Below are 55,001 nucleotides of genomic sequence, written 5' to 3'. Positions count from 1 at the left end.
CTAAACCAGCTAATAGGTTGTCAATATCTCTCTGTATATTTCATTTTTTTATATGCTATACTGTTTTTGGGTATGCCAAATAACCCTCCAGTTTCTTTTTGGAAGGTTTTTCTTATGTTGGATAAATATCATTTCCTAAGCTAAATCTAGGAAATTCTCGTTCTTTTTCAATAAAGCATAAATCCAGTGAAGCAGCTTGTTGATACAAGCTACAATGGCAACTTTTGAAGGTTTTCCTTCTGAACGTTTTCTATCATAGAACTCTTTGAGCTTTTTATTTCTAGAGCCTCTTATCCCACATAAAACAGCTAAATACAAACTATGCCTTAGCCTACTGGATCCTCGTTTGGTTATACGATTTATGTTCGCAGTAAACTTACCAGATGAATAGACACTGGGATCTACTCCAGCGAAGGCCACTAACTTTTTAGGGTGATTAAACCGATCAATTTCTCCTATCTCCGAAATGATTGTTGCCGCAATCTTTTCACCGATACCAGGAATCGATTGGATAATCTTATATTCTTCTATTTCATTTGCCAGGGATACCATTTGGCTCTCTAAATCCGTAAGGTGTCCTTGGTAGTGAAATAAAATATCGATATACATACTAAGATTGATAAGATGGCTTTCATATCGCACTTTCTGAAAAGGATTTTGAGAAGCTGAATGAATGAGCTTTCTTGCCTTTTCTTTGGCCCACTGTACAGACCGACTGGGACAATGTTCTCGTATCCTATCTTCTAGCTCTTCCTTGCTAGCCCTTAGAACCTTCTCCGAGGTAGGGTATTCCTTTAATACCGATAAAGATACTTTCGAAAATAGATCCCCAAAAACCTTTCTATATTCAGGGAAAACCTGATCTAAAATCGTATGGAAATGCAATTTTGCCTCCACATACATATTCGTCATTATCTCTTGTTGTCTCGATAGATTCCGAATATTTAGAAGTTGAATTCCTCTCCTTTTTTGAGGTTCAAATTCTTCTTTATAATAGAGAACACATAATTGATACGCATCAAACGCATCAGTTTTCACCTTTCTTAAACTGGCCTTCTTCGCTTGATGAGAAATGATTGGATTCAATAAGATATAAAGTATGTCATTCTCTTCTAAGCATTGAACAACTGGGGTATGATAATGTCCTGTTGATTCCAATATAACCACAGGCATCTGCCCAGTTGTTTCCTTCATTTCTTCTAAGAAATAGATAAACTTCTCCAACTCTTCACGATTATGCTTAATCGAAAAACTTGTTCCATACGGCTTTCCTTTATCTAAAAAAGCCTGTACTTCACTTTCTTCTTTGGCTATATCTATACCCACAACTGGGTTCATTCTTTCTCCTCCTCTGATAAATTCACCAGTATCCCTATTTCCTCCAAGTAGTATTATAGCTTCGCTTGTTATACGAGATCTCAGTCCCAACCAGCCTCAAACATATTTCTACAAGTAGGGGGTGAACAGTTTAGCGGACGGGATCATTTGTCCCACTGCCCCTTACGTTCTACCCTGGCTACTGATAGATTAAATTCATATGAAAAAAGTTCAACCAGAAAGTTCTGGCTGAACTATATAATACGAAACTGCCCCTTTAGCTGTATAGCAAAAAAGAGCTGATCACAGCCCTTGATAATAGAGTAATGCCCCCGTTAGTTGAAGTGCATTCTTTCCAATTATAGTTAGTGTTACATAATTAATCGTATCCTTCAATACAAGATTGCTACCCGATAACCCAAATAAGGACAATCAATCACAGTGTTTCTTAATCAATTTTTATTTCAGGATGAATGTTCAAAAACTGATTATCTTTTTATAATCACGACCAACACATATGTTATAATTCATTTGGAAAATAACGGGTTTTGTATTAGCAACTTCAATTTTATCTTTATATTTTTTAGCACACCCCAAAAAAGTTATCTTTTAATTCGTCCTCATTGCTTATTTCGATTTTATCCTACTTTCAGGAGAGTGATTGATATGAAAATGAAAATACTAAATCTTCTTGTGTTCCTTATTACAGGAGCCGTGCTTGGTCTGGAATTTGCAGTGGAATTTCTACCTGACTACTGGGCCGCGGACATCCTGTTTCTTGTCGTTAAAATCGTATTTTTCGGTTCGTTCCTCGTTCTCTTTTTTCCGAGCAAGCCAACCGAAGATTAATCCGCTGTCAATTTCACCTATTCTTATTGACCTAACCTGCCCCTTTAGCTGCATAAACAAAAAGAGCTGAATACAACTCTTAATATTGGAGTAGGGCCCCCTTTACTTTAATCTTTAAGCACAACAGTAAATAGATTTATCAAAAGCATCTTCAGGAATATATATAATTCCATCTTTAATTTTATAAGGTATTCCATTTTTCTTTAATAATTCAGTTGCATTACTGTTGGTCTTTTCTCCCCATTTTATATATTCACCCTTATACTCCTTTTGACAAGCTGTTATCAAAAGAGAACACAAACATAGAGATAAAACTATTTTTTTCAAAAAACCAAACTCCTTATTATGTATTGATATCCCAAATTATATTTTACCTTAAAATTCCATTTTGTTGAGGGTTATTATTGAACAAACCTGCCCCGTTTCTACAATAAGGAATTCAACAAAAAGAGCATTAATCCTTCTTCGATCAATGCCCCCGTTAGTTGAAGAAGGAATTTTAAATTTTTAGCTTTAAACCTTCGTGCGTTGCTTTAAAACCTAATCGTTCATAAAATCTTAACGCATCTGGTCTTTTTTTATCTGATGTCAGTTGTACCAAATGACAACCACGTTCTTCTGCGCGTTGAATTGCCCATTTTATAAGTTCAGTACCTACACCCTTTCCTCTTACAGAAGCAGATGTCCTCACTCCTTCGATAGTAGCTCTCAATCCACCTTGATGTGTTATATAAGGTGTAAAAGTAATTTGCTGTACCCCAATCACTTCATTTCCGTCACAAGCCACTACTAACTCATTATTAGGGTCAGACGTTATAGCCTTAAATGCTTTTATGTAACTATTAGGAAGTGGATGCTCATAACGCTCACGTTTATTTCCCATAACATCATCTGCAAGCATCGCAACAATGCAATCTAAATCTTTTTCAGTAGCCATTCTGAACCATATTTTTGTATTCAATCAAATCCACCTCTTATTAGTAAACCTTTTTAGTAGAGCACCAGTTAATTGAATAAGAAATAAAGAAATAATCCTATGATAAAGCAATAAATAAACATAATATGAAGTTAATACCTGATAATGGTGTCATAACAAATCTCTCTTTCTTACTCCGAGATATTAGATTTGCTATTGTATTAAGACCAAGGAAAATTGTAATAACCCATACTAATATTTTTGTAGGTAAAAAATCCAAACCAATTAAGACATTAGTATGTTGTAGAAAAACAAATCCCATAAATAACAGAATCAAAGCATTTGCAACACTCACAATACGTAATTTTTTAGGTAAAACCTTATAATACCCACCCATTGCATATTCACCTAAAGGATAGCCTAAAGAAAGTAGCACTTGAAAAACTGCAATGGACACAAACAAAATCACCACAATAAATGATGACATATAGAGAAATTCCGCTTCCATTCACTATCTCCTTCCTCTGGGCTTACTCCTACATATGAAAAAACATTCAGAATATATCAGTATTCAATGAATAAGGCTTATAGAACTAACCTGCCCCTTTAGCTGCATAAGAAAAAAGAGCTGATTACAGCCCTTGATATTGAGTAATGCTCTGTTAGTTGAACAGACGTTTACTTATTTTTTTCATAAATGTGTTACTTAAACGATTAATATGTTCATCATTTTTCACTAATATTCTATATGCATCTATTATTGATAATGTACGAATTAATGTGTAAATACCAATAGCAATTAAAGCTATAAAGATTGGATAGTAAGGCGTCAGAATACCTGTTGGTACTATTGCCTTTCTTACTAATAAAAAGGAAATTCCGCCTGCTGCAATAGAACATATTCCAACCAACATCACTACGGCATACTTTTTCTTAATATCTTCATACCTAACTTTCAGTTCTTCAAGAAAATTTTGATCAAATATTAAGGATTCTTTCTTAAGAATAGTATATCGATCTTCTTCTATAAAACCTGCTGTAATCGCTCCAATTCCGAGAACAGCAATAATACTAATTAGGATAGTAAAAATTACGGGATCTTGTTTAAAAACGAAATAAGGTATAGTGGATAAAATAAGAAGACTAAAACCTACGGCGAAGTATTTTGACATTTTACGTTGAGATAGCAGATAACCTTCTGCCATCTCTTTGCTTACATAATATCCTTTTTCGTTTTCTTTACTTTGTTCAACGGTATCTTTTAACAAGTAATCAATTGACACCTCAAAAATATTTCCAAGCATTAGTAACTTTTCAGTTTCCGGAAAACCTTGACCATTTTCCCATTTACTTATAGCCTGCCTCGTAGTGTTCAACTTCTCTGCCAAGGCTTCTTGGGATAAGCCTTTCTCTTTTCTAAGTTTAAAAATTTTTTCACTAAAAGTCATATATAGCACCCCTTTCTTTTGATAGTTAAATTGTATTAAAACATCACTATGAGTTCCATATTTAGGGAGATGCACTTTGTCAACTTACGGTTGCGATTATGTTATTAAGCTAACCTGCCCCTTTTGTTCCATAAGAAATTCAACACAAAAAGGCATTAATCCTTCTTTTTGGATCAATGCCCCCGTTTGTTTAAGTACATACTTTCACAAGCTAAATCAAGCCATCCAATTATTTAACTGCTTTCCAAATAGTCCATCTATCTTTTTCAACTATGTTACATTCAGTAGAAAATGATTCATCTATATAATTCACCAGTAATTTTAATTCTTTATTGTTTAATTCGTGTAAAATACTTCTTCCTGTTCTCTCACTTAAGTCTTTTAGTAATTGCTTTTTATCAATGTACACTTTTCTTGTTTCCCACAACTTAACTTCCTCAATTTCTAGAAATCCCACTTCTTTAAGTGTTTCTATTACTAATTGACTATTGTGTCTGCGATTAGTCTCTTTTTCAATTAATTTTGGAAATAATTCAAAGAAGTACCCTCTAATATGACTATCATTACCTTTTAATAAACAATCTTCAGGTGTTCGGTCTTGAATAATGTAATATCCTTTAAGTTTTAATAATCTATATGCCTCTTTAAAGCATTTTTGCAAATCATCTATATGATGTATCAATGCTCTTTCAAGCAGTAAATTAAAATTATTACTTTCTAATCCAGTATGAAAAGCGTTACCTTGCTTAAAAGATATATTTTGGTGTTCTTTGCAGTTTTCTCTTGCACCTTCAAGTATTGCTTCGGAAAAATCGACGCCAGTAACAGAATATATCCCCATATCAGACAGTGCCTTAGAATAAATACCACCGCCACATCCTATATCCAATGCCTTGGTTATATTTTCGATTGGTACAAGGTCTTTAATAGCGGCAATCCACGAATTATCGGCATTTCGAGTTGTATAAGTATTTCGATTTTCCTCATTATGAAAATCAATTCCCACCTAACATCCCCCATTTCACATTTAGTTAGTTTCATCAGAATTATTTGAGTAAGATTGATAATTAACTAACAGCAGCGACGTGTGTACTTCCCACCCTTATTTTATGCCATATATTTCCGTGATAAAATTTCAAAACAATTATTAGCACTCATAAGTTTTCCATATGATACTGTTCCACTAACCTGCCCCTTTTGTTCATTAACTAATTAAATAATTTGAAAGCACCAAACCCCATAGCATATCCTCCACCAATACCCATAATCACGCCCCAAATTGTCCATTGTGATATGTAAATGCCAAACATAAATGACAATAACCCTAAAAATCCTACTAGCACCATTTTTTTATTCATAACAGCCCTTCCCATTATCTCGAATATTTCCCTACACAATATTGTTATCCATATTACAACAACTCTTCTTCAACCAAACTGCCCCGTTTGTCCAATAAAGAATTAAAAGTTTGGATCTATATTGATTCAATTCAACAGTATGTTTAGTAATGAATCATTGATGTCTAAAATCAAATTTATCATTAGGTACATCTAATGTATGCCCATTGATCTCAACTGTATCATTGTCTGTCCAGGTAATATTGGCAGTTTCTTCTCGTTCATTCCAATAAATATTTTTGGCTTTCTTATTGCCTTCATTAAAGACTAACTCGCCACGAACAGCATATGACGTTGTAGCACCTCCGTTAGTGAGATATGCTTTTAGTGTGTAATGGCCGCCAGGTGATGTTTTTTCGATAAGATATTCTCCTTTTGGTAGTCTGTTCATATCGAAAAACGCCCAATATACTCCATAAGCAATAACCCCAGTAAATAAAAGACAGATAACAAGGAATACTCTAAGTGCTTTTTTAGGAGCTTTATTTTTCTCTTTCTTCAAGTAAGTTGTCATACAGTTAAACCTCTCTCAGTAACGGTTAATAATATAATATTAATTCTCCTATGTATAATAAAAATCCTTTTTCAGCTAACCTGCCCCGTTTGTCGAATAACTAAAAAAGAGCTGAACCACAGCCCTTGATATTGAAACGCAAACCTTACTTAATAATTCTCTAACTCACTATTTAAATCTCTTAATAACACATCGATCTCCACCATTACTGAGTCTTCATTGATTGGGAAAACGGATGGTTTAACTCTATCTTTCCTCATACCAACAAGCCAGTTCTCAATAAACTCATTTAAGTCAATTGGTTCAGCTTTGAAGTTATTCCACTCATTAACGGCACAGTATTCTGCAAATTCTTTTCTAGGAAAGAAAGGAATCAACATATTTCCATCATCATCCTGTGCTGTTGCCCAACCATCGTCATATAAACCCCAGACTTCCTCATAATCAGCGACCAAATACTCATATCTTATATTTGATGGCTGTTTAATTATCGAATCTAATTCTTTTTGGTTCATATTGATATCCTCCAGTTACTGCGTTTAACAAGGCATTTAACATATTCTCCAATGCTGATAAAAACACCTTCTTAAGCTAACCTGCCCCGTTTCTACAATTAGTTTTCGTTGAATTTCTTCAATCTCGCTCTTTGTAGCAGGATCTTTAAAGTGTTGTTCTTTCGTAATTGAATTGATAAATTCTTTCCACATTTCATTCCCACCGATATATATAGATTCAACTTATCTTTGTAATATTCCTTCTTCCGCTAACCTGCTCCGTTACTTCCATAAGAGGTTCAACACAAAAGGGATTAATCCTTCTTAGATCAATGCCCACCGTCAGTCGTATACCTCAATCATATTGATGTGCTATTATTAGAATTTTTACGTGAAAAAAAATATGAAATAAAATATGAAGTCAAAAATAAGATAATCCCCACTTTATTAAATTGGAGATACACATCAAATACAACTTTAAATGAATCTAACGGATAAAAACCACTTAATAGCAACGTTGGAAAAACAGTAATCAGCATCGCCATATAATGAGCAAAAATTTGCTTTAAAAAACTCCATTGTTCAATTTGATATATGACGCTTGTCACCCCAAGGAAAAAGGCTATAAGGCCATAAAAAAAATAAACACTCGAATCATCTGATTGCCCTTGCAACTTATACGACAGTGAAATTATTAGTAAGATACCAAATGAGATAGACCCTCTATATAATCCCTTTAAAAACAACTGCAACATAAAATCCCCTTTCCTGGTATTTCCTGTTATTAATTATATACGATGGATACTAGTTTGAAGTTTCAGAAAATTTTTCATTCCGCTAACCTACCCCGTTTTTACAATAAGAAATTCAACACAAAAAGGCATTAATCCTTCTTGGATCAACGCCCCCGTTATTTCTATAAGGAAAAGTGAACCTTTTTAAACAATCGTGCCCGTTTTTTGCATCGGCTTTTTATTTTTAATCATTTAAACCAACCCTTACGCCAAAACCATAACAACATTACAGAGCCAACTGATACCATAACTCCCAGCACTCCAAAATATCCCCATTGCAAGGTAAGTTCTGGCATATATTTAAAATTCATCCCATATATACTGGCAATAAACGTTAAGGGAATGAAAACTGATGTCATAACAGTTAGTGTTTTCATAATTCTGTTCATTCGGTTTGAATTTAGTGAAATATAATTGTCTCGTATATCTGCCGTCATTTCTCGATTAGACTCAATCATTTCAGAAAGTCTCAATAAATGGTCGTATATATCCATAAAATAGACTCGATCATCTTTTGGGACTATCACTCTCTCCGAATTTAAAATTCTATACAGCAATTCTCTCATCGGAAAAATTGTGCGTCTTAACTTAAGTAACTGGTTTCTTATTTCATAAACATTTTCAATTAAATCTTGATTTGTTTTATTCATTTCTATTTCATTCAATTTATCTTCACATTTATAAATACTTGGAAAATACTCATCTACAATTTTATCCATTATTGAATAAAAAATGTGGAGAACCCCTTTATTAATAGTATTTTTATCCTCCATTACCCTTTTTCGAACCATTCCTATTTCACTTAAAGGTGATGAATGGAAAGTAACTATAAAATTGTGTCCGACAAATATATCTAATTCTTCAGGTACAAGGGAGTATTGGTTTAAAGTGTGTAGAACAAAAAAATTATACCCATCATAATAATCAAGTTTTGGACGTTGTAGAGAATGTAAGCAGTCTTCAATTGCAAGTGGATGCAAATCAAAATGAGTTTGTAAAAGGAGTGCTTCTCTATCACTAGGTGTATCGAAATCTACCCAAAACCATTTAATATCAGAATCATCTAAACGTTTTAATGGTATATCAGTTATTAGTTTTAAATCGTTTGTTACGGCAAAAGTATGAATCATATGTATCGCTTCCTCTTTTATTTGTAAATTAAACACTACCACTTTGTGTCAGATACAAATTATTAATAACATAAAGAATTGGTCTAATATATTATAACTCCTTATGCAACTATCCTGCCCTTCGTATTATTAGGTTGACCAAGTTAATTGGTTGACCTTTTTCTTTGAGGTCTAGAATACTAGAGGTAGCGGGGGTAGAACGAAAGCCCCCCCGTGGGAAAGTTAATCCCGACAACTAAACCGTTCCCCCCTACTTATAGAAACATGATTGAAGCTGGTTGGGACCCAGATCTCGCATAACAAGCGAAGCTATGACACTATAAGGAGCCATTTAGGGGTTACCAGCTAATTCATTGATGAGGAGGAGATACTCATGAATCCAGTCATTGGTCTGGATGTCGCAAAAGGTGAAAGTCAGGTTCAAGCATTCTTGGAGAAAAAGAAGCCTTACAAAAAGAGCTTTAAAGTCGCACATACACTGGATGGCTTAGATGAACTTCATACATTTATTAAAGAGGTAGAAGAATTAACAGAAACAAGACCTCCCATAGTTTTAGAGTCTACTGGCATTATGTGCCTGTTGTACAGTATTTTGAAAAACTAGGGTATCTGTTAATCGTTGTGAATTCATCAATTCATACAAAGCGAAAAGTTCGAGTTTACGTAAAGTAAAAACAGATATAATCGATGCCGTTTGTCTTTTTCCGTTAACCTTCCCCTTTAATAAAAAAGCGATTGCCCTCATTTTGCAATCTACCCTGAGAGTATAAGTTTATTAACGATTAATTTGTGAAAAATATGATAATATGATTATAAAATATAGTTTGGAGGGGTTAATTTATGGAAATATTAGATTTCTTAGGGATTATTCCTATCATAATATATTTAGGAATTCTCATTTTTGCTATTTATGTTACAAGTACTTTCATAAAGTTAATGAAACAAAAAAATGATTATCTAAAGGACATTCGTGACGAAATCAGGAAGAATAATAGTGTCAATTAGTTTCAACCATTGTTCCACTCCCAATTTTAAAAGTAGAAGATTGAATACCGTCAATGGCGGTATTTTTTATCTTATGCGATGCCTCTCAAGGTGTTTATAGATGATTCTGCTATTGCCATTGATAGTTTAAATTACGTTGTTTCACATATTTAACCACACTGTTCATTTATTGCAGGAATGGTGCCCCCGTTAGCAGCATAAAAAGATACCATCCATTTGACAATCTTGATCTTCTGCTATTGCTTCCATTTGTTTGTGGACAGAGGAATTTAGAAAATTGGTAACCAAATTATATTCCCGTTCTTCAATTATCGAGCACGACCTTATATTCAAAAAGTAACACTTCTCAAATAAAAGAAGCCAATCCCTGATTGGCTTCTTCACATTACTCATACATACTTCCGACTCACACTCTTCCCATCATAACTAAACAAAATTCCCTTACCTTCCAACACCGTTTCCATATGAACCGTTCGTCCCCATAAATAATGCATATGCGGCAAAACCTTCTCTAGGTATTTTACATCCAGCTCAATATCCTCAAACCAATGCTTCAGGTAAAGCTCCCCATTTTTTAAATAGTCCCCGTCATTCACCGTAATATACGGGAACCCTCCATTGACCCGCATGCCGACAAGCTGATCTCGTACCGCTTTCCATTGCTTATCGACAATCTTATAGTCGCGTCCTTTTTTCTGGAATAGATACATATCCTCACGCATAACCAAATCCTTTGTGAGGTAATTGCGGAGGAAGGAGATATCCGATTCGATTTCCCGCACTTCAAACATTTTCTCACGGCCTGAATTTGGTTTAACCCCGCGCCTTCTCATCTCTTCGTCTGGATTGTTATATCTTTCTTCGATATCCTCAAACATCTTGATGCCTAAGTAATATGGATTAATGCCTGTTCTTGACGGCTGCACCACTCCTGCATTTAGTTTTGCAAATTCGATTGACTCACCGCTGGTTAAATCAAGTTCACGTAGGATGCGTTGGTGCCAGTAACTCGCCCAGCCTTCGTTCATGATTTTAGTTTCAAGCTGCGGCCAAAAGTAGAGCATCTCTTCACGCATCATCGTCAGTATGTCTCGCTGCCAATCCTCTAGGTTACGGCTATACTGTTCAATGAATAAAAGAATATCCTTTTCTGGACGAGGGGGAAATTTCTTGACCTTTGTTTTTTTCTTTTGCCCCTTTTCCTTGCTTTCCAAGTTCCATAAATCATCGTACGGTGTAGTAAATTGCGGAGAATCATCCTCTATCTCCTCTTCATCCATGGACCAATTCAATTGTGGACGAACAAGCGATGGGTCAATATGTTCCTCAATCGCCAAGACCGAATCAAGAAACTTCTCAACCTCCAGCTTCCCATGCTCAATCTCGTATTGCCTAACTCTTTCCGCAGTGGCAGACATACTTTCCACCATATCTCGCTTCGTATTTTTAAAACGAACATTATTCTTAAAGAAATCACAATGTGCCAGTACATGAGCCACAATTAATTTGTTTTGAATCAAGGAATTGGAATCTAATAAAAAAGCATAGCAAGGATCAGAATTAATAACCAGCTCGTAAATTTTGCTTAATCCAACGTCATACTGAAGCTTCATCTTGTGAAATTGTTTTCCGAAACTCCAATGAGAATATCGAGTTGGCATTCCATATGCTCCAAAAGTATATATTATTTCGCTTGGGCAGATCTCATATCTCATTGGGTAAAAATCGAGCCCAAATCCAACAGCGATTTCCGTTATTTCATCAATGGCATACTCCAAGTCTTTTTGCTCGTCTGCTCTCACCCATTCACCCCCTCATTCTCTTACCTCATTAATATGAAGGGATAGGAAAATCATGTATAAAAGTCCTCAAATGAGTCTAAAAACAACCTGAAAAATGGGTTAGAAACAGAATAATTATTCGACCTGCCCTTGATTTATATTTATTTACTTCCTTAACTGCCTTTATGTAATAGTCTCCCCTAAAATCTAGCCCATATCTTACACATACTCGTCACTGAGTACATTAAATATAGAATAGAAACGTCAAATACGGATATTAGGATAACCGTTCCTCTAACAATTAAGCCATGGAAAGTTTCATTTTTACTATTTACAAACTGACCAACTTTTACAGGGTGATAAAATGATGACTTTGAACAAACTAATTTTAACTCCTCACTAGAAGGAGAGTGAAGCAAATGGATAAGGTTGATTATGATCGTGCTTTGTACTACACGCATCGTTCAGAATGGGATAACCTCCTACTTCTGATGGTAAGGACAAAAGACCACTTTTTGTCCAAAAAAATTGAACATTTTCTGCACGCCTATCATTTCTCTAAGGATAATGCGTCCGTTGAAAAGACCCTAAATGCCCTTCTTCAATATATAGACCATGCAACATTCCTGCCTTATGATCAGGAAGAAGGATGGGCGATGCAGACTTTTTAATATCTTTATTTTTTTCTGTGGTGGGAAAAATATACGGCTAAATGCAAACAGCGAAACCAAGGGTGTAAACAAACAGAGAGCTGACTTTTAGTCAGCTCTCTGTTTTGTATTTTATATTTCTGATACTTTTTGCATCATTTCATTCATGAAGGACTGAAGCTTTTGTTCACTTGCTTGTTTTTGGCTATCCTTAACGGCAAAGTAGAACTTAATTTTAGGCTCAGTTCCGGATGGTCTTAAACAAACCCAAGACTCATCTTCAAAGAAATATTTAAGAACATTGGATTTTGGTAAATGAATTGCTTCCTCTTCATTCGTAAGTAAATCCATTCGTGTGCTTTCTTTATAATCTTCAACAGCCACTACTTTTACACCTGCAAGAGAGGCTAGCGGCTCCTTACGGAATGTAGCAAGAATTTGCTGGATTTGAGCAGCTCCTTCTTTTCCTTTTAAAGTCAGGGAACGCATTCCTTCTAAGTAATAACCATGCTTCTCATATAAATCCTCTAATGCCTGATATAAGGTTTTTCCAAGGCGTTTGTAATGGGCACAAATTTCTACCGCCATTACTGCAGCTTGAACCGCATCTTTATCACGGGCAAAATCTTTAATTAATGAACCATAGCTTTCTTCATATCCAAATAGGAAAGAATACTCTCCAGACTCTTCATACTGCTTGATTTTTTCCCCGATAAATTTAAACCCAGTCAGAACATCTTCTGTTTCTACTCCATAACTGGAGGCAATGGAACGTCCAAATTCTGATGTTACGATTGTTTTGAACATTATTCCATTTTCAGGCATTGTTCCTTTTTCCTTCTTCTGAGACAGAATATAGTCTAAGAATAACGCACCTGTTTGGTTACCTGTTAAAACCGTATATTCTCCCTCTGCATTCTTAACAGCAATACCAACACGGTCAGCATCTGGATCTGTACCAATTAAAATATCCGCACCGATCTCTTTGCCTTTAGCGATTGCCAATTCAAATGCAGCATGCTCTTCTGGGTTAGGAGATTTTACAGTTGAGAATTCAGGATCAGGTAATTCTTGTTCTTTTACAACTTCTACATGTTCATAACCTAAATCCTTCAATGCTCGGCGAACAGAAAGATTAGCTGTACCATGAAGCGGTGTGAAAACGACTTTTACATCTACTTCTTTTGCTAAATTAGGCTGTTCAGAAATAGTAAGGACTTTTTCATTGTATGCATCGTCCACTTCTTTACCGATGATTTTAATTAATCCTTTATCACGTAATACAGACTCTTCTTCCACTTTAATTTCAAGTTCATTTTCAATAGCATTAACCATCTCAATCAGAACATCTGCATCAGCAGGAGGCAGTTGTCCACCATCTTCGTTATACACTTTATATCCATTATATTCTGGAGGATTATGGCTTGCTGTAATTACAATACCACCGATTGCACGTAAGTATCGAACTGCAAAAGAAAGCTCTGGAGTTGGACGAAGGCTATCAAATACATAAGCTTGAATTCCGTTGGTTGCCAGTGTTTTTGCTGCTTCCATCGCAAACTCAGGTGATTTATGTCTAGAATCATAAGCAATAACAACTCCACGCTGTTTTGCTTCTTCTCCTAATTTCTCAATATAGGATGCAAAGCCTTGTGTTGCTTTACGGATTGTATAAACATTCATGCGGTTTGTTCCTACACCAATTTCTCCACGCATACCGCCTGTACCGAATTCTAAATTCTTATAGAAACAATCTTCTAACGCAACTTCATCATCCACAAGAGAAGTCAGTTTCTCATGAAGCTCTGGTTCAAGCGTTAAGTGATCATTCCATTTATTAAAAGTTGTTTTCCAATCCATTTATTTTATTCCTCCTAAATAAATTGCTAACTAAATAAGATCTTCTTTATTTTACTAAATATTTAATATTTCTTGAATATTTTCAAGGAATATCTTTAGAGAAATATTTACCAATCAATACTTTTTGTAATGAAGTTCATATAAATCCCTTCTCCGATCCTTTAGTTGGCGTACGGTCCCGGATAATCTTTGACGTCGCAAAATTTCAAGGTCGACATCTCCAATCAGCACCATTTCTATATTAGCATTCGTTTCTCCCACAATGCCATCACGCGGATATTCAAAATCAGAGGGGGTAAAGATCGCCGATTGCGCATATTGAATGTCCATATTTTCTGTTTGCGGCAGATTGCCTACTGTTCCAGATATGACGGTGTATACCTGATTTTCGACTGCACGTGCCTGAGCACAGTATCTAACCCGTAAATATCCCTGTCGATCTTCTGTACAGAATGGAGTGAAAATAATATTTGCTCCTTTATCTGTTGCGATCCTAGATAATTCAGGAAACTCTATATCATAGCAAATCAGCATGGAGATTTTTCCGCAATCTGTATCGAATACATTTACCTCATCACCTTCATTAATCCCCCACCACTTTTTCTCATTCGGTGTAATATGGAGTTTATATTGCTTCTCGATTGTTCCATCTCTCCTAAAGAGATAAGCAATATTATAAATATTATCATCCTCTTCTTTCACAAAATGGGAACCGCCAATAATATTTACATTATAGCGGACCGCCAAGTTTGTAAACAACTCAATATATTGCTCTGTAAAATCTGTCACTTTTCGCACTGCCTTACTTGGAACCTTTTCATCTAAAAAGGACATCAATTGAGAGGTTAAAATTTCTGGAAATACCACAAAATCAGAATCTGCATCCGCTGCCACATCAACAAAGTATTCAACTTGATTCGCGAAATCCTCGAATGAGTTGATCTTTCTCATCATATATTGCACAACACATATTCGGACAGGATATGCGGTTTTATAATACCGTTTAGATTTAGGACGATAATCTACATTATTCCATTCCATCAGTGTTGCATATTTTCCTGATGCTCGGTCATCCTCCAAATAATTTTGATTAATACGTGTGAGCGTAAATTCATTCAGAAATTGGAAGGATAAGACCGGATCATATATTTTATGTAAGCGTACTTCTTCCACATATTCACGTGCAGTCATTTGATCTGCATATTTATGGTAGTTTGGAATCCTTCCACCAATAATAATACTTTTTAGATTTAATTTACGGGCTAATTCCTTACGTTCTTCATACAAACGATGCCCAACCTTCATTTTTCTATACTTAGGATGGACCATAACTTCAATTCCATAAAGATTTAAACCATCAGAATTATGGTTGGTGATATATCCGTCATCTGTTATTTCAGACCAAGTATGACGATCATCATATTCATCAAAATTAATGATTAAACTAGAGCATGAACCAATCACTTCATCATTTAATTCTGCTACAAATTGTCCTTCCGGAAAAATGGATAAATGGCTTTCCAAATGCTCGCGTTTCCACGGATCCATCCCGGGAAAACAAAGCTTTTGAAGCTCCATAATATCATCTATATCGCGGATCTCCATTCGCCTAATTTCCATTTTATGTTCATATTTAGTTAAATCCAATTCCTCTGTCACGGACACGACACTCCTTTTTCATACCCATTCTCTCTATCCTCTGTTTTTTCCCATTTATCTATTTTTTTAAACAATAGCCAAGACCAAATGGAAAGAAAACTCGATACAGCTGCCGTCACATAAAGAAAAGCTGTTGGCTTTATCTCTAACAGCTCATTAGTGCTTTATCTTTCTATTAAATAAACAATAGCTTCCCATGGTCTCAAAATTGTCTCAGCAGCAGTTTCTTGCATAATACGATCAGAGTAATTACTTATTATCTTTCGTCCATGATAATCTTTTACACTATCCGGCCAAGCTACTGATTGTTCCCCACCTGTAAAGTTGGTTAACACAAGCAATGTTTGATTATCAAGATGTCTCATATAGGCAAAGACATATTCGTGTTCTGCTTCAATCAATTCAAAACTTCCTTCTACTATAATCCGCATTTCCTTACGCAGGGCGATTAGCTTCTTATAATAGTAGAAAATCGAATCGGAATCCTTTAATGCATTCTTAGCGTTTATATCCACATAGTTTGGATTTACGTTAATCCACGGTTTCCCGGTTGAAAAACCAGCTTGCTCAGAGTTATCCCACTGCATTGGGGTACGTGCATTGTCACGGCCTTTTGCAAAAATACCCTTCATGATCTGCTCTGGCTCCATGCCTTTTTCTATTTTTTCATTGTACATATTTATACTCTCGATATCCCGGTAATACTCAATATCAGGAAATTGTACATTTGTCATTCCGATTTCCTCACCTTGATATATATAAGGAGTACCCTGCAGGAAATGCAAACATGTACCCAACATTTTGGCAGATTCTATACGATATGTGCCATCATCTCCAAAACGGGAAACGATTCTTGGCTGGTCATGATTATTCCAATAAAGGCTATTCCACCCTTTTCCATGGAGTTCTGTTTGCCATTTTGATAAGATTTTTTTTAATTTCACCAAGTCCAGGGGCTTAACGTCCCATTTTCCTGATGGACCGGAATCTACGTCCATATGTTCAAATTGAAAAATCATATCTAACTCATGACGATCTTCACCCGTATATAAAATACCTTCATTTGGTGTTACACCAGGGGTTTCTCCAACAGACATGACATCGTAATGCGAAAGCATCTCTTTATTCATTTCCTGTAAATACTCATGTATTTTAGGGCCGTTCATATAATAATCCGCACCAGATGCATAATCTTTGCCTTCCACAACCGGACCATCAGGAAGAGAAGGGTCCTTGGAAATTAGATTGATTACATCCATTCGGAATCCATCTACCCCTTTATCAAGCCAAAACTTCATGAGATCATATACTTCTTTACGAACCTTTTCATTTTCCCAGTTAAGATCCGGCTGTTTTTTAGAGAATAAATGTAAGTAATAATCATCAGTTTCTTCATTATATTGCCAAGCTGATCCACTAAAAAAGGATTCCCAGTTATTCGGCTCTTTTCCATCTTTACCTGGACGCCATATGTAATAATCTCTATAGGGATTGTCTTTAGATTTTTTCGACTCCATAAACCATGCATGTTCATCAGATGAATGATTGACGACAAGGTCCATCACAAGCCTTATGCCTCTTTTATGCATTTCCTCAAGCATCATTTCCCAATCCTGCATGGTTCCAAACTCATTCATAATATCGCGATAATCACTAATATCGTAACCGTTATCATCATTTGGTGACTTATATACCGGAGAAAGCCAGACTACATCTATACCAAGCTCTTTTAAATAGTCCAGGCGTGAGACGATTCCCTGAATATCACCCACTCCATCTCCATTGGAATCCATAAAGCTTCGTGGGTAAATTTGATAAACAACTGCTTCTTTCCACCACTGTTTCTTCATTATTCAGCACCTTCCTAACGATGTGTACATTGGTATGAATACTAAAAATCTAATCCCTACTGCTCTGCTATGAGCCTTAAAGCCAATATACTCCAATTATGTGTTGGTAAGCGATTTCTTTTTACAATATTATGATAACATACTATAATTTTAATGTAGGAAATAAAATGAAAAGGGGGAATTTTCATGCAAAAGAAAATTATAAATCGTGACAACGCCCTTTTTCTGGCATTTGCTGCAGCCTTTATAGCGATGGCCGGCAGTCTGTATTTTTCAGAAATAAAAGGCTATGAGCCATGTGTTTTATGTTGGTATCAGCGAATTGTGATGTATCCTTTTACTGTAATCCTTGTGCTGGCAATCTGGAAAAAAGATTATCATATTGCTTTTTATACAATGATTTTATCTGCCATCGGAGCGTGCATTTCAACCTATCACGTGCTTATTCAGAAGGTACCGTTTTTTACGGATCGTGCTGTTACATGCGGCCGAATTCCGTGTACAGGCGACTATATTAACTGGCTTGGCTTCATAACTATACCAATGCTTGCATTAATTGCTTTTATCATCATATTTGTATGCAGCTTGTATATATTTAAGTGACAAAGGGGGAAACAAAATGAAGAAAGTCATTATTTTCGTCGCAGCGGTTGTTTTAATTTTTGCTGCAATAGCGTATTTATCTAATAAACAGCAAACAGAAAAAACGTCAGGTATTAATCCATATGGAAAAGAAAATTTAAGACCTGCCACTGTTGATCAATTAGATGATCCACTGTATCAAAACATCATTACACCGGATGAATTAGATGAAAAGCTTGAAAAAGAAGAAGCGATGACTGTTTATTATTTCAGTCCTGAATGTTCACATTGTGTAAAAACCACTCCAATTCTAATGCCCGTAGCAGAAGAATTGGACGAGCATATTTATCAATATAATGTGCTGGAGTTTGAGCAAGGCTGGGACGAAATTGAAGGATCAGGGACACCGACTCTTATCCATTATAAAAATGGTAAAGAAACAAGCCGTATTTCGGGAGAACATACCGCTGAAGAATTTAAACAGTGGTTTGACAATTTATAAAAAACACGCCGGGCACTGCTCGGCGTGTTTCTTTAAATTAAATAGGTGTTTGCTGCTTTTGTTTGGTACAATGGAAGCTCAATCTGTCTATCCTCACTAAAAAAGTGTTTATGCTCAAAAGGAAAAAAGATACCAAGTTCATTCAAGAGCCGTGCATTGTGATTAAATAATTCAACAGCCTTGGAATCTTCACTTCGATTTTCTAGAATGATCATCAAGGTTTGTATACAGGATAATGCTTGAAAGGCACCTTTTAACGTACCGATATGAGAATTTGAACCTGGTACAGACAGTACTTCATTTAAAGTGAACAAATCAATTTGTTCTTTAGTAAAGTACATTGGGAACAGTTCTAAATAAAATTTCTCTACAGCCTTATCTATTTCTATATCCTGTAAATGAAGAGAGCCTTCTACAATTTTCATATTGATCACCCTCACTTTCTGCAATCTTCCTCTATTGGCATTTATAGGATAGCACATGATAATGTATTGATAATACTAATTAACTTTGCTAAAAACGAGGTATTTACATGTTAAACGTAATTAAATCAGGTCCATATGCTCTAATTACCTGCCCTCCTGACTGGATAGGAAAATCAGTAGAAATTATTTTAAGAGATCACCTGCATATACCAAAGAAAATGTTACATCAATGGCGAATGGAAAAAATCGTTTTATTAAATGGTGAGGTGATTTCCTGGTCAACTAAAATAGAATCTTCTTCTATTATGTATATACCCATTTATGCAGAAGATTTAAATGTGTTAGTACCATTAAAAATGAAATTAGATATCCTTTATGAGGATGATGATATTATGGTCGTGAACAAACCACCATTTCTTAATACACATCCAATCTCAGAAAATGATAACCATTCCTTAATGAATGCTGTCACCGCATATATTGATAATAATAAAATTAAGCCTCGCCATATCCATCGCTTAGATAAGGATACTTCGGGTGCCATTCTCTTTGCTAAGCATGCTTATGCAGGAGCGATACTGGATCAGGCTTTGAGTCAAGGGAAAATAAAAAGAACTTATGCAGCCCTAGTTCAGGGAATCGTAAAAAAAGAGCAAGGTACCATAAATGCTCCGATTGCCAGAGACCGGCATACATCAGGGAGAATGCGAGTATCCACTTCCGGTAAACATGCAGTAACAAAATATAAAGTTTTACAAAGATTTAAATCTAAAAATCAATCTCTTGTAGCCTGTATATTGGAAACTGGCCGTACTCATCAAATACGAGTCCATATGAGCTCTATTGGCCATCCGCTTATTGGTGATACCTTATATGGAGGAACAAAAAGTGCCTCTCTCAATAGACAGGCCCTTCATGCATACAAATTAGAGTTTATACAGCCGCTTACAGGAGAAGAATTATCGGTCGAAAGCGAAATTCCATTTATATAGAAGATTTCCTTCGAAATAATAATGCAAAAAAAGACAAATCCTTTACTACCTATGGCAGAAAGGATTTGTCTTTTACTTTTTAAGCTATAGTAAGATTTTCAATTGATAGTTAGGCTGTTTTTCTTACAGCTTTCATAATCATGCTTACGATGAAGATTAAAATAATCGCACCGATTAATGCCGGTATAATTGCATATCCTGCAACTGTTGGTCCCATATCTCCAAAAATAGCTGTACCTAACCAAGAACCAATAATACCTGCAATAATGTTACCGATAATACCACCTGGTACATCTTTACCTACGATTAAACTTGCAACCCAACCTAAAATTCCACCTACGATTAATGATATAATAAAACTCATGTTATTTTCCTCCTTTTATTTGTTCAATTGGCCTGACTATGTCAGTTACCTGATTAGGGATAATTGCGTTATAACTTCAAAACATATTTCAATATATAGAGTAGCCAACAGACTCAAGTTTATCCCTAATCTGATTGTAAAAAAGTTTATTCAGATGTTTACTTAACAAGATCTGTGGTTACTCACAAATAATTTCTTATTCAGACCAATTATGGACTGTTTTGTTTTATTCAACGGCGCCGTTAATACTCTATACATTCCCGTTCATTTTTATAATAAACATCTATGTCCATTATTTATATTAAATTTATTTAGACGATTAAACGTTCGTTACTAAGGGTAATAATAATTCTTGCTTTTTATTGCGTACTAATCAATAACTAACAAATACTATAGAAAAGTTGATTAAACGGTTTAAATCTTGTATTGGGTCTGATTATGAGCATATTTAAATCCGCTAATAAGATAGGAAAACAAGTCCAAAGAATCTGTTTATAAAGATTTTTATACTATATAATGGATCATTATAGGGTTTATCTTCCAATAGAGATTTAATTTTTAATTTAGATAGATAAATCTGCTGTAATAATATTTTTGGTTTAGTATGGTTAACCTTACTATATAGATAAGAGGATCATACAAATGGTTTTGATAATATTTTCGATATATAATGGATGTAAACTTCTTTTGTATTTAAGTAATCCGAGTAATTACCTTTAGATGAAAGAATCCACTTTGCAAATTATTTATGACTCCAATCTTTAAAAGAAAATGTCTATATAAATTTGTTTTGCATAGCTTGTTCTCGTTCCAGACCTAGAGCATACAATACAGAACTGGCTATTAACCCGCCATTTGAAAATATCTAAATCATAGAATACTTTTCCATTTTTATATAGACACACCTCTGACTAGAAACAGTTGATTAAGCTCACCTCGAATTGTCAATAAAACCATATAAAAACTTAGCCTGAATCAAAATATAAAATCCTTATATATCAGGGATTCATTGGTATTTTGTCGAAAGGATTCCATTTGACTTTTTCCAGATTCAGTTTATAATTCAATATTGTTATCCCTTTTGGAGTCAGACAAAAAATAAGCATAAAAATTTGAAACTACTAATAAATCTAAAATTAAATATTGAGGTGAAACAATGAGTGCATTTACGAGCAAAGCGAAGAAGAGCTTAAGTGGACCTGTTGGTTTCCTTATAGTCGCTGTTGTTCTCTTTTGGATTAAAATCTATACAAGTTATATAGTAGAATTTGATCTTGGTATCACGAATACGATGCAAGAATTTTTACTTTTCATTAATCCAATCAGTTCAGCCGTTATTTTCTTCAGTCTTGCTTTATTAGCAAAGGGCAAACGTGCATTTAAATGGTTAGTTTTTATAAACATTATTCTATCCTTTGTACAGTATGCCAATATCGTTTATTATCGATTCTTTAACGACTTTATTACATGGCAAACATTAAAGCAGACAGAAAATCTCAATGTGGGCGATGGCGGTGGATTGCTCGGAAGTGTAATGGAGCTTTTACGCATTTATGATCCACTGTATTTCCTTGATACAATCATTCTTATTTTATTCATCGTTTATAAGAAATTCCAACCAAGTGAAGGCCGCTTGAAATTCCGTAAAACAGGGGCAGTTTTCGCATTTGGTGTAGGAATGCTTGTATTAAATGTTGTATTAGCCGAGATTGACCGTCCTCAGTTATTAACTAGAACATTCGACCGTAACTACTTGGTCAAATATCTGGGAACCTACAATTACACAATTTATGATGGATTAAAAACGATGAAGGTGAATGCCCAAAAAGCGTCAGCTGATTCCAGTGACCTAACAGAGGTTCAAAACTTTGTACAGGCAAACTATGCAGAACCAAATAAAAAGTACTTTGGAGCGGCTGAAGGAATGAATGTGATTTATATTCATTTAGAATCCTTCCAAAACTTCCTGATTGATTACAAGCTGCATGGAGAAGAAGTAACACCTTTTATCAACTCGCTTACAAAAGATAAGAATACACTTTACTTTGATAATTTTTATCACCAAACAGGGCAAGGAAAAACATCTGACTCAGAGATGCTGCTAGAAAACTCCTTGTTTGGCCTATCTCAAGGTTCGGCAATGACTACAAATGGTAATAATACGTATCAGTCAGCTGCTTCTATCCTTGAACAAGAAAAAGGGTATTCCTCTGCTGTATTCCACGGTAACTATAAATCATTCTGGAACCGTGATGAAGTTTATAAACATTGGGGTGTTCAAAACTTCTTTGACGCCAGCTATTATGACATGAAGGATGAAGATGTATTAAACTATGGCTTAAAAGACAAACCGTTCTTCGAGCAGTCTAAGCCTTTACTTGAATCCTTACCAGAACCGTTCTATACAAAGTTCATAACAGTATCTCACCACTTCCCTTATCCAATTTCTGAAGAGGATGCTACTATTGAAGCAGCAACTACAGGTGATGGATCTGTAGACCGTTATTTCCAAACGGCTCGTTATTTGGATGAATCAGTGGAAGAATTCGTGAATTATTTAAAAGAAACAGGTCTTTATGATCGTTCTGTCCTTGTATTTTATGGCGATCACTATGGTATATCTGATAACCATAATGAAGCGATGGCACAAGTACTCAATAAAGAGGAAATTACTAAGTATGACTCAGCCGAACTTCAAGAAGTACCATTAATTATTCGAGTTCCTGGTATGGAAGGCGGCGTCCAACATCAGTATGGTGGGCAGATCGATTTACTTCCTACACTTTTACACTTACTAGGTGTTGATTCAAAGAATTACATTCAACTTGGAACTGATTTACTATCAGAAGACCATACTGAAATAGTACCTTTTAGAAATGGTAACTTTATGAGTCCGAATGTAAAATATATTGATGGCAAGTACTATGATTCCACTGGAACACTTATTGAAGAAACTGAAGAGTATGCTCAAATGGGCGAATATGCCTCAACCATGCTCGCTATGTCCGATAAAATTATTTACGGAGATTTACTCAGATTCTATACTCCAGAAGGTTTCAAACCTGTAGACCCATCAAAATACAACTATAATATTAACGCTGCTGATGGTGAAACTACATCAACGAAGAGCGAAGAGTAAGCTAAAAGCCTCCAATTCCTAAAGAATTGGGGGCTTTCTTTTTTAATTAAATCTTACAATGTATATCTTGTTTCGCAGACCACGCTTACAGACTACATATCTGAATAACTTAAATGTCCCTAATTTGGGTACTATACACTCATATCTCCTTAAAGTCCAAGGTGATATAACTTATCTTTTATTCCAACTGAATTGTCAATAATACCAGCCTTTTCCCCCTACAATGAGTTAGTTAAATCGGAAAGTAATTCAGAACTGAAATCATTCTGCTTGTTATTATTTTGTAAATTCTATTTCTAAATATTACAGCTTTGTAAATATAACGTAAATATTAAATAAGTTGTATACGCTTTTATGTAAATATTACCTCTAAAGAAAGGTTTTTTCTTTTCATGTCTAAATAAAAGGTTTAGAATTAATTTTGCATTGTTAATCTTAATTATTATTATTATTTTCCGAAAGTGGAGGTCACTATGGTATTCAAATCAAAGAAAGATAAATTTGCGGTTATGCTTTTAAATATTTCGTCGAATTTAAAAGAAAGCTCTGATTACTTCGCAGATTATAAATTAAAAAATATCAGCGATTTAAAAATCTTCTCCGACACAATGAAGCAATATGAAACAACTGGAGATGATTATGTACATGAAGTGATCAAAGAGCTTAATAATGCTTTTATCACACCGATTGAGCGTGAAGATATATTGATGCTTGCCATGACAATGGATGATGTTCTCGATGGTCTTGAGCATTGTTCTGCGCTCTTTGAAATGTACTCTATTGTCAATGCAAATGAATATATGTTGAAATTTGTCGATGAAATTCGCAATGCCGCTCATGAAATTGACCGCGCTGTAGAATTACTAATGACTAAAAAATTAAATGACATTCGTCCTATTGCAATTAAAATAAAAGAACATGAATCTGATTGTGATACTCTGCATCGTCAATCTGTTAAACATCTTTTCCTTGTGGAAAAAGATCCAATCCGTATTATTCAATATAAAGAAATCTACGAGAACCTAGAAGAAATTGCGGATTATTGTCAGTCTGTGGCGAATACATTAGAAACAATCGTTATGAAAAACGCTTGATGAAAGGTTCTTAAACAATTATGGATACATTACTTTTAATTACAGTATTGATTGTAATATTGGCCCTATCCTTTGATTTCATCAATGGGTTTCATGACACAGCCAATGCAATCGCAACAGCTGTGTCAACAAAAGCATTAAAACCTAGGCATGCCATTTTAATGGCAGCCATTATGAACTTTGTTGGAGCCATGACTTTTACTGGTGTGGCAAAAACAATCACGAAGGATATTGTTGACCCATTTACACTGGAAAATGGTTCAATTGTTATTATGGCAGCTTTAATCTCAGCGATTGCCTGGAATTTAATCACTTGGTATTACGGTATTCCGAGTAGTTCATCACATGCCATTATCGGTTCTATTGCCGGGGCTGCAATTGCAGCAGCTGGATTTGGTGCGATACACTTCGACGGATTCCTAAAAATTATCTATGCTTTATTATTCTCGCCAGTTATTGCCTTTGTTGCTGGTTATATTGTTTACAGTATCTTTAAAGTAATTTTTAAAAATAATAATTTAACAAAGACCAATAAGAATTTCCGTTTCATTCAAATTGGTACTGCTGCTTTGCAGGCATACTCTCACGGAACAAATGATGCCCAAAAGGCAATGGGGATTATCACCCTTGCTTTAATCGCAAATGGCTTTACGTCATCTACTGACATTCCTTTATGGGTACAGATATCCTGTGCTGCCGCAATGGGGCTTGGAACGTCTATAGGCGGTTGGAGAATTATTAAAACAGTCGGCGGAAACATTATGAAGATTCGTCCTGTTAACGGTGTAGCAGCTGACATAACCTCTGCAGCTATTATCTTTGGAGCTACCTTTATTCATCTTCCTGTAAGTACCACTCATGTTATTTCATCATCTATTATGGGTGTAGGTGCTTCCCACCGTGTAAAAGGTGTTAAATGGAGTACAGCCAAGAAAATGGTCATAACCTGGGTTATTACGATGCCTATTTCGGCAGCATTAGCTGGTTTGATTTATCTTAGTTTAAATTTCTTTTTTTAAATAGAAATTTATTAATATAGAAAGAGATTGGAGAGTATTACGTTCGTAATCCCCTCCAATCTCTTTTTTGTTTTGTATTGAATCATCATATCATATGGATATTTCTTGTATAATGGAAGCAACAACCATTTTCGGTAAGGAGTCTTTCAATGGAGAATCAGTACTATTCCAAGGATTTTTTTAAAGGATTATATGGTAGCCTGCATGAATTTGCTGATCGAATCAGTTCTTTAATCAACTATCCAATCACCATCGAGGATGCCAATCATCAATTGCTGGCATATAGTGCTCATACCAATGTTACCGATCAAGCCCGTATTCTAACCATTATGGGCAGACGTGTACCTGAAAAAGTAATTAATGCTCTGTGGAAAAAAGGAATAATTCCCTTCCTACTTCAAAATGATAAGCCTATTATTGTTGACCCCCTTGATGATGTGGGACTTGGTAAAAGAATTGCTGTTTCAATACGTAAAAATGATGAGATTCTGGGGTTTATTTGGGCTCTTGAATCGGATACTGCCATCACGGATGAAAAACTATCCATACTGGCATTTGCAGCAAAGGAAGCAAAAAATCAGCTCTTACTTCTTCAGTCGCGCTTAAAAAGTCAGGAAGACAACTATCAGGAATTCTTTTGGAAACTTTTAACCGGACATTATCCTACTGAAAAGGAAATACTCGCAGATTCGGTTAAATTCCCATTTACATTATCGAAACATTATACGATTCTTGTATTTGAGTTCACATCCTCTATTGATATTGACTTGGATAAACAAATCGTCTATTTAATCAGTACAACACAAAAAGTATCTATTATCTTTCATACGATAGATCAAAATAAACTTATTCTTTTACTGAATACCAGTAAGAATCAATCTAAGGATTTGATATCATTCTTTATTCGATCCTTTAAGGCTGATATGAAGGAACGTTTTAACGTTACCATTTGTTCGGAAGGCTGCGGAAATGTATATTCTGACTATATTGATACCAGTAAGAGCTATTTAGAAGCTCTTGAGGTTATTAGTTTAAAAAAAAGATATACAGCTGAATTAACTAATGTTCAATGGTACGATGAACTTGGTCTTTATCAATACCTCCATATAATCAGTGAAAAACGAAGCAGCCAACCAAAACAACTCCCTACCGGTCTGAATATCCTAAAAAAATATGATGAACAACATCAAACACAGCTATATGAAACGTTAGAAATCTATTTAACAAATAATTCTAATCCTGCTTTTACTGCCAACACTCTGCATATACACCCTAATACTCTTTCTTACCGTTTAAAAAGAATAACAGAAATCAGCCAATATGATTTAAAGGATCATAAAATAACCTCTCATCTCTTAATCGAAATGAAATTAGCTAAATATTAATCATATATATAAGTTCATAACCAAAAATTTTTTGAACGTTTTGTGAATTATCACAAAACGTTATTTTTAAATTTTCTGTTTTTAACATACTATTCAGATAAAATACGGATTATAATAATTGTACATTAGATAAGACTGGAGGATAAAACATGCTGATAGGAATCCCAAAAGAAATTAAAAACAACGAAAATCGTGTTGCCATAACTCCAGCAGGCGTTTTGACTTTGGTATCTGCCGGACATAAAGTCATAATTGAATCCTCAGCTGGAATGGGCAGTGGCTTTACAGATTCAGATTATGAGTCTGCAGGAGCTATAATATACCCAACAGCAGCAGAGGTTTGGACAAAAGCAGACATGATTATGAAAGTTAAAGAACCACTACCTGAGGAATACACTTATTTTCGTCCTGGTTTGATTTTATTCACTTACCTTCACTTAGCTGCTTGTCCAGAATTAACAAAAGCATTAGTTGATTCTGAGGTTTTTTCCATCGCTTATGAAACAGTTTCATCTGGAAAATCATTGCCTTTATTAACTCCAATGAGTGAGGTAGCCGGCAGGATGGCTGTTCAGCTCGGTGCGCAATATTTAGAAAAGCCAGAGGGCGGCAAAGGAATCTTATTAGGCGGTGTTCCAGGGGTTAAAAGAGGAAAAGTAACCATTATTGGCGGTGGTGTAGTTGGTACGAATGCTGCCAAAATTGCCATCGGCTTAGGAGCAGAAGTTACCATTATCGATTTAAGCCCTGATCGTTTAAGGGAGCTTGATGATATTTTCGGCAACCAAGTGACTACCATTATCTCTAATCCATTTAATATTGCTGATGCTGTTGCTGAATCTGATTTGGTAATTGGTGCTGTTCTTATACCAGGTGCTAAGGCGCCAAAGCTTGTGACAGATTCAATGGTACAAGCTATGACTCCTGGTTCAGTGATTATAGACGTGGCAATCGATCAAGGCGGCATTTTTGAAACAGTCGACCATATTACCACACATGATTGTCCAACATATACAAAACATGGCGTGATTCATTATGCCGTAGCCAATATACCAGGTGCAGTACCAAGAACCTCTACGATAGCTTTAACAAATGTAACTATTCCATATGCCCTTGAGATTGCAAATAAAGGAGCAATCCAAGCTATTACGGATAATGCTGGCTTAGCTAAGGGGGTTAACACGCTTAACGGTTATGTTACCTATGAAGCGGTAGCCACAGATCTTGGATACACTTATAAGGCGATTAAAGATGCTATGAATCTGACAGCCGAAGAAAGCCTCAACTAAGAAACTGGATAATAAAAAACAGATGTAACGGTTTTAACCGTTACATCTGTTTTTTTGTTAGGTTCGTAAAAGGGGCATACTCATACAACGAGGACCTCCCCTGCCACGTGACAGCTCTGAACTTGGGATTTCGATAACTTCCACTCCAAAATCTTGAAGTAGCTTATTTGTTACTTGATTGCGATCATACGTAATTACAACTCCCGGCGCTATTGCCAGTGTATTGGATCCATCATTCCATTGTTCTCTCGGTGAAACGATATCATCTCCCCCACCACATGGAATTAAGGCCAGTTCCGATAAGTTCAATACTTCCTTCAAGGTATCTACTAAATTATATCTTCTTGATATTTGGATACCAGACTCATTTACCAGCTCCAAAATGAAGATATTCATCTGCCCATTTGTCCCTTCAATTTCCGGATGAATAGTGAACTTATCATAATCAACCATAGTAAACACTGTATCTAAATGCATAAATGCACGCTTTTTTGGAATCTCAACAGCCAGTACTTTTTTATAGGTCATAGAACTACTAAGCAGATTAAAGGCCATCCTTTCAATTGCCCGTGCTGATGTGCGCTCACTTACACCAATGGCCACAACCTCATCACTTAATACTAGAATGTCCCCTCCTTCAATTGCAAAAGGCTCGGAACGATCGGACCAGTGTTTATAATCCTGTTTTTGATAATCAGGATGATGTTTCATAATAAATTCCCAAAATAGAGATTCCCTTTTCCTGGCCGCTGTAGACATTTTATGAATGGTCATTCCATCCCCTATGATTGCTGCAGGGTCTCTTGTAAAGTACAGATTTGGAAGGGGATCAATATAAAAAGGATAATAGGTTGATAGAAAATCATCCAGATGAACTTTTTTACGATCATCCAGTTCTTTTTTTAATACACCCTCCATTAATTTTCTGACTAACTCTGTATCTGTTAAGGATTCAAGGTATTCTTTAACCATTTCATAGCTTCCAACAAGATGATGTTTACTTTCGCGTAAAAAAGTATCTATTAACTGCAACTTGATTTCTGGAGAAGTAAATGACTCTTTAACCAAACTTTCCAAATAGATGACCTCAACATTTCGTTTTTCCAGCTCAGTTGCAAATTGATCATGCTCCAATTGCATCCTGGGAAGGAAGGGAATATCATCAAATAGCAATCTCTCCATATTTGAAGGAATTACATGCTCAATTTCTTTACCCGGCCTATGTAATAGTACTTTTTTAAGTTGGCCTATTTCAGATGAAATATGTAATTTGTTTTCTGTTTTAAACACTCCACCAATCCCCTTTGAAATACCATATTATATTTTATCTAGATATTTCCCCTTTTATAGGAAAACGTAATCCTATTACACCAAATTATTTATATCACACATCCATTTCCCTAATAATACTTTATTTGTAAATTTATTTCCAATAGTTTTATTTTCCTGAATCCGATTAAACACTTTTTTAATATAGTTATTTATGTTAATATAGATTTACAAACCAATGTATTTATATACAAAAAAGTTATTCTCATATTCATATCTTCAGCTTACTATGTGTAAAAACATTATTTAAAAATTAATAATTATTGAATATTTATGAATCTTTTTACTTCGCTAAAGCGTTAAAAAAACTATTGTTATTTAGTTAAAATTTTTTTAAAATAATGTTTATGGGAAATGAAATAAGGAGAGGAAATAAAGATGTCAGTTAACACTCAAGCTCAGGAGCTTGGCAAGAAAAAGCATCCTCCTGGATTATATCTTTTATTCCTAACAGAAATGTGGGAAAGATTTAGTTATTACGGCATGCGTGCCATTTTAATCCTCTATTTAACTACTGAATTAGTTAGTGGCGGATTAGGGATTGATAATAAAACAGCTCTCAGTATCTATGGATTCTACACTGGTGCTGTTTACTTCACGCCGCTTGTCGGTGGATGGTTAGCAGACCGCTATTTAGGTCACCGTCTGTCCATCACGATTGGTGGGGTCTTGATGGCTTTAGGTAATATCGCGTTGTTCGCCCATCAAAGCCAAACATTCTTATACATTGGCTTAGCTCTATTAATCGCTGGTAATGGTTTCTTCAAACCAAATATTTCCACATTGCTTGGCCAATTATATGAAGGCAATGAATCTCGCCGTGACGCAGGTTATACAATTTTCTATATGGGTATAAATGTTGGTGCTTTCTTTGCTCCATTAGTCATCGGTTTTGTTTCGGAAGACTTATTTACTAAGACAATTGACGGTGTTATGACCTATGGCTACAAATATGGTTTCTTAATTTCAGCAATTGGTATGATCATTGGTCAATTACTATTTAACTTATTGGCTAACAAATATTTAGGTGATGCTGGTAAACGCCCAGCAGTTTCTGCAACAAAAGAATCTAAAGAAAAATCCAATGCTCCATTAACACGCAGTGAGAAACAACGTACATGGGTAATCATTATCATTACTTGCTTTGTTGTTTTCTTCTGGGCTGGTTTTGAACAAGCTGGAAGTTCGTTAACTCTATATACAAAAGACTTTGTAGATCGTGAAGTATTCGGTTGGACAGTGCCAGTATCCTGGTTCCAATCACTTAACCCATTATTCATCGTACTCTTGGCACCAATTGTATCTGCATTATGGGTTAAACTTGCAAGTTCCAAACGTGGTGACATCCCAGTTCCAACTAAAATGGCAATGGGTATGATTACGCTAGGTTTAGGTTATATCGTATTGTTATTTGCAATTTTCAAAACAGGTAATGATGCTGCAAGCATTCAACAAAAAGCAAGTATCATGTTCATCGTGGTAACATACTTCCTTCATACAATGGGTGAATTGTTCTTATCTCCAGTAGGACTTTCCCTTGTAAGTAGAATTGCTCCAGTTAAATTAGCGTCCTTGCTAATGGGTGTATGGTTAGCTTCTTCTGGTGTCGCTAACATTATTGCTGGACAATTAGCTGCTGTAACACAATCACTTGGATATTTTGAAGTATTCGCCCTTATCGGCGGTGTAGCAATTTTCTTCGGTCTAATTCTTTTAGCACTATCCAAGAAACTTGTTGCAATGATGGAAATAAAATAATTAACTTATAAAAAAGACTGACGCAAGGCACGATTTTCATCTGCCATAACGTCAGTCTTTTTTATTATATCAAACCTATACTCTCCATCTCTTTTTTAAAGAAACTTCTCTTTACATGAAATTCAGCCTTTTGTTTCAAACAAAAATGTTAAAACTGACCTAAGATCAATCGCTTCCTTCAATATACTCTTTATGAACGTTTATTATGAAAAGGTTTTTTGTTTGTGCTTATTTTGAATTGTCCACCCTGTTTTACTTTTAGCACGATGCCTTCATCGGTCACAATGTGAGGAACCACTTCAATTCCTTTTCGTCCTTCACGTAAAATGACTATTTTCTCAAGAGGAGCGGAAAGCTCTTCTTTAGGCAGACTAATGAATACATAGTTCGAGAAGTGAATGCTCTTACCATTTGTAGAAGCTCCAAAGATCAGTCGGTTTTTTTTCAATGAAAGACTCATTGTTAAAGTATTTGCATATTTTTCTTTAAACTCACTTGTATCAACCTGAATCTTTACACCGGTATTTGTGACTAATGTTACCTTTCCCACATCCGATGCCTTGATTGTATTCAACTGCTCTTCTGTAAAAGTAAACGAGAAACCATTTTTCTTCTTAGTCATAGTGGCTGTTAAATCTTCACTTGACCAGTTCCCGTTTGGTTTAGTGGTTGGAGGATATTTTTTCTTTGTAACCTTAAATAATCCCTCCTTCTCACTTGATGTTATTGGTCCCATGGGGCTTGCTGCCATCGCTAATTCAGCTCGATATCTGCCTGTATTCAATGATAATGGTAAGTCTTCAACAGATTGATAGAAATCCAGATTGGATTGTTCCACTACTATTTCACCTTTTTTATTATATATACGCAGTAATGGTTTTACACTTTCCGAACTGGCTTCAGTTACACCACTATGAGTTATCTGGTATTTCCCACTGTCTGTTGTCCCCACTTTTTCGACGATTTGCCCATTCGCCAAACGTTCATAAACAATCTCCTGATTTTCCGCGATGCTATAATCAGACGTCTTATTCACAATTACCGAACTAATGGTATTTCCATATTCATCTTGAATGGATGTATCGGCAGATAAAGGTTCACCTTGCTTCAGTTTGTTATCCTTTAAAGCAATGGAAGCCTTGAATTGGCCGCCTACCTTCCAGTTTACCTTTTCATCAGCGCTGAATGTTTGTGTACCTTTATATAAGAAGTAATTCCAGATATAATCAGTTGATTCTGGATCTCCATAACCAAGCTGTACCTGCAAGTCCATTTCCATATCAGCTGGCACATAGAATTTATGGCCAACTCGCAATGTTTTTGTAAATGCCGAGCTATATTGATTGTATGGATACAATATAGCTCCACGAACATCTTTGAAGTCTTCAGTATTTGCATCGATTTTAATTTCCGCTAATTCTTCCGTATTGAAGATAACTTGATTTTCATCGTCAGCTTTGATTTCTACATCGTTTTCTAAGAAATAATAGTTTGATTTTTCACCATCCGCATTTGGCAGGGTAACATAGCTGCCTTCGATGACAAATGAACCTGGCTCTAAGTAAACCGCTTCTTTTTTGTAACTTTGCAAGTTGTTTGCTGTGGGATATACGGTTACGCCATCTACTTCAACAGGCTTTTTAATCATCCAAAGCTTCGAAGAAACATTATCCAGTTTTTCACTGCCATCCATTGCAGAGATGGAGACTTTTTGCATATTGTCAGGGATGGTTATCGGAACAGAAAGTTCCTCAAGATCAGTAAATTGACGGAACAAATACGCAAACTCACCAGTCGATGTTGTGTACCGGATGATTGCAACGTTTCCATTTTCCTCTTGACTCAATTCAAGATTTGAAGGAACGGATAATACCTTCGTTGTAGAATCTGAATTCCGTCCAAATGCCTGTACCCACTGATATTCGCCATGTTCGTCTTTTTCCACTCGATTGATTGTCACGTATGTTGCTTTATTTTGATCTTGATCATCTTTTAATGTTACATTGACACCTGAATCTTGCATGTCGATGGTCATTGCCTTATTCAAACCATTCGGTGCAAGCGGGCTTGAATCCAATGTTAATGAAAGCTCATACTCACCGTTTGTCACTTTTGAACTATTCGGTACCCAGAAGGAATAAAAATAATAACTACGATTAGCTGGGTTTGTAGGGTTTTTCGTATAACTATTTAACATGATTTCGCCATCCGAAACCCTCTTTACTTGATAAACTGGATAAAGGTCACCAAAGTTTATAGCAGCTACGGTATTTTCCTCATCCATAATGACCGTTTCGCCAGTTTCAACATTCTTCTTGTACAATGCGTTTGTTGGGTCTACCGAACCACGGTACATCCCGACTAACATATTTCCGTATTCATCAGAGAATACTTGCTTAGTATAAATCGCACCATCTAACTTATAAGCCGTATATGGACTTGTACGCTCAATATATGTCAATCCGCGTTGTGCATAATACCGTTTTAATGACTCTTGATCCGGTAGGAATTCACTGATTTCAAGCGATCCACCAGCTTTAATGGATGTTTTTCCGCCTTTTTCAACCACAGCGGTTTGGTCATCATTCGTTAAAACATAAATCCAATTTTCACCGCCATCAGGATCTTTGACCTCTGCATCGACAATATAATCATATTCACCAGCTGTTACGAAAAATTTTTGGCCTGTTAATACTTCAGATGTACCAAAAATTTCAGACACATCTTCGTTATCCAAGTAAAGTACTGCATTTACAAGCTTTCCGTCTGAATTATCGATAGCGATTTCACCGGTTTCACGACTATCAAAGACCAATGACGATGTTTTACTCGTAATCGAAGCATCAGAGTTTGTTAAAAAGTACGTGTCTCCATCTTGTTTATAATAAGAGTAAAGACTGTATGCACCTTTATCCAAATACACAACAGGGGACTTTGTTGCATTTTCTTCATTGATTGCTGTATCGGCAGTAATATCCAATCCTTCTTCATCTTTCATCTTAATGAAGTATTGTGCCTCTTCAACGTTTTCACCATTTACACCAAGTGTTCTCAATGATACCGCTTGCGTTTTATCACTGGACAATTCCACTGTGCCGCTGCTGTTTACTTCACGTGAATACATGAACCATGCATTACCCTCTTCGGAATCAAATTTTCCTTGAACGACAACTGTAAGTTTTTTTAAATCTGTACCGACATGACTAGGTACACGAACAACTCCCTCAGAGTCTGTTGCACCGGACCAAAGTGATGAATAAGAATACTCGCCATCCTTCGCTTTCACTTTTTCGTACAACTGAACGGCCGCGCCTTTCGCGACAGTATCATTCGGTGTTTTCACACTGAACATATAACCGGATTGCGCTTCGTTAAGAACCTTTACAGAACGCTCAGCTTGAGTAATCTTATTTCCATTCTCATCATATGTAACAGCTATGATTTTATGTTCACCATCGGCAACCTGCGTTGTATCCCATTCTACAGAAACAGTAGTTGAGTCTGTATCGGAGACAGTGCCGATCAAGTTAGTTTCATCCGTTGTATCGATATAAAACCTTGTACTTACAACGTCTGTTACATTATTTAATTCTGCTTGAATAGCTGTTTTACCAATAACAATTGCATTCGCTTTTGGCAAGGTAAAGGATAAGGGAGAGATCGTTACATCATCAGATAAAGCAGCTAGTGCATCGACTTTTCCATAGCCTGTTTTTTCATCAAATCCTTCCACATTCATATCAACGGCTGTCGTTGTTAAAGCTTCTTCTACTGCCGTTGCAGTGGCTTCTGGATTTTCCAATTTATATAGTGCCGCTACTGCTGCTACATGCGGCGCTGCATAAGAAGTACCGGTACCTGTTTTGTAATAACCATTTTCATCGCCTAAATCCCCTGAAATCGATGTACTCAAAACACTTACACCAGGAGCCACAAGATCCAATGTACTACCATAGTTAGAACCCGCATACACTTGGTCTTTGGCGGCAATGGCACCAACTGAAATAACGTTCGGTAATGCTGCAGGATACGAAACATCTGCATTTCCGCCTCCGTTACCTGAAGCAGCTACAACAACAATTCCCGCTTCATGGGCTTGCTGTATAGCTTTATCGACCGATTCGCTATATTCTCCGCTAAAACTTAAGTTGATGACGTCTACCTTTTTCTCTATTGCATACTGGATTCCTCTCGCAATATTATAAGCATCACCAACACCCGATTTACTCATGACTTTAACCGGTAAAATTTTAACGTTGTTGTTGCCTGCTGCCCCAGCAATCCCCTTCTCATTATTGGAATTTGCTGCAACAATGCCGGAAACAAAGGTTCCATGGCCATTATCGTCCCCTGCGAATGTTTCTTCATATCCATCAACGAAAGTGGCAGCTTCTTCCGACACACGGCCTTCCAAGTCTTCATGAGAGCTTTGGACACCTGTATCCAAGACAGCCACTACTACGTCATCTCTATCTGTGTTCTCTACTGCTTCCCAAGCTTTTGGAGCATTGATTGCTTCTAAGTTCCACTGACTGTCAAAGTATGTATCATTAACTGTACCCTCAATTGAATAAATTGTGTTTTTTTCAACAAATTCCACATTATCCATTTCTTCTAGCTTTTCGATCGAAGTTTCAACATTTTCTTCCGACACTTTATAAAGAGCCATTTCATCCGTAGTCTCTACCACTTCTCCACCCAATTGTTCAACTTTCTCCACGGATTTGGCAGAACTTTTTTCATCTTTATATTTCACGATTATTTGTTCTTCACTAGCTTTCCCACCATAAGATACATTCGTTGCTGTATTCCCCTCTGATTCTATCAATTGGCCATTGTTGGCAGTGCCGATAGCAGGCACCTCAACTTGGGTCTTTTGCACTGTTTTAGCTGAAACTGTCCCAAGCGGCATAGCAAATGTGAACGCCACTGTAGCTGCTGTTAATCCTTTGAATAACTTTTTCCCCATCTTTAAACTCCTCTTTTCGTGTAAATAGATCTTAAGTCACAAAATTTTAAGTATTTTCAGAAAATTTTTCTTGAAACTAGATATCTTCCTCCTTTTACTTCTTCGATCTTACTCCCTAAAATTCCTAATCAACCTGATGACATGTACATCACTCAATACATAAATAACCATATATCAGTCATTTGCGGTTTAAATATTAGCAATACTGAGAATCATTGTCAATGATAATGATTCTCAGTTCGATAATTTTCTAATATATTTTTTAATGACGTTTGTCGAAAATATTTTTATGACATGTATAAAGTCCTATTTTTAAACTTTGAATTGACAATTGATAATGATTATCAATATCATATAGTTTGTATACTAGCAGATAATGACAATCATCCTTATTCTCCTACTTATCTATCACATTTAATTTTTGAATAGATAAAAAAGTATTATTAATAACTCGGTCTAATCAATCTAATATGTATATCAATTATTCATTACTTCAAAAATTGGCTGGGTAGGACACTAAGAAGGATTTTATTATCTCTACAATAACAATTTCTAGAGAGAAGGTTACAAATTATGAAATTTAAGTCTATAAAATTCAATATGATGTCAGCAGCTGTTTTATCAGCCTCCCTACTATTAGCTGGATGCGGTACAGAAGAAGAAACAGCTTCCACTGCAACACCGGCAGACCAAACAACATCGACTAAAACAACTGTTGCCGACTTGAAAACCGAAACGGATACTTATAAAACATTCGCTTTGGAACAAATGGATTCTTTTCTAGTCGAAACTGAAAAATTTGTTACTACGTTCCTGGATGGAGATATCGAAACCGCGAAAGCATTATATCCTGAAGCGCGCATGTTTTTTGAACGCTCTGAGCCAATCGCGGAAAGCTTCGGTGACTTAGATCCACGCATTGATGGCCGTCTGGCTGATATCCAGGAAGAAGGCAAAGGCGAAGAAGAATGGACTGGCTACCATAAACTTGAGTATGCATTATGGATTGAAAACACAACTAAGGGTTATGAAGAAGTCGCGAATCAATTATTAGCTGATACAAAGGAATTGCATGCATTAGTACAAACAGTCGAAGTAGAACCGGATTTAATGATTACTGGTGCTGTTGATTTATTGAACGAAGTATCCACTTCAAAAATTACAGGTGAAGAAGAAATTTACTCACATACAGACCTTTATGACTTTAAAGCAAATATTGAAGGGGCAGAAAAAATCTTCGAGATTTTACATGATAAAATCGAAGCAAAAGATGAAGCCTTGGTCACTACACTAGAAGAGAAATTCGCTAAGCTCGATGAATTATTATCAAAATATGAAACAGCTGATGGCGGCTATGTATCATACAATGAATTGACGAAAAAAGATACAAATGCATTAGCCACAGCCGTCAATCAACTAGGTGAACCATTGAGCCAAATGGGGATCATTTTAGAATAAGGGTGAGTATCGTTGTCTACTAACAAAATGACAAGACGCGAGATGTTGAAATTAACTAGCATCGGAGCAACAGGAATGGTTATCGGTGCAAGCGGATTGGGTTCCACGATGAATGCTTTAGGCTATGAGTTGCAACCTTCCTTGGATGATAACCAGTCTGTAAAAAACAAAATTGCATTTTATGGACGCCATCAATCCGGTATCACAAGCCCTTTACAAGGCCATATATACTTTGCCGCATTGGACGTTTTAGTAGAATCAAAAGAGGAATTGCGCCAATTATTTAAATTGTGGACATCTCTTACTGTTCGGTTAATGAATGGTGAACAAATCGTCGAACCTTCCACTAACGGTCACATCCCTCCCACTGATACTGGTGAAGCCATGGGAATCGATGCTTCTAACTTAACTATAACGTTTGGGGTTGGTCCTTCTCTATTCGATAATAAAAATCTTAACATTCAGCATTTAAGGCCGAAAGAATTGATGGATTTGCCGCATTTCCCAAAAGATCAATTAGATGAAGCATACAATGGCGGAGATATTTGCATACAAGCATGTGCCAATGATCCTCAAATAGCATTTCACGCCGTACGGAATTTGGTTCGTGCGGCAAACGGGAAGGTCAGAAGCAAATGGTCTCAATCTGGTTTTAATGCCATTCCACGCGATGGAAGTACACCGCGCAACTTATTTGCATTTAAAGATGGTACGGTTAATCCTGCCAAAAACAGTGAATATAATGATTCTGTATGGATTCAATCCGGTGAATCGAAAAGTTGGCTGGTAAATGGAACATATTTGGTTTATCGTCGCATTCAAATGCATTTGGAAACATGGGATCGGACCAGCTTACATCAGCAGGAGGCAACATTTGGCCGCTATCGTGAAAGCGGAGCGGCATTCGGTAAGAAAGATGAATTTGACGATTTTAATGAATTAGAGAAAGATGCAAATGGCAACTACATTGTTCCGGAAACATCCCATGTCCATCTTGCACGATTAGCAAAGCAAAAGATTCTCCGCCGTTCTTTTTCTTATTCTTCAGGCATTATGTCAAACACCGGGGCTTATGATGCTGGCTTACTGTTTATCTCGTTCCAAAAACATCCGCAACAATTTATCGACATTCAAAATAGTTTAGGCCGTAACGATAAATTAAATGAATATATTACACATCGAGGCAGCGCCATTTTTGCCTGCTTCCCTGGTGTTGAAAAAGGGAGTTATTTAGGTGAAGCGCTTTTTACAAATTTGTAGTTTTCTAGTTTGTATGCTTGTAGCTTTGCCAGCTTTAGCTGCAACATCCTACAGCTCTTTTTACATATCAATTAGTGATGCATTAATTAATGCAAAGCAAGGAAATGACGAACAAACCCAAAAAGCTATAGATAAGTTTGCAGAAAATTGGGCATCGGTGACTTCCGAACAGAAGGAAGCAAAAAGAGCTGTTGATGATGCACTAAACGCGGTACTTGAATCTTCAACACAAGAAGAACGGGTTAAGACAATCATGCAGCTATCAACAACTCTTTCTCAATTAGAAAAACTTGAAAATCCAGTTGATGAGGAAGCAGAACGGAAAGAGTTTGAAACGAAGTATACACCTTTTATGAGGCAATTTGAAGAAGCATTAGCCACGGACGACTATGAAAAGATTCTACCAGCATACAATGTTCTTAATGGCAAATGGAATCAATATGAACAGCCTGTACGTGCTCAAAGTGTAGGTATGTATGGACAAATTGAAACACAGTTAGCTTTTATTCGCATCACATTGGCAAGCGAAGACCCAGACTTACCCCTTGTAGCAAGTCAATATGCAGCGTTTAAAGCGTCCATTGAACAATTTTTGGCAGGTGAAGATATTGCTGTTGAAGAAGGAAGTTACTCACTCCAAACGTTAATTAATCATATTGATGATGCCTTGCAGGCAATTGATATGGAAAAGTTTGACGAGGCCAGTGATGCTTTGACAGAATTCATTATTGTTTGGCCGAACATTGAAATGGAGGTTTCTACCCGCAACAGTTCCTTATATACAAACTTGGAAAGTGATTTACCAATTCTGGTCAGTGAATTAACGAAGGATACTATAGATACAGATTCGATCACTAACCAATTATCTAATTTCAAAACAGAAATCCAATTATTGCAGGAAGATAGCGATTATACTTTTTTGGATTCTGCATTGATCTTATTACGTGAAGGTTTGGAAGCACTCCTTATTATTATGGTACTCGTATCATTCCTGAAGAAATCGAATCAGGAGCACATGGCTCGATGGATTTATATGGGTGCTCTTTTAGGGGTCCTTGTATCTGCAGTAGCCGCTGTGGCATTATCGTTCATCTTTAATTCATTGACCGTTAATACAAGCCGCGAAATCTTGGAGGGCTATGTCGGATTAATTGCTGCTGCCATGATGATTGGGGTCGGGGGATGGCTTCATAACAAATCTAATGTTGCATCCTGGAACTCTTATTTATCGAAGCAAATGGGACAGGCCATCTCAAAACAATCTGTGTTTGCCATGGCTACTGTATCGTTTTTATCTGTTTTCCGTGAAGGAGCGGAAACTATTATTTTTTACGTGGGTATTGCCCCCAACATGCCGATGTTTGATTTTACCCTCGGTATTATCATTGCATTAGCCATTCTGGCTCTTGTTGCCTTTATATTTTTCAAAATGAGTGTACGAATCCAAGTGCATAAATTTTTCTTTGTAGCCACCATTTTCATCTATGTATTGGCATTTAAAATCATCGGTTCAAGCATTCATACATTACAGCTCACCAATATATTGCCGACGACCGTCATTCACCAATTACCCGTGTTCAATCAAATTGGTTTTTATCCAACAGTTGAAACCATGGCCGGTCAACTCATTTTGATCCTTATTTATGTGACAATAGCAATTTATAATAAAACAAAAAATAGTAATACCAAGAAGTCCAGTTAAATCAGAAGACGCTAGAGGATAAATACCCTAGCGTCTTTATACTAAGCAATTTAATTATTTACTCCTTAAAGAGAAACATACTTTAATGAATCATACTTTCTGGTTTAAAGAATGACTGCAAAGCATGAAAGACATCTGCCTTTTGCTTCAATATATAGTGTTGAAACTTTTCATCTTTAATATTTTTATATGCGGACATTAATGTGGAATTACGATTGTATTGATTAACTTCACCATACCCAAACATATTAGATACTTCCATCAATTCTTCCACAAGTTTTATGCAACGAGGATTATCTGAAGTTAAGTTATCACCATCCGAAAAATGAAAAGGATAAATATTATAGCGTTCCATCGGATACTTTTGTTCAATTATTTCTAATGCTTTCCGATAGGCTGATGAACAAATCGTCCCACCGCTTTCACCTTTAGAAAAGAAATCCTCTTCGTCTACCACCTTTGCTTCTGTATGATGAGCAATAAATTCGATGTCAACTGTTTCATATTTCGTTCTCAAGAAACGTGTCATCCAAAAGAAAAAGCTACGTGCCATATATTTTTCCCAAAGCCCCATACTTCCAGAAGTATCCATCATAGCCAAAACGACTGCTTTAGATTCTGGCTTCACAACTGAATTCCATGTTTTAAACTTAAGATCATCTTGATAAATAGGTGTAAATCCAGGATTGCCACCCAGTGCATTTCTTTTAAATGCACTAATCATCGTTCGCTTCTTATCCACATTTCCCATTAAACCTGTTTTACGAATATCATTGAATTCGTAATGCTCAATGGTATGATCTCCCTGTTCCTTTTCTTTTAAGTTCGGTAATTCCAATTTTGCAAATAAGGCTTCCTCTATTTCCAATAAAGAAACTTCAGACTCAACATAATCCTCTCCTGCCTGATCTCCAGCTTCTCCTCCTTTTCCTGGCGCCTTTTGTCCACTTCCATCTCTTGCTACTACATCTCCAACCTGGGAATCTCCATCTCCCTGACCAACATGCTTGTTTTTATCATAATTATAACGAATCTTATATTCATCAAGAGAGCGTATCGGGATTTTTACAACATTCTTTCCATTGGACATAATAATGCTTTCCTCTGTTATTAGATCAGGTAGATTATTACGTATCGCTTCCTGTACTTTCTCCTGATGTCTTTGCTGATCATCAAAACCTTTTCGATGGAGGGCCCAATCTTCCTTTGAAATGGCGAACTGATGGCTATTGTTCTTATCCGACATCGTTTTTCCCCCTCCTATAACACATTTATCATAATACTCTAGATGTTAAATAGTCTTTTTTAGAATTTAATGTTTGATTACTCTATCCTATGCGTAAACTACAATTTATTGCCAAAATATTCTTAAAATAAGACAAAGTTTTGCTTATCCCCTTGTCATTTGGAATTATAGAATCTATAACCATCCTTATTACTGAGAATAGTTTAGTAAGTATTAACAAATGTAATATAGATTATGAGATTAAGGTTCAGATAAAGCCATTGAGAGTTATTAAAAGGGAAATTACTATCCTGAATATTATGGAGAAGTGCTAAATATGGAAGCTGAACGCAAAGAGTAATTTATCTTAAAAATTGACCAAGTATCCAGATTCCCTTCACCTCTATGTACCGAACCAACGATTTGGTGTTAGGCTATATATCTAATCAAAAGAAAAAAACGCTTAGTAATCTCCCCTACTGTCAAACAGAATATACAATGGGAGATGCCATTTACCAAGCGTTTTGTAAAACTACTACTATTTATTTATTTTCTGCCTCTTCTTCCTCATGTTGAACAGGATCAGGCTGCTTATTATATTCTTTGGATAATTCTTTATTTGTCCTTAGGTGCTCCATCTGTTTTCCAAGGTTTTTCATTTCTTCAAGATCCGGTGCCATCGAGCCATTTTCAGCAAGACTTTCAGCGATTGTATCTGCCTTTTCGTCTTTTTTCATCACTATCACCTCATAAGACCTATTCCCATCCTATCAACCTAATAAACATTTTTTCCCATTTTAAAGCCATAGAGAATACTTAGACTGAGCCTTCGTTCAGCCGTTTTAACTTTGTATCCGGCCAATCCTAGCCTTTATGCAGCCGATTCACGTCATAATCCAGCCAAACTAGTCTTTTATCCAGCCGATACCCTCGATATTTCAGCTAACCTAAGATAGGTGCCCTCATTAATCTTCAGAAAGCAACCTAAAAAGAACTATCCACAAGTCGAATACCTCGACATGTAAGATAGCTCTCCTTCGTCAATACTTATCTGTTCAACAAGCTGCCTACATAACGCAGAAGCTCATTTGCCGAGGTAGAATTATATCCATGTTCATCTATTAATCTGGCAACTACCTCGTTTACTTTCTTCAATTGACTTTCATCTGGAGTTTTAGAGGAGGTTGTAATTTTAACGACATCCTTCAAGTCAGCGAACAGTTTCTTCTGTATTGCTTCCCGTAAACGGTCATGAGAATTATAATCGAACCGCTTTCCTTTACGGGCATATGCAGAAATTCGAATTAAAATTTCTTCCCTAAACGCTTTCTTAGCATTCTCAGAAATTCCAATTTGCTCTTCAATAGATCGCATTAATTTTTCATCAGGATTGATTTCCTCACCTGTTAGGACATCACGAAGTTTTGACTTATTGCAGAATGCCTCCACATTATCCAAATAATTATTCATCAAGGTTTTGGCTGATTCCTCATAGGAATAAACGAATGCCTTCTGTACTTCCTTCTTCGCGATATCATCATATTCTTTTCGTGCAAGTGAGATATAATTCATATACCGTTCTTTCAACTCGGCTGTAATTGAAGCATGCTGATCCAATCCTTCTTTTAGGGAACGCAATACATCCAGTGCATTAATGGAAGGTGTTTCTTTTCTAATAATAGTTGAAGATATTCGGTTAATGACATAACGCGGATCGATGCCGCCCATCCCTTCATCCGAATGTTCCTTCTTCAATTCTTCTACATCTGCAGAATTAAAGCCTTCCACGTTTTCTCCATCATATAGCCTCATTTTCTTAACAAGATCAATATCGCCTTTTTTTGGATCTTTTAATCTGCTAAGAGTAGTAAACATGGCTGCAACCCTTAAAGTATGCGGAGCAATATGAACATTCGATACATCACTGTCATGAATCATTTTTTCATAGATTTTTTCTTCCTCGGATACTTTCAGGTTATAAGGGACTGGCATTACGATAATCCTAGAATGCAGGGCTTCATTCTTTTTATTGGAAATAAAGGAGCGATATTCCGTTTCATTCGTGTGCGCTATAATTAATTCATCGGCACTAATCAACGCAAATCGGCCAGCTTTAAAATTACCCTCCTGAGTCAAAGAAAGCAGGTGCCACAGGAATTTTTCATCACACTTCAGCATCTCCTGGAATTCCATCATCCCGCGGTTCGCTTTGTTTAATTCACCATCAAATCGATAGGCGCGCGGATCGGACTCAGACCCATACGTAGCAATCGTAGAAAAGTCGATGCTTCCAGTTAAATCTGCAATGTCCTGTGATTTCGGATCAGATGGACTAAATGTCCCTACTCCAATCCGCTTATCTTCTGAGAGGAATATCCTTTCTACCAGCATATCTTCAATACGGCCACCATATTCCTGTTCCAACCTCATCAAATTTAGAGGTGAAAGATTACCTTCAATCCTGATTCCATACTCCTCAAAGAAATCATTACGTAAATGTGCCGGTATTAAATGCAATGGATCTTCATGCATCGGGCAACCCTTTATCGCATAAATCGCTCCCCGATCCGTCCGTGAATATCGTTCTAATCCGCGTTTCAAAAGCGTTACTAAGGTCGATTTACCACCACTCACAGGCCCCATTAGTAGCAAAATACGTTTTCGCACATCTAATCGTTTAGCAGCTGGATGAAAATATTCCTCTACAAGGCGCTCAAGTGACTCCTCGAGGCCAAATAATTCATCTTTAAAAAAGCTGTATTTTTTCTTCCCATCAACAATTTCTACACCTGCATCCTTAATCATGTTGTAAACCCTGGAATGAGCTGATTGAGCTACTAAGGGTGTTTTCTTTAATAATTGCAAATAATCACCGAATGTCCCTTCCCACTTCAGCTTTTCCTCTTCTTCTCTAAATTGTTCTATTTTTTTAATGATATCCATTCAGTATTAATCCTCCCCTAGCTGTGATTCAGCTGCTACTAATACTGTATGCACGTATATAGGCAAACATGTGTAAGCCCCTTAAGAATCCATAATGAATTACCATTTTATAATTTTCTAAAATATTCTTAGTGGAGAAAAAATTAACTTATATGGTATACTTTTTCCAAAGCATTCATACAAGGAGGATCATCCAATGAAACTTGCCATTATTATTGCCGTATCCCTAGCATTCCTCGCAGCCATCTTCACCGGCGGCTACAATGATAAAACTAACTAAAAAGCTGAAACGACTGCATTAAGGAACAAAGACTAAAATAATCATGTCCCATAGCAACAAAACACAAAATACCCTTCACTTTGAGATAAAAGTGAGGGGTATTTTGTGTTTTTATTTATTTGAGCGCAAAGTGTTTAGATTTAACAAAATCCATCATAAATTCACGTTGTTTACTAGTTAACATACCAACGACTTGCTCTGTCCATCTATCTTTTCTCAATCCGTTTGTACGCTCATTATAGTAAGCAGAGATAATTTCGTTGTATTCTTCGAGTTCTGCTTGCTTGTCCTCGTATTCATTCTCATGAAAGACTGCTTTCAGCGGTAAGCGCGGTTTAAGATCAGATTCATGATCTGGATAGCCAATAGCCATTCCAAAGAGTGGAATAACACGATCAGGCAATTTTAAAAGCTCAGATACCTTTTCGATATTGTTCCGTATACCACCGATGTAACAAATACCAAGATCCATAGACTCAGCTGCAATAGCAGCATTTTGTGCAGCCAAGGCTGTATCAATTAACGCAATCATGAATGTTTCCATGCTTTCCAGATTGTGATCCATATTCATACCTTCCATATCAGCAGCCATCTTATGGCGATGATAATCGGCGCAAAACATTAGAAAATATCCATTGTGTTCAACATACGATTGTCCACCTGCCAGCTCCGCTAATTGTCTCTTCTTACTTTGATCACTGACCCCAATGATTGAATAAGCTTGAACAAAACTCGATGTGGATGCAGACTGGGCTGCACTTATAATTGTTTCAACCTGCTCCCTTGAGAGAGATTTTTCTTTAAATTTACGAATCGATCGGTGATTATTTAATAGGTTAATCGTTTCATTCACTGGACTCAGCTCCTTTATAACGTAGTACAAATATAACAAATTATAGAAGTGTTATCTAAAATTTTGTTTAACTCTTTATAAAACAAAAACTTCTCTAGAAAGAGAAGTTATGTCAAATGAATATAATTTTGTTGGCGTAAAGCTTCATAGATAACAATTGCTGCTGTATTCGATAAATTAAGCGAACGAACATGAGTATCATTCATAGGTAAACGCAATCCTCTTTCAGGATGTTCCTCTAATAAATGCTTTGGCAGACCTGTCGTTTCTCGGCCGAAGATAAAGTAGTAATCTTTATTGGTATCTTCATATGAGATATCACTATGATAATTCTTCGCAAATTTTGTGATATAAAAGAACTCTCCACCACTGTTCTTTTCAAAAAATTCTTCAATTGAAGCATAATAAATAATAGTTACATGCTCCCAATAATCAAGGCCGGCACGCTTTAAAGCTTTATCGTCAGTGGAAAAGCCCAAAGGACGGATTAAATGCAGGGTTGTATCTGTAGCTGCACATGTACGGGCAATATTCCCCGTATTTGCCGGGATTAATGGTTGGTATAAAACAATATGTAAAGACACTTTTCCTCACCTCTGGTTAGTATAAGCAGCCTTCATTATAACACTATTTCTCTTTTTCCAAAAATGGAAGACCTAATTCGTTATTATATGAAAATATTTATATTGGATATTAGGCGTATAGGCAGTAGAATCTTCATAATTCCAGTATCTCATACGGCTGTTCGTTGTATGAGCATTCACCAAAGGGTAGCCATATTCATCCTTTCCGGTCACAATCGTATTATGATTAAACCTGCCATCCCCTTCAAAATCATAACAAATAATATCTCCAATCATTAATTGGGAAGGATTCTTTACTTCCTTCGTCCAAGAAGCTGCCTTTAACATGAGCATAAAAGCATGTGCCACTGTCCAACTAAAGCTCCAATTGCTTTTTCCTTCTATCCACCACCCCTTTGAACGATTAGGTTTACCCCACATCGGTATACCACCGGCATATAAACATTGAGATATAAAATTCGTACAATCATCGGTGAATTGTGGATAGGTGGGATTAAAGGAATTCCACCATCTCTCGGCGTATTGAACCGCCTTTAACCGATTATAGGCAATCTTGGCACGCGAGGAAGTAAGATCTAAACTCCTCAGGAGGTCTTGTTCCATTATTTGAGGCTTAACATTTAATTTCTGATCTATCAAGAGTTTAGTTTCTTTAAAGGAAGCTTTACGAAGCTCCACATGTTCTTCCATGTAAAATTGTGTCCCTTGCTTCATTACAAGCTTCCAATGAGTCTCATATATAGCATCGACGACATCTTCCCGCTCCTTGATTTTTTTCACATGCCCTTTTGCCATGACCTTCACTATTTCTCCATTGCGTTTACGCATGCCTTCCTGCTTCTTCAATAAGGTTTCCATATTATCTGTCTTATTTGAGGATGTATTCTCTTTGAGTTTTTGTATCCTCTCCTCGACCAGTTTTTGCAGTTTCTCTTTCATCCATTCATCCACTCCTTCTCTAAAAAGTATGATGAATGACTAAAATACATACAAAAAACCGGAGTAAAAAGCTACTCCGGTAACATAAGACGTTCTAAGGCATTATTTATTTCAGCCACTACCATCTGATCGGTCTCTTCTTTTAAACAATCCTTTAATACAGCCATTGCTTCCTCGGTACCTATTTTTCCAAGCGCCCATGCTGCTGTACCTCTGATAACAGGCCTAGGATCCTTTTGCAGCAATTCTTTAATTGAAGCAACACTTTCTGAATCCTTAAAATGTGCCAATGCGATAATCGCATTTCTTTGAATGGGCATCTTCCCACGCCAAGAACCTGAAACACTGCCAAACTTCTCTTTAAACTGGCGGTTGCTCAAGCTTAAAAGGGAGACCAGCTGAGGTTTTGCCAACTCAGGATCAGACTCACATTCAGGGTGATTATGAAAATCTATACGGCGATTATAAGGACATGATGTCTGACAGGAATCACATCCATATACTCTGTTACCCATTTTATCTCTGAATTCATAAGGAATCATATCCTTCGTTTGAGTCAGAAAGGATATACATCTCTTTGCATTAATCTGTCCTCCTTGAACCAACGCACCGGTAGGACAGGCATCCAAACATTTTGTACATGTTCCGCACAAATCCTCCATTGGAGTATCCGGAGGAAATGGAATGCTTGTAATCATTTCGCCAAGGTACATATATGAACCAAATTCTTCGTTTAAAATCGAACAATTTTTGCCGCTCCAGCCTATACCAGCCCGCTCTGCTACGGCCCGATCAACCAGCTCACCTGTATCTACCATAGAGGATAAATAAGAATTCGGCATGCGCTCTAAAATAAAAGCTTCAAGCTTCTTCAGGCGATCTTTCACCACATAGTGATAATCTTGCCCCCAAGAAGAGCGGCTAAAAATGCCACGTCTATCCCCCACCTTACTTTTAGGTGCATCTTTGAGTTTAGATGGATAAGCTACAGCAATAGCTATAATAGATTGTGCTTCTGGCATTAGCCTTCTTGGATTAGTCCTCTTATCTAAATCTGGCTCTTCAAAACCCGATGCAAAATTGAGGTTCTGTTGATCAATCAGTCGTTTCTTTAAAACCTGGAAAGGATCAGCTGATGTAAATCCAATTTGATCAATCCCTATTGTCTTGCTATATTCGATAAGCTCATCTTTGAGTATTTGAAAATCCATCTTAGCCTCTCCTTTCTCTGGAAAATGAATAACTTTTATATGTATGGTAAACTATATCCAATCATTTTGGAGGTGTAAATTTATGCAAATTCATGTAGATCGCCAGATATTCGCAAAGGCCGGCGATGTAAAAATCGGTATTATCCGCTATCAAGGAATTGTTGCTGATGCCATTCCCCCGATGCTAGTAGGACGCCTTCAGCTCTATATTGAACATTTACATACTGAACTAGAGAGTAAATCCTTGAATGCATACGAAGGGATTGTATCATGGAGGAAAGTATTTAAACAAACTGGAAGTGATCCATCTCGTTACCGTCCCTCAGTAGAATCCTTACTTAGACGCGTCAAAAAAGAAGCATACACGCCGTCAGGCAACTCAGCGATTGCTCTCAATAATTTTTTCTCCCTGCAATATACTTGTCCATTAGGAATATATGATTTATCAGCTGTGAAAGGTGATGTAGAATTTCGAATTGGTGTTGCTGAGGATACCTATGAGGGATTAAATGGCCGTGTAAATAAATCGGAGGGTATTATAGGTTCTTTTGATCAAATAGGCCCTTTTGGTAGCCCGTATGTTGATTCTGTACGCACAAGTGTGGATGACCATACTTCAGATGCACTGCATATCATTTATTTTTATCCCGAAATCACCATTGAACAAGCACAGCAAATGATGGGCGCGATATCCAAGATGTTCATTCAAGTCCATGGAGGGGAATCTGCCATCCATCTACTGAGCCAAGAATGCAATACTATCAAAATATAAAAAACGCAATGCTTCGTACTCCTAAGTTACGAAACACTGCGTTGTTAACAATTCAAGAGCGGGTGAAGGGAATCGAACCCTCATCATCAGCTTGGAAGGCTGAGGTTTTACCACTAAACTACACCCGCAAAGAAGATAAATATTATACTAGCAGAAAGTTCACCTGATTTCAACCTTTTTTCGACAAAAATCGCATTTTTTTATTTACTTAAAAAGTGACGCCCTTATTTAGTAGGCGTCACTTTTCCCTTATTCTTTTAAGCTTCGATTTCTTTTCGCCTCGTGTTTTGCATAATTTACAAAACAGAAAGCAGATTCAAAAACACCTAATTTCTCTACTTGGCGATATAACGACCAGATTCTTGATGCCGTTTGGTAATTGTTTTTTTCCAAAACATCATTGCTTTTTCTAAGATAAACATAGACATTTTTTAGTCTCTTCGCTTTAAATCCTCTTTTCAATATAGAAAGCCAAAGGGCGAAGTCTTCAGGAATATCTCGGTTATGTACTAATTGAATTTTCCCAACCTTATATTTATCAATCATGACAGTCGAGCAGCCAATAGCTGTTGTATCTCTTAACAAATCTTGATATGTAAGATGAACCGGCATCTCAATAACAGGTTCATATGCTTGGTTCTCCTCATCAATAAACTGATAATCAGTGTAACTAAATGCCAAGTTATGCGCTTCCATGAATTCAAGCTGCTTTTCCAATTTATTCGGTGCCCATAAATCTTTGCTGTTTAGAAAGGCAATATAATGTCCTTTGGCTGCCTGAATAGCCATGTTTCTGGCTTTGCCCGGACCGACATTTTCCTGCAGGGTAATTAATTTAATTCTGGAATCATCCATTAGATACTCTTTTATCATATCCTTGCTATTGTCAGTCGAAGCATCATCAACAATAATTAATTCCCAGTTTTCATAGGTTTGTTTTTTAACTGATTCTATGGTTTGACGAATAAAAACCTTTGAATTATAGCTTGGCATGATAATAGATACCAATGACCTAAATGGAATACTGCTTCTCACGATTCCTCACCCTCCTGATAAAATTTATCCTAAAAGTTATAAAACTCTCCGAATAGTAAATTATTATATAAATATAATAATATTTATCCGTTTTATTCATGTATTAAACACTTCAGATGGGTTTTTCAGACTCTATCCAGACTTTATACATGTCCTATTTACTGAAATAACCAACATGGATTATAATGGAAATACAAGGTGCTTAAGGGTGTGTTTAAATGAAAACTATTATTCAATCATTGGTTGTTTCATTTGTGATTCATATAATCTATATTGGTGGATCCCTAATCGTAGGCTATATAACTATAAAGACTTATAAACCCGATATTAAAGATGAATGGGAAAATGTAAAAATGCTACAAAGTGAAGTGGCTTTTGGAACAGTTGGTTCTCCTTTGTTTTTTCTAATTACCTTCATCGCCGTTGCCTTGATATGCGGAATAATCATTACTACTATTAGGAAATTTGTGCGGATAAAATAAATCAATTCTTTACATGATAGTGAAAGGGGGAAACCCACAATTATCATGGGAGCTTTTTCAATTTTTTATCTTAGCTAATTTTTTACAAAGAAGAGAGTATAAAAATGAACCTTATTAAATATTTAGGTATACAATGTCTACTAATTGGCATGATTATCCTGACTAATTTTTATTTAGACAGTTATATTAGTAAGCCATTTACTTACACGGATTTACTAGCAATAATAATTGGAATTTCTATACTAATCCTTACTTTACATCTTTCTGATAAGTTAAAAAAACGTCTGAAATCTATTTCTTTATTTTATAAAATATCCCTTTCCATATTAGCCATTTTTATTGCAATTATTTATATAGGTCTTATAACAGGAGAAATACAATTTTAACCCTTTTCAACAAAAATTTAAGTAGAGCATTTTATGGTTCAAACATCACATTATTAGTTAAAGAGACAAAAAGAAAAGGATGGCCGGTATCCAGCCATCCTATCTATTAATGAATAATACTGTTTTCTAATTGCTCCTGCTTTTTGGGCTTAGATACCCATACAAAAGATGCCAGCAAGATAACGACCGTGATCAATCCCATCGGCGTACTTCCTGTAAATCCAAGGACAATATACCCTACCATAGCTATACCCGCACTGATTAAAGCATATGGGATTTGCGTCATCACGTGATCAATATGATTCGCACAGGCACCAGTAGAAGAAAGAATGGTTGTATCAGAAATCGGTGAGCAATGGTCACCAAATACCGCACCAGCCAATACAGCCGCCATTGCCGGCAATATCATCGAAATATCTGTTGCTGCCGTGATTTCTCCTGCAATCGGGAGCAGTATACCAAATGATCCCCATGAGGTACCCGTAGCAAATGTCATCAATCCGGCTATTAAAAATAAAAGTAATGGCAGAAAGGATACATTTAAGTTTAAATCCTGTACAAGTCCAGCCAAATACTGGCCCGTTCCAAGCCTGCCGATTAAATCAACGATTGTCCAGGCAAATAATAAAATATAAACCGCTGGCAGCATGGAGCCGATTCCGTGTTTTACTCCTACTGTGAAAACCTTTAAAGAAATTCCATGCAAAATAAAAACTTGTCGTAAAAACATAATAAACGTTACAATAATTCCGATTGTACCACCCAGAACCAATGATTTAGTGACATTAGTATTTTCAAAAATGGTGAGAAGTGTTGCATGTCCAGAAACTGCCTGATAACCTGTCCAAAGCATCGCAGCCACTGTACCTACAATAAGAGTTACAATGGGGATTACCAAATCTCCAACCCTTCCAGTTGTACTTCTCGGTAAATCTTCTTTTAATTCACCTGGAACTGTCTTGGATGGATTATAAAGAATACCTTCTTTTACCGCTCTATCCTCATGTACTTTCATCGAACCAATATTCCAATTTCGATAGATCACAATGAACACCATTGCCAACGCCGCAATCGCATAAAAATTCATTGGAATCATTTGAATGAACGCTGATAAGGAACTGTATTCTGTCACCCCATGAGTGATGAAAATTCCTCCAATCAGTGCAATAATATAAGCCCCCCAACTGGATACTGGCATGATTACACAGATGGGAGCTGAGGTAGAATCAATCAAATAGGCAAGCTTCGCTCTCGGTATTTGATGTCTATCTGTAATCGGACGTGATACTTGACCAACCGCCAGAGCATTAAAATAATCATCAATAAAGATGAGTATTCCAAGCAAGGCAGCTACCAGCTGAGCCCCAACTCTTGTTTTAACATGCTTCATCGCCCATTCACCAAAAGCACGGCTCCCACCGGAAATTGAAATGAAAGCCGTAATGATGCCAAGGATGAGCAAAAATAAAATAATATATATATTGGATACATTGAGTGATCCATCTGATATAAAGATTCCTTTTACTGCTTCCCATATAAGGACACATGTCTCACCAATATTAAAATCAGCAAGCATTAAAGCTGATGCTACAATCCCCACACCAAGTGAAAGCAAAACCTTCCTTGTTATAGCCACCATTAGAATTGCCAATAGTGGGGGAATAAGCGTATAAACTGTCGACTCCATTCCTTTTTTCCTCCTCCAAATAAATAAGGGGAACTCGTCGTGAGTGCTGACCCTTGCGCTCTTACCTTTTATGCAAAAGAAAATAAAGAAGGGCTGCAATAGAGAAATATCTACCGCAGCCCTGTATCAGCTTTTCTTTCTCCATCACGACCTGTAGCTCCTCATTATAAGAACCTCTTATAATGACAGTGTTGCTTTTATTTAAAACAACCCCAGCAAATTCATTTCTGACTAATCAACTTGCTTCGGCAGTTTCCCCTTTCGGCTATGCTCTCTGTTGTCATCCTCACATAGCTTACTCTTGAATCCTGCGCCTCTACCCCATCGGAATGATAAGGTACTATCTAATTGTTATTCTAATATAACAGATTACATTCCTGTTCACAATGTGGAATAGATGTGTATTTTTTTACAATTATCTGATTAATTATTAGGATGAAGCCTGACTCAATTGCTTAACGAGTAACCCGATCGATAACATGTTAGGCTAATTAATCCAATCCTCTCGTTCCTGTAACCCACACAAAACTAAAACTCCCCTGTAAAAGTTTACAGAGGAGTGATTCACCTTTAATGTCCGCCAAGATAGGCCATCTTTACTTTTTCACTTGAGGTTAACTCATCTGCCGAACCCGAGAGGACGATTTTGCCGGTCTCCACTACATAGGCACGGTTGGCAATCGATAGTGCCAAATTAGCATTTTGTTCAACTAAAAGAATAGTTGTTCCCGCATTATTTATTTCTTCAATTATGCGGAAAATTGTTTTAACCAGTAGTGGAGCCAATCCCATGGAAGGTTCATCGAGTAAAAGCAATTTGGGCTTAGCCATTAATGCCCTTCCCATTGCGAGCATTTGTTGTTCTCCACCTGACAATGTTCCTGCCGGCTGTTTAAGACGTTCGTTCATCCTTGGAAAAAGATCAAATACCTTCTCCATATCCTCTTTAATCCCAGCTCGATCCCTACGTAAATAAGCACCAAGCTGTAAATTTTCTTCCACTGTCATATTGGCAAAAACCCGCCGTCCTTCTGGTACATGTGAGATTCCCTGCTTTACAATCACTTGAGCTGCTTTTCCACCTATGGATTTACCCTGATACATGATTTGACCCTGCTTCGGTTTAAGTAAACCTGAAACAGTTTTAAGTAGTGTACTTTTTCCAGCCCCATTTGCACCGATTAAGGTAACAATTTCCCCTTCGTCAATATGAAAAGAGACACCTTTTAATGCCTGAATATTTCCATAGTAAACGTTAATATCTTCAACCTTCAGCATCAGGAAACCTCCTCGCCAAGATAAGCCTCTATAACCTTAGGATTATTGCGGACTTCATCCGGTGTACCGTGTGCGATTAATTGTCCATGATCAAGTACATAAATACGTTCACATACCCCCATCACAAGCTGCATATCATGCTCAATCAAAAGTACAGTTAAATCAAATTTTTCACGTATTAAGCTGATTAACTCCATCAGCTGACTTGTTTCCTTCGGATTCATACCCGCTGCCGGTTCATCCAGCAGCAGTAACCGCGGACCCGTTGCTAGGGCTCTGGCTATTTCAAGTCTGCGTTGCATTCCATATGGAAGATTCTTGGCCTTTTCATCACGATAAGAATCCAGATTAAATATTTTCAGGAAATCTACAGCCTTTTGGTCCATTTCCAATTC

At 36.4% G+C, this 55,001-nt stretch carries 47 protein-coding genes, 1 tRNA gene and 1 riboswitch (1 of these 49 only partly in view); of the genes, 17 read left to right on the top strand and 31 right to left on the bottom strand.

Annotated features, from left to right (window positions below; genetic code table 11):
• Nucleotides 1-135 precede the first annotated feature (135 nt).
• Complete coding sequence (locus tag AC4G3N_RS17355) at nt 136-1,338, bottom strand: IS110 family RNA-guided transposase (RefSeq protein WP_491089503.1); 1,203 nt, start codon at nt 1,336-1,338, stop codon at nt 136-138.
• A gap of 645 nt (nt 1,339-1,983) precedes the next feature.
• Between AC4G3N_RS17355 and AC4G3N_RS17350 the strand changes: the two genes are divergently transcribed.
• Nucleotides 1,984-2,166, top strand: coding sequence for a hypothetical protein (locus tag AC4G3N_RS17350; RefSeq protein ID WP_491090810.1), 183 nt, complete (start codon nt 1,984-1,986; stop codon nt 2,164-2,166).
• A gap of 114 nt (nt 2,167-2,280) precedes the next feature.
• Here the strand turns inward: AC4G3N_RS17350 and AC4G3N_RS17345 are convergent, their stop codons facing one another.
• From AC4G3N_RS17345 to corA, 10 genes are all read right to left on the bottom strand, one after another.
• A complete protein-coding gene (locus AC4G3N_RS17345; RefSeq protein ID WP_140461951.1) occupies nt 2,281-2,493 on the bottom strand; it encodes a hypothetical protein in 213 nt (70 codons plus the stop codon).
• A gap of 172 nt (nt 2,494-2,665) precedes the next feature.
• Complete coding sequence (locus tag AC4G3N_RS17340; protein ID WP_491090814.1) at nt 2,666-3,103, bottom strand: GNAT family N-acetyltransferase; 438 nt, start codon at nt 3,101-3,103, stop codon at nt 2,666-2,668.
• A gap of 97 nt (nt 3,104-3,200) precedes the next feature.
• Nucleotides 3,201-3,590: a hypothetical protein gene (locus AC4G3N_RS17335; protein WP_491090808.1), complete on the bottom strand. Its 390-nt coding sequence runs from the start codon at nt 3,588-3,590 to the stop codon at nt 3,201-3,203.
• A gap of 154 nt (nt 3,591-3,744) precedes the next feature.
• A complete protein-coding gene (locus AC4G3N_RS17330; RefSeq protein ID WP_148631143.1) occupies nt 3,745-4,530 on the bottom strand; it encodes a helix-turn-helix domain-containing protein in 786 nt (261 codons plus the stop codon).
• A gap of 229 nt (nt 4,531-4,759) precedes the next feature.
• Nucleotides 4,760-5,536 carry a class I SAM-dependent methyltransferase gene (locus tag AC4G3N_RS17325; RefSeq protein ID WP_491090806.1) on the bottom strand — a complete coding sequence of 259 codons (777 nt, stop codon included), beginning with the start codon at nt 5,534-5,536 and terminating at the stop codon, nt 4,760-4,762.
• A gap of 202 nt (nt 5,537-5,738) precedes the next feature.
• Nucleotides 5,739-5,888 (bottom strand): hypothetical protein, encoded by a 150-nt coding sequence (locus tag AC4G3N_RS17320; RefSeq protein ID WP_175354244.1) that lies wholly within the window; start codon nt 5,886-5,888, stop codon nt 5,739-5,741.
• A gap of 154 nt (nt 5,889-6,042) precedes the next feature.
• Complete coding sequence (locus AC4G3N_RS17315) at nt 6,043-6,441, bottom strand: DUF5412 domain-containing protein (protein WP_148631139.1); 399 nt, start codon at nt 6,439-6,441, stop codon at nt 6,043-6,045.
• A 149-nt stretch (nt 6,442-6,590) separates the two neighbouring features.
• Nucleotides 6,591-6,956 carry a DUF2750 domain-containing protein gene (locus tag AC4G3N_RS17310; RefSeq protein ID WP_066102691.1) on the bottom strand — a complete coding sequence of 122 codons (366 nt, stop codon included), beginning with the start codon at nt 6,954-6,956 and terminating at the stop codon, nt 6,591-6,593.
• Nucleotides 6,957-7,294: 338 nt separating this feature from the next.
• Entirely contained in the window at nt 7,295-7,690 is a 396-nt protein-coding gene (locus AC4G3N_RS17305; protein ID WP_066102694.1) for a DUF3021 family protein, read from the bottom strand.
• 227 nt (nt 7,691-7,917) lie between these two features.
• Nucleotides 7,918-8,859 (bottom strand): magnesium/cobalt transporter CorA, encoded by a 942-nt coding sequence (gene corA / locus AC4G3N_RS17300; protein WP_066102697.1) that lies wholly within the window; start codon nt 8,857-8,859, stop codon nt 7,918-7,920.
• A 373-nt stretch (nt 8,860-9,232) separates the two neighbouring features.
• On the opposite strand from corA, the gene AC4G3N_RS17295 reads away from it, so the two are divergent.
• The gene (locus AC4G3N_RS17295; protein WP_066102700.1) at nt 9,233-9,463 is read left to right on the top strand and encodes a hypothetical protein; all 231 of its coding nucleotides are present in this window, start codon (nt 9,233-9,235) and stop codon (nt 9,461-9,463) included.
• Between the two features lie 790 nt (nt 9,464-10,253).
• Here the strand turns inward: AC4G3N_RS17295 and AC4G3N_RS17290 are convergent.
• Nucleotides 10,254-11,666, bottom strand: a complete 1,413-nt coding sequence (locus tag AC4G3N_RS17290; RefSeq protein ID WP_066102703.1) for a SpoVR family protein — start codon at nt 11,664-11,666, stop codon at nt 10,254-10,256.
• 398 nt (nt 11,667-12,064) lie between these two features.
• On the opposite strand from AC4G3N_RS17290, the gene AC4G3N_RS17285 reads away from it, so the two are divergent.
• Nucleotides 12,065-12,316 carry a YhdB family protein gene (locus tag AC4G3N_RS17285; RefSeq protein ID WP_066102706.1) on the top strand — a complete coding sequence of 84 codons (252 nt, stop codon included), beginning with the start codon at nt 12,065-12,067 and terminating at the stop codon, nt 12,314-12,316.
• A 111-nt stretch (nt 12,317-12,427) separates the two neighbouring features.
• Here the strand turns inward: AC4G3N_RS17285 and AC4G3N_RS17280 are convergent, their stop codons facing one another.
• The 3 genes from AC4G3N_RS17280 to AC4G3N_RS17270 all read right to left on the bottom strand — a co-directional run bounded on the left by AC4G3N_RS17280 (nt 12,428) and on the right by AC4G3N_RS17270 (nt 17,664).
• Nucleotides 12,428-14,155, bottom strand: a complete 1,728-nt coding sequence (locus AC4G3N_RS17280) for a phospho-sugar mutase (RefSeq protein ID WP_066102708.1) — start codon at nt 14,153-14,155, stop codon at nt 12,428-12,430.
• A gap of 114 nt (nt 14,156-14,269) precedes the next feature.
• Nucleotides 14,270-15,814: a bifunctional GNAT family N-acetyltransferase/carbon-nitrogen hydrolase family protein gene (locus AC4G3N_RS17275; protein ID WP_066102710.1), complete on the bottom strand. Its 1,545-nt coding sequence runs from the start codon at nt 15,812-15,814 to the stop codon at nt 14,270-14,272.
• A 164-nt stretch (nt 15,815-15,978) separates the two neighbouring features.
• Complete coding sequence (locus AC4G3N_RS17270; RefSeq protein ID WP_491090800.1) at nt 15,979-17,664, bottom strand: glycoside hydrolase family 13 protein; 1,686 nt, start codon at nt 17,662-17,664, stop codon at nt 15,979-15,981.
• 186 nt (nt 17,665-17,850) lie between these two features.
• Here AC4G3N_RS17270 and AC4G3N_RS17265 point away from each other — a divergent pair, with 186 nt between their 5' ends.
• Together AC4G3N_RS17265 and AC4G3N_RS17260 are read left to right on the top strand one after the other, a co-directional pair.
• Nucleotides 17,851-18,267, top strand: coding sequence for a disulfide oxidoreductase (locus AC4G3N_RS17265; RefSeq protein WP_491090798.1), 417 nt, complete (start codon nt 17,851-17,853; stop codon nt 18,265-18,267).
• 16 nt (nt 18,268-18,283) lie between these two features.
• Entirely contained in the window at nt 18,284-18,748 is a 465-nt protein-coding gene (locus AC4G3N_RS17260) for a thioredoxin family protein (protein WP_066102720.1), read from the top strand.
• A gap of 32 nt (nt 18,749-18,780) precedes the next feature.
• Here the strand turns inward: AC4G3N_RS17260 and AC4G3N_RS17255 are convergent, their stop codons facing one another.
• Entirely contained in the window at nt 18,781-19,173 is a 393-nt protein-coding gene (locus AC4G3N_RS17255; RefSeq protein ID WP_066102723.1) for a DUF5365 family protein, read from the bottom strand.
• A 107-nt stretch (nt 19,174-19,280) separates the two neighbouring features.
• On the opposite strand from AC4G3N_RS17255, the gene AC4G3N_RS17250 reads away from it, so the two are divergent.
• Nucleotides 19,281-20,165: an RluA family pseudouridine synthase gene (locus AC4G3N_RS17250; RefSeq protein WP_066102726.1), complete on the top strand. Its 885-nt coding sequence runs from the start codon at nt 19,281-19,283 to the stop codon at nt 20,163-20,165.
• A gap of 109 nt (nt 20,166-20,274) precedes the next feature.
• On the opposite strand, the gene AC4G3N_RS17245 is transcribed toward AC4G3N_RS17250, so the two are convergent.
• Nucleotides 20,275-20,529 carry a GlsB/YeaQ/YmgE family stress response membrane protein gene (locus AC4G3N_RS17245; protein ID WP_066102728.1) on the bottom strand — a complete coding sequence of 85 codons (255 nt, stop codon included), beginning with the start codon at nt 20,527-20,529 and terminating at the stop codon, nt 20,275-20,277.
• A 1,156-nt stretch (nt 20,530-21,685) separates the two neighbouring features.
• Here AC4G3N_RS17245 and ltaS point away from each other — a divergent pair.
• The 5 genes from ltaS (at nt 21,686) to ald (ending at nt 28,455) form a co-directional block, all read left to right on the top strand.
• Nucleotides 21,686-23,668 carry a lipoteichoic acid synthase gene (ltaS, locus tag AC4G3N_RS17240; RefSeq protein ID WP_066102731.1) on the top strand — a complete coding sequence of 661 codons (1,983 nt, stop codon included), beginning with the start codon at nt 21,686-21,688 and terminating at the stop codon, nt 23,666-23,668.
• Between the two features lie 473 nt (nt 23,669-24,141).
• Nucleotides 24,142-24,762 (top strand): DUF47 domain-containing protein, encoded by a 621-nt coding sequence (locus AC4G3N_RS17235; protein WP_066102736.1) that lies wholly within the window; start codon nt 24,142-24,144, stop codon nt 24,760-24,762.
• A 20-nt stretch (nt 24,763-24,782) separates the two neighbouring features.
• On the top strand, nt 24,783-25,781 hold the full coding sequence (locus AC4G3N_RS17230; RefSeq protein WP_066102739.1) for an inorganic phosphate transporter: 999 nt from the start codon (nt 24,783-24,785) through the stop codon (nt 25,779-25,781).
• A gap of 149 nt (nt 25,782-25,930) precedes the next feature.
• Entirely contained in the window at nt 25,931-27,166 is a 1,236-nt protein-coding gene (locus tag AC4G3N_RS17225; RefSeq protein ID WP_066102742.1) for a PucR family transcriptional regulator, read from the top strand.
• 149 nt (nt 27,167-27,315) lie between these two features.
• On the top strand, nt 27,316-28,455 hold the full coding sequence (gene ald / locus AC4G3N_RS17220) for an alanine dehydrogenase (protein ID WP_491090792.1): 1,140 nt from the start codon (nt 27,316-27,318) through the stop codon (nt 28,453-28,455).
• A 57-nt stretch (nt 28,456-28,512) separates the two neighbouring features.
• Here the strand turns inward: ald and arcA are convergent, their stop codons facing one another.
• Nucleotides 28,513-29,745 carry an arginine deiminase gene (gene arcA, locus AC4G3N_RS17215; protein ID WP_066102748.1) on the bottom strand — a complete coding sequence of 411 codons (1,233 nt, stop codon included), beginning with the start codon at nt 29,743-29,745 and terminating at the stop codon, nt 28,513-28,515.
• A 417-nt stretch (nt 29,746-30,162) separates the two neighbouring features.
• Between arcA and AC4G3N_RS17210 the strand changes: the two genes are divergently transcribed.
• The gene (locus AC4G3N_RS17210) at nt 30,163-31,542 is read left to right on the top strand and encodes a peptide MFS transporter (protein WP_077247996.1); all 1,380 of its coding nucleotides are present in this window, start codon (nt 30,163-30,165) and stop codon (nt 31,540-31,542) included.
• 190 nt (nt 31,543-31,732) lie between these two features.
• On the opposite strand, the gene AC4G3N_RS17205 is transcribed toward AC4G3N_RS17210, so the two are convergent.
• Nucleotides 31,733-36,511: a S8 family peptidase gene (locus tag AC4G3N_RS17205; RefSeq protein WP_148631172.1), complete on the bottom strand. Its 4,779-nt coding sequence runs from the start codon at nt 36,509-36,511 to the stop codon at nt 31,733-31,735.
• 573 nt (nt 36,512-37,084) lie between these two features.
• Here AC4G3N_RS17205 and efeO point away from each other — a divergent pair.
• From efeO to AC4G3N_RS17190, 3 genes are read left to right on the top strand one after another with little or no spacing between them, the layout of a single operon-like run.
• Nucleotides 37,085-37,969, top strand: coding sequence for an iron uptake system protein EfeO (gene efeO, locus AC4G3N_RS17200; protein WP_175354246.1), 885 nt, complete (start codon nt 37,085-37,087; stop codon nt 37,967-37,969).
• Nucleotides 37,970-37,996: 27 nt separating this feature from the next.
• On the top strand, nt 37,997-39,229 hold the full coding sequence (gene efeB / locus AC4G3N_RS17195) for an iron uptake transporter deferrochelatase/peroxidase subunit (protein ID WP_066102869.1): 1,233 nt from the start codon (nt 37,997-37,999) through the stop codon (nt 39,227-39,229).
• Entirely contained in the window at nt 39,204-40,931 is a 1,728-nt protein-coding gene (locus tag AC4G3N_RS17190; protein WP_491090788.1) for an FTR1 family iron permease, read from the top strand. Before efeB ends, AC4G3N_RS17190 begins: the two co-directional genes overlap by 26 nt.
• Before the next feature lie 82 nt (nt 40,932-41,013).
• On the opposite strand, the gene yhbH is transcribed toward AC4G3N_RS17190, so the two are convergent.
• The 7 genes from yhbH to queG all read right to left on the bottom strand — a co-directional run bounded on the left by yhbH (nt 41,014) and on the right by queG (nt 48,966).
• Nucleotides 41,014-42,177: a sporulation protein YhbH gene (yhbH, locus tag AC4G3N_RS17185; protein WP_066102758.1), complete on the bottom strand. Its 1,164-nt coding sequence runs from the start codon at nt 42,175-42,177 to the stop codon at nt 41,014-41,016.
• A 521-nt stretch (nt 42,178-42,698) separates the two neighbouring features.
• Nucleotides 42,699-42,893, bottom strand: a complete 195-nt coding sequence (locus AC4G3N_RS17180; RefSeq protein WP_066102759.1) for a hypothetical protein — start codon at nt 42,891-42,893, stop codon at nt 42,699-42,701.
• A gap of 310 nt (nt 42,894-43,203) precedes the next feature.
• Entirely contained in the window at nt 43,204-45,099 is a 1,896-nt protein-coding gene (locus AC4G3N_RS17175; protein ID WP_066102762.1) for a PrkA family serine protein kinase, read from the bottom strand.
• Between the two features lie 395 nt (nt 45,100-45,494).
• Entirely contained in the window at nt 45,495-46,232 is a 738-nt protein-coding gene (nfsA, locus tag AC4G3N_RS17170) for an oxygen-insensitive NADPH nitroreductase (protein WP_491090785.1), read from the bottom strand.
• A gap of 107 nt (nt 46,233-46,339) precedes the next feature.
• Complete coding sequence (trmL, locus tag AC4G3N_RS17165) at nt 46,340-46,816, bottom strand: tRNA (uridine(34)/cytosine(34)/5-carboxymethylaminomethyluridine(34)-2'-O)-methyltransferase TrmL (protein ID WP_148631178.1); 477 nt, start codon at nt 46,814-46,816, stop codon at nt 46,340-46,342.
• 72 nt (nt 46,817-46,888) lie between these two features.
• Nucleotides 46,889-47,755 (bottom strand): amidase domain-containing protein, encoded by an 867-nt coding sequence (locus AC4G3N_RS17160; RefSeq protein ID WP_066102773.1) that lies wholly within the window; start codon nt 47,753-47,755, stop codon nt 46,889-46,891.
• A gap of 71 nt (nt 47,756-47,826) precedes the next feature.
• Nucleotides 47,827-48,966, bottom strand: coding sequence for a tRNA epoxyqueuosine(34) reductase QueG (gene queG, locus AC4G3N_RS17155; protein WP_066102774.1), 1,140 nt, complete (start codon nt 48,964-48,966; stop codon nt 47,827-47,829).
• A gap of 82 nt (nt 48,967-49,048) precedes the next feature.
• Here queG and AC4G3N_RS17150 point away from each other — a divergent pair, with 82 nt between their 5' ends.
• A complete protein-coding gene (locus AC4G3N_RS17150) occupies nt 49,049-49,738 on the top strand; it encodes a B3/B4 domain-containing protein (RefSeq protein ID WP_491090782.1) in 690 nt (229 codons plus the stop codon).
• A 57-nt stretch (nt 49,739-49,795) separates the two neighbouring features.
• On the opposite strand, the gene AC4G3N_RS17145 is transcribed toward AC4G3N_RS17150, so the two are convergent.
• Both AC4G3N_RS17145 and AC4G3N_RS17140 read right to left on the bottom strand, forming a co-directional pair.
• A tRNA-Gly gene (locus AC4G3N_RS17145) sits at nt 49,796-49,866 on the bottom strand.
• Between the two features lie 121 nt (nt 49,867-49,987).
• Nucleotides 49,988-50,773 carry a glycosyltransferase family 2 protein gene (locus AC4G3N_RS17140; protein ID WP_077247997.1) on the bottom strand — a complete coding sequence of 262 codons (786 nt, stop codon included), beginning with the start codon at nt 50,771-50,773 and terminating at the stop codon, nt 49,988-49,990.
• Nucleotides 50,774-50,991: 218 nt separating this feature from the next.
• Between AC4G3N_RS17140 and AC4G3N_RS17135 the strand changes: the two genes are divergently transcribed.
• Nucleotides 50,992-51,255 carry a hypothetical protein gene (locus tag AC4G3N_RS17135; RefSeq protein WP_066102780.1) on the top strand — a complete coding sequence of 88 codons (264 nt, stop codon included), beginning with the start codon at nt 50,992-50,994 and terminating at the stop codon, nt 51,253-51,255.
• 492 nt (nt 51,256-51,747) lie between these two features.
• Here AC4G3N_RS17135 and AC4G3N_RS17130 read toward each other — a convergent pair whose 3' ends face one another.
• From AC4G3N_RS17130 to AC4G3N_RS17120, 3 genes are all read right to left on the bottom strand, one after another.
• Nucleotides 51,748-53,328: a Na+/H+ antiporter NhaC family protein gene (locus AC4G3N_RS17130; protein WP_490552287.1), complete on the bottom strand. Its 1,581-nt coding sequence runs from the start codon at nt 53,326-53,328 to the stop codon at nt 51,748-51,750.
• Between the two features lie 146 nt (nt 53,329-53,474).
• Nucleotides 53,475-53,655, bottom strand: a riboswitch (Lysine riboswitch).
• Between the two features lie 243 nt (nt 53,656-53,898).
• Nucleotides 53,899-54,606 carry an ABC transporter ATP-binding protein gene (locus tag AC4G3N_RS17125; RefSeq protein WP_066102789.1) on the bottom strand — a complete coding sequence of 236 codons (708 nt, stop codon included), beginning with the start codon at nt 54,604-54,606 and terminating at the stop codon, nt 53,899-53,901.
• A protein-coding gene (locus AC4G3N_RS17120; protein WP_066102791.1) for an ABC transporter ATP-binding protein crosses the window boundary here: on the bottom strand, nt 54,606-55,001 show its 3' portion. It continues 384 nt past the right edge of the window; 396 of the gene's 780 nt are visible here — the last part of the coding sequence; its start codon lies off the right edge, out of view — the gene reads right to left on this strand; the stop codon is at nt 54,606-54,608. The genes AC4G3N_RS17125 and AC4G3N_RS17120 overlap by 1 nt, the downstream gene beginning before the upstream one ends.

This window comes from Bacillus sp. z50 (assembly GCF_058313585.1).
This window is presented reverse-complemented; position numbering and strand designations above follow the sequence as displayed.

What these genes read in the sequence shown, in the direction of transcription:
- AC4G3N_RS17335 (WP_491090808.1), bottom strand. Translation starts at nt 3,590, where the DNA reads ATGGAAGCGGAATTTCTCTATATGTCATCATTTATTGTGGTGATTTTG.
- AC4G3N_RS17130 (WP_490552287.1), bottom strand. Translation starts at nt 53,328, where the DNA reads ATGGAGTCGACAGTTTATACGCTTATTCCCCCACTATTGGCAATTCTA.
- efeB (WP_066102869.1), top strand. Translation starts at nt 37,997, where the DNA reads ATGACAAGACGCGAGATGTTGAAATTAACTAGCATCGGAGCAACAGGA.
- AC4G3N_RS17330 (WP_148631143.1), bottom strand. Translation starts at nt 4,530, where the DNA reads ATGACTTTTAGTGAAAAAATTTTTAAACTTAGAAAAGAGAAAGGCTTA.
- AC4G3N_RS17285 (WP_066102706.1), top strand. Translation starts at nt 12,065, where the DNA reads ATGGATAAGGTTGATTATGATCGTGCTTTGTACTACACGCATCGTTCA.
- AC4G3N_RS17150 (WP_491090782.1), top strand. Translation starts at nt 49,049, where the DNA reads ATGCAAATTCATGTAGATCGCCAGATATTCGCAAAGGCCGGCGATGTA.
- AC4G3N_RS17355 (WP_491089503.1), bottom strand. Translation starts at nt 1,338, where the DNA reads ATGAACCCAGTTGTGGGTATAGATATAGCCAAAGAAGAAAGTGAAGTA.
- AC4G3N_RS17255 (WP_066102723.1), bottom strand. Translation starts at nt 19,173, where the DNA reads ATGAAAATTGTAGAAGGCTCTCTTCATTTACAGGATATAGAAATAGAT.
- AC4G3N_RS17320 (WP_175354244.1), bottom strand. Translation starts at nt 5,888, where the DNA reads ATGAATAAAAAAATGGTGCTAGTAGGATTTTTAGGGTTATTGTCATTT.
- AC4G3N_RS17210 (WP_077247996.1), top strand. Translation starts at nt 30,163, where the DNA reads ATGTCAGTTAACACTCAAGCTCAGGAGCTTGGCAAGAAAAAGCATCCT.
- AC4G3N_RS17250 (WP_066102726.1), top strand. Translation starts at nt 19,281, where the DNA reads ATGTTAAACGTAATTAAATCAGGTCCATATGCTCTAATTACCTGCCCT.
- AC4G3N_RS17350 (WP_491090810.1), top strand. Translation starts at nt 1,984, where the DNA reads ATGAAAATGAAAATACTAAATCTTCTTGTGTTCCTTATTACAGGAGCC.
- AC4G3N_RS17295 (WP_066102700.1), top strand. Translation starts at nt 9,233, where the DNA reads ATGAATCCAGTCATTGGTCTGGATGTCGCAAAAGGTGAAAGTCAGGTT.
- AC4G3N_RS17280 (WP_066102708.1), bottom strand. Translation starts at nt 14,155, where the DNA reads ATGGATTGGAAAACAACTTTTAATAAATGGAATGATCACTTAACGCTT.
- AC4G3N_RS17340 (WP_491090814.1), bottom strand. Translation starts at nt 3,103, where the DNA reads ATGGCTACTGAAAAAGATTTAGATTGCATTGTTGCGATGCTTGCAGAT.
- AC4G3N_RS17205 (WP_148631172.1), bottom strand. Translation starts at nt 36,511, where the DNA reads ATGGGGAAAAAGTTATTCAAAGGATTAACAGCAGCTACAGTGGCGTTC.
- AC4G3N_RS17175 (WP_066102762.1), bottom strand. Translation starts at nt 45,099, where the DNA reads ATGGATATCATTAAAAAAATAGAACAATTTAGAGAAGAAGAGGAAAAG.
- AC4G3N_RS17270 (WP_491090800.1), bottom strand. Translation starts at nt 17,664, where the DNA reads ATGAAGAAACAGTGGTGGAAAGAAGCAGTTGTTTATCAAATTTACCCA.
- AC4G3N_RS17260 (WP_066102720.1), top strand. Translation starts at nt 18,284, where the DNA reads ATGAAGAAAGTCATTATTTTCGTCGCAGCGGTTGTTTTAATTTTTGCT.
- AC4G3N_RS17265 (WP_491090798.1), top strand. Translation starts at nt 17,851, where the DNA reads ATGCAAAAGAAAATTATAAATCGTGACAACGCCCTTTTTCTGGCATTT.
- AC4G3N_RS17135 (WP_066102780.1), top strand. Translation starts at nt 50,992, where the DNA reads ATGAAAACTATTATTCAATCATTGGTTGTTTCATTTGTGATTCATATA.
- AC4G3N_RS17125 (WP_066102789.1), bottom strand. Translation starts at nt 54,606, where the DNA reads ATGCTGAAGGTTGAAGATATTAACGTTTACTATGGAAATATTCAGGCA.
- corA (WP_066102697.1), bottom strand. Translation starts at nt 8,859, where the DNA reads ATGATTCATACTTTTGCCGTAACAAACGATTTAAAACTAATAACTGAT.
- AC4G3N_RS17225 (WP_066102742.1), top strand. Translation starts at nt 25,931, where the DNA reads ATGGAGAATCAGTACTATTCCAAGGATTTTTTTAAAGGATTATATGGT.
- ltaS (WP_066102731.1), top strand. Translation starts at nt 21,686, where the DNA reads ATGAGTGCATTTACGAGCAAAGCGAAGAAGAGCTTAAGTGGACCTGTT.
- yhbH (WP_066102758.1), bottom strand. Translation starts at nt 42,177, where the DNA reads ATGTCGGATAAGAACAATAGCCATCAGTTCGCCATTTCAAAGGAAGAT.
- AC4G3N_RS17245 (WP_066102728.1), bottom strand. Translation starts at nt 20,529, where the DNA reads ATGAGTTTTATTATATCATTAATCGTAGGTGGAATTTTAGGTTGGGTT.
- efeO (WP_175354246.1), top strand. Translation starts at nt 37,085, where the DNA reads ATGAAATTTAAGTCTATAAAATTCAATATGATGTCAGCAGCTGTTTTA.
- AC4G3N_RS17310 (WP_066102691.1), bottom strand. Translation starts at nt 6,956, where the DNA reads ATGAACCAAAAAGAATTAGATTCGATAATTAAACAGCCATCAAATATA.
- AC4G3N_RS17235 (WP_066102736.1), top strand. Translation starts at nt 24,142, where the DNA reads ATGGTATTCAAATCAAAGAAAGATAAATTTGCGGTTATGCTTTTAAAT.
- AC4G3N_RS17180 (WP_066102759.1), bottom strand. Translation starts at nt 42,893, where the DNA reads ATGAAAAAAGACGAAAAGGCAGATACAATCGCTGAAAGTCTTGCTGAA.
- AC4G3N_RS17160 (WP_066102773.1), bottom strand. Translation starts at nt 47,755, where the DNA reads ATGAAAGAGAAACTGCAAAAACTGGTCGAGGAGAGGATACAAAAACTC.
- queG (WP_066102774.1), bottom strand. Translation starts at nt 48,966, where the DNA reads ATGGATTTTCAAATACTCAAAGATGAGCTTATCGAATATAGCAAGACA.
- AC4G3N_RS17315 (WP_148631139.1), bottom strand. Translation starts at nt 6,441, where the DNA reads ATGACAACTTACTTGAAGAAAGAGAAAAATAAAGCTCCTAAAAAAGCA.
- ald (WP_491090792.1), top strand. Translation starts at nt 27,316, where the DNA reads ATGCTGATAGGAATCCCAAAAGAAATTAAAAACAACGAAAATCGTGTT.
- AC4G3N_RS17230 (WP_066102739.1), top strand. Translation starts at nt 24,783, where the DNA reads ATGGATACATTACTTTTAATTACAGTATTGATTGTAATATTGGCCCTA.
- AC4G3N_RS17305 (WP_066102694.1), bottom strand. Translation starts at nt 7,690, where the DNA reads ATGTTGCAGTTGTTTTTAAAGGGATTATATAGAGGGTCTATCTCATTT.